This is a genomic window from Streptomyces sp. NPDC051907, assembly GCF_040681075.1.
Lineage (GTDB): Bacteria > Actinomycetota > Actinomycetes > Streptomycetales > Streptomycetaceae > Streptomyces.
Genome location: NZ_JBFAYB010000037.1, coordinates 1 through 56767, shown reverse-complemented (window position 1 = coordinate 56767; position 56767 = coordinate 1). Strand labels below are relative to the sequence as shown.

Annotated in this window: 44 protein-coding genes, 6 pseudogenes and 1 CRISPR repeat array (1 of these 51 cut by a window edge); of the genes and pseudogenes, 21 read left to right on the top strand and 29 right to left on the bottom strand. The window is 70.8% G+C overall.

Annotation, left to right across the window (positions count from 1 at the left end; genetic code table 11):
* The 5 genes from AB0M39_RS20625 to AB0M39_RS20605 form a co-directional block, all read right to left on the bottom strand.
* Positions 1-1310, bottom strand: partial view of a 2-dehydropantoate 2-reductase gene (locus AB0M39_RS20625; protein ID WP_365366309.1) — the 5' portion only. Its footprint begins 919 nt before the window's first position; 1310 of the gene's 2229 nt are visible here — the first part of the coding sequence; it begins with the start codon at positions 1308-1310; its stop codon lies off the left edge, out of view.
* A complete protein-coding gene (locus AB0M39_RS20620; RefSeq protein WP_365366307.1) occupies positions 1307-2149 on the bottom strand; it encodes an SDR family oxidoreductase in 843 nt (280 codons plus the stop codon). Before AB0M39_RS20620 ends, AB0M39_RS20625 begins: the two co-directional genes overlap by 4 nt.
* Positions 2149-3465: an MFS transporter gene (locus AB0M39_RS20615; protein WP_365366305.1), complete on the bottom strand. Its 1317-nt coding sequence runs from the start codon at positions 3463-3465 to the stop codon at positions 2149-2151. The genes AB0M39_RS20620 and AB0M39_RS20615 overlap by 1 nt, the downstream gene beginning before the upstream one ends.
* The gene (locus AB0M39_RS20610) at positions 3462-4397 is read right to left on the bottom strand and encodes a polysaccharide deacetylase (RefSeq protein WP_365366303.1); all 936 of its coding nucleotides are present in this window, start codon (positions 4395-4397) and stop codon (positions 3462-3464) included. Before AB0M39_RS20610 ends, AB0M39_RS20615 begins: the two co-directional genes overlap by 4 nt.
* Before the next feature lie 259 nt (positions 4398-4656).
* Positions 4657-5640, bottom strand: coding sequence for an Lrp/AsnC family transcriptional regulator (locus AB0M39_RS20605; RefSeq protein ID WP_365366333.1), 984 nt, complete (start codon positions 5638-5640; stop codon positions 4657-4659).
* Positions 5641-6342: 702 nt separating this feature from the next.
* Between AB0M39_RS20605 and AB0M39_RS20600 the strand changes: the two genes are divergently transcribed.
* The gene (locus AB0M39_RS20600) at positions 6343-6717 is read left to right on the top strand and encodes a hypothetical protein (protein ID WP_365366301.1); all 375 of its coding nucleotides are present in this window, start codon (positions 6343-6345) and stop codon (positions 6715-6717) included.
* A 191-nt stretch (positions 6718-6908) separates the two neighbouring features.
* A complete protein-coding gene (locus AB0M39_RS20595) occupies positions 6909-7307 on the top strand; it encodes a metalloregulator ArsR/SmtB family transcription factor (protein ID WP_365366299.1) in 399 nt (132 codons plus the stop codon).
* Between the two features lie 296 nt (positions 7308-7603).
* Here the strand turns inward: AB0M39_RS20595 and AB0M39_RS20590 are convergent, their stop codons facing one another.
* From AB0M39_RS20590 to AB0M39_RS20575, 4 genes and pseudogenes are all read right to left on the bottom strand, one after another.
* On the bottom strand, positions 7604-8608 hold the full coding sequence (locus tag AB0M39_RS20590) for an alpha/beta hydrolase-fold protein (protein ID WP_365366297.1): 1005 nt from the start codon (positions 8606-8608) through the stop codon (positions 7604-7606).
* A gap of 227 nt (positions 8609-8835) precedes the next feature.
* Positions 8836-21630, bottom strand: coding sequence for an amino acid adenylation domain-containing protein (locus tag AB0M39_RS20585; RefSeq protein ID WP_365366295.1), 12795 nt, complete (start codon positions 21628-21630; stop codon positions 8836-8838).
* Positions 21631-21955: 325 nt separating this feature from the next.
* Positions 21956-22175: pseudogene (locus AB0M39_RS20580) on the bottom strand (transposase); the annotation flags it as partial.
* A 419-nt stretch (positions 22176-22594) separates the two neighbouring features.
* The gene (locus AB0M39_RS20575) at positions 22595-22894 is read right to left on the bottom strand and encodes a hypothetical protein (RefSeq protein WP_365366293.1); all 300 of its coding nucleotides are present in this window, start codon (positions 22892-22894) and stop codon (positions 22595-22597) included.
* Positions 22895-23296: 402 nt separating this feature from the next.
* Between AB0M39_RS20575 and AB0M39_RS20570 the strand changes: the two are divergent.
* Positions 23297-23861, top strand: a pseudogene (locus AB0M39_RS20570) (HNH endonuclease family protein); the annotation flags it as partial.
* Positions 23862-24346: 485 nt separating this feature from the next.
* Here AB0M39_RS20570 and AB0M39_RS20565 read toward each other — a convergent pair.
* From AB0M39_RS20565 to AB0M39_RS20555, 3 genes are all read right to left on the bottom strand, one after another.
* Positions 24347-25120 (bottom strand): polysaccharide deacetylase family protein, encoded by a 774-nt coding sequence (locus tag AB0M39_RS20565; protein ID WP_365366291.1) that lies wholly within the window; start codon positions 25118-25120, stop codon positions 24347-24349.
* 422 nt (positions 25121-25542) lie between these two features.
* Positions 25543-26307 (bottom strand): cytochrome c biogenesis protein CcdA, encoded by a 765-nt coding sequence (locus AB0M39_RS20560; protein WP_365366289.1) that lies wholly within the window; start codon positions 26305-26307, stop codon positions 25543-25545.
* 4 nt (positions 26308-26311) lie between these two features.
* Entirely contained in the window at positions 26312-26908 is a 597-nt protein-coding gene (locus tag AB0M39_RS20555) for a TlpA disulfide reductase family protein (protein WP_365366287.1), read from the bottom strand.
* Between the two features lie 1217 nt (positions 26909-28125).
* Between AB0M39_RS20555 and AB0M39_RS20550 the strand changes: the two genes are divergently transcribed.
* The 3 genes and pseudogenes from AB0M39_RS20550 (at position 28126) to AB0M39_RS20540 (ending at position 29183) form a co-directional block, all read left to right on the top strand.
* The gene (locus AB0M39_RS20550; RefSeq protein WP_365366285.1) at positions 28126-28464 is read left to right on the top strand and encodes a hypothetical protein; all 339 of its coding nucleotides are present in this window, start codon (positions 28126-28128) and stop codon (positions 28462-28464) included.
* Between the two features lie 122 nt (positions 28465-28586).
* A pseudogene (locus AB0M39_RS20545) lies at positions 28587-28927 on the top strand (hypothetical protein); the annotation flags it as partial.
* A gap of 43 nt (positions 28928-28970) precedes the next feature.
* Positions 28971-29183 (top strand): hypothetical protein, encoded by a 213-nt coding sequence (locus AB0M39_RS20540; RefSeq protein WP_365366283.1) that lies wholly within the window; start codon positions 28971-28973, stop codon positions 29181-29183.
* A 22-nt stretch (positions 29184-29205) separates the two neighbouring features.
* On the opposite strand, the gene AB0M39_RS20535 is transcribed toward AB0M39_RS20540, so the two are convergent.
* Together AB0M39_RS20535 and AB0M39_RS20530 are read right to left on the bottom strand one after the other, a co-directional pair.
* On the bottom strand, positions 29206-30102 hold the full coding sequence (locus tag AB0M39_RS20535; RefSeq protein WP_365366281.1) for a hypothetical protein: 897 nt from the start codon (positions 30100-30102) through the stop codon (positions 29206-29208).
* Between the two features lie 33 nt (positions 30103-30135).
* Positions 30136-30669, bottom strand: coding sequence for a YbhB/YbcL family Raf kinase inhibitor-like protein (locus AB0M39_RS20530; protein ID WP_365366331.1), 534 nt, complete (start codon positions 30667-30669; stop codon positions 30136-30138).
* Between the two features lie 98 nt (positions 30670-30767).
* On the opposite strand from AB0M39_RS20530, the gene AB0M39_RS20525 reads away from it, so the two are divergent.
* A complete protein-coding gene (locus AB0M39_RS20525; protein WP_365366279.1) occupies positions 30768-31460 on the top strand; it encodes a GntR family transcriptional regulator in 693 nt (230 codons plus the stop codon).
* A 146-nt stretch (positions 31461-31606) separates the two neighbouring features.
* Here AB0M39_RS20525 and AB0M39_RS20520 read toward each other — a convergent pair whose 3' ends face one another.
* Positions 31607-31738: a Tn3 family transposase gene (locus AB0M39_RS20520; protein ID WP_365366277.1), complete on the bottom strand. Its 132-nt coding sequence runs from the start codon at positions 31736-31738 to the stop codon at positions 31607-31609.
* A 217-nt stretch (positions 31739-31955) separates the two neighbouring features.
* Between AB0M39_RS20520 and AB0M39_RS20515 the strand changes: the two genes are divergently transcribed.
* Positions 31956-32582 (top strand): RICIN domain-containing protein, encoded by a 627-nt coding sequence (locus AB0M39_RS20515; RefSeq protein WP_365366275.1) that lies wholly within the window; start codon positions 31956-31958, stop codon positions 32580-32582.
* Between the two features lie 429 nt (positions 32583-33011).
* Here the strand turns inward: AB0M39_RS20515 and AB0M39_RS20510 are convergent, their stop codons facing one another.
* Complete coding sequence (locus AB0M39_RS20510) at positions 33012-33203, bottom strand: DUF6381 family protein (RefSeq protein ID WP_365366273.1); 192 nt, start codon at positions 33201-33203, stop codon at positions 33012-33014.
* A 241-nt stretch (positions 33204-33444) separates the two neighbouring features.
* On the opposite strand from AB0M39_RS20510, the gene AB0M39_RS20505 reads away from it, so the two are divergent.
* Together AB0M39_RS20505 and AB0M39_RS20500 are read left to right on the top strand one after the other, a co-directional pair.
* Complete coding sequence (locus tag AB0M39_RS20505) at positions 33445-34314, top strand: hypothetical protein (protein ID WP_365366271.1); 870 nt, start codon at positions 33445-33447, stop codon at positions 34312-34314.
* A gap of 599 nt (positions 34315-34913) precedes the next feature.
* Positions 34914-35297: a hypothetical protein gene (locus AB0M39_RS20500; RefSeq protein ID WP_365366269.1), complete on the top strand. Its 384-nt coding sequence runs from the start codon at positions 34914-34916 to the stop codon at positions 35295-35297.
* A gap of 183 nt (positions 35298-35480) precedes the next feature.
* On the opposite strand, the gene AB0M39_RS20495 is transcribed toward AB0M39_RS20500, so the two are convergent.
* From AB0M39_RS20495 to AB0M39_RS20485, 3 genes are all read right to left on the bottom strand, one after another.
* The gene (locus AB0M39_RS20495; protein WP_365366266.1) at positions 35481-35678 is read right to left on the bottom strand and encodes a hypothetical protein; all 198 of its coding nucleotides are present in this window, start codon (positions 35676-35678) and stop codon (positions 35481-35483) included.
* A gap of 190 nt (positions 35679-35868) precedes the next feature.
* A complete protein-coding gene (locus AB0M39_RS20490; RefSeq protein ID WP_365366264.1) occupies positions 35869-36072 on the bottom strand; it encodes a hypothetical protein in 204 nt (67 codons plus the stop codon).
* Between the two features lie 689 nt (positions 36073-36761).
* Entirely contained in the window at positions 36762-37601 is an 840-nt protein-coding gene (locus tag AB0M39_RS20485) for an NAD(P)H-binding protein (protein WP_365366262.1), read from the bottom strand.
* A 92-nt stretch (positions 37602-37693) separates the two neighbouring features.
* Here AB0M39_RS20485 and AB0M39_RS20480 point away from each other — a divergent pair, with 92 nt between their 5' ends.
* From AB0M39_RS20480 to AB0M39_RS20470, 3 genes are all read left to right on the top strand, one after another.
* Complete coding sequence (locus AB0M39_RS20480) at positions 37694-38152, top strand: helix-turn-helix domain-containing protein (protein ID WP_365366259.1); 459 nt, start codon at positions 37694-37696, stop codon at positions 38150-38152.
* A 317-nt stretch (positions 38153-38469) separates the two neighbouring features.
* Positions 38470-38856, top strand: coding sequence for a DUF6281 family protein (locus AB0M39_RS20475; RefSeq protein ID WP_365366257.1), 387 nt, complete (start codon positions 38470-38472; stop codon positions 38854-38856).
* Positions 38857-38993: 137 nt separating this feature from the next.
* Complete coding sequence (locus AB0M39_RS20470) at positions 38994-39623, top strand: class I SAM-dependent methyltransferase (protein WP_365366255.1); 630 nt, start codon at positions 38994-38996, stop codon at positions 39621-39623.
* Positions 39624-40152: 529 nt separating this feature from the next.
* Here AB0M39_RS20470 and AB0M39_RS20465 read toward each other — a convergent pair.
* The gene (locus AB0M39_RS20465; protein ID WP_365366253.1) at positions 40153-40335 is read right to left on the bottom strand and encodes a hypothetical protein; all 183 of its coding nucleotides are present in this window, start codon (positions 40333-40335) and stop codon (positions 40153-40155) included.
* 278 nt (positions 40336-40613) lie between these two features.
* On the opposite strand from AB0M39_RS20465, the gene AB0M39_RS20460 reads away from it, so the two are divergent.
* Positions 40614-41423, top strand: a complete 810-nt coding sequence (locus tag AB0M39_RS20460; RefSeq protein ID WP_365366251.1) for a hypothetical protein — start codon at positions 40614-40616, stop codon at positions 41421-41423.
* A gap of 20 nt (positions 41424-41443) precedes the next feature.
* Entirely contained in the window at positions 41444-43213 is a 1770-nt protein-coding gene (locus AB0M39_RS20455; protein WP_365366249.1) for an SsgA family sporulation/cell division regulator, read from the top strand.
* Here AB0M39_RS20455 and AB0M39_RS20450 read toward each other — a convergent pair.
* From AB0M39_RS20450 to AB0M39_RS20430, 5 genes and pseudogenes are all read right to left on the bottom strand, one after another.
* A pseudogene (locus AB0M39_RS20450) lies at positions 43210-43326 on the bottom strand (IS5/IS1182 family transposase); the annotation flags it as partial. The gene AB0M39_RS20455 and the pseudogene AB0M39_RS20450 overlap by 4 nt on opposite strands.
* A gap of 97 nt (positions 43327-43423) precedes the next feature.
* A pseudogene (locus AB0M39_RS20445) lies at positions 43424-43633 on the bottom strand (hypothetical protein); the annotation flags it as partial.
* On the bottom strand, positions 43630-44007 hold the full coding sequence (locus AB0M39_RS20440; protein ID WP_365366247.1) for a DUF6233 domain-containing protein: 378 nt from the start codon (positions 44005-44007) through the stop codon (positions 43630-43632). The pseudogene AB0M39_RS20445 and the gene AB0M39_RS20440, both read right to left, overlap by 4 nt.
* A 78-nt stretch (positions 44008-44085) precedes the next feature.
* Entirely contained in the window at positions 44086-44631 is a 546-nt protein-coding gene (locus tag AB0M39_RS20435; protein WP_365366245.1) for a hypothetical protein, read from the bottom strand.
* A gap of 87 nt (positions 44632-44718) precedes the next feature.
* Positions 44719-44982: a hypothetical protein gene (locus tag AB0M39_RS20430; protein WP_365366243.1), complete on the bottom strand. Its 264-nt coding sequence runs from the start codon at positions 44980-44982 to the stop codon at positions 44719-44721.
* An 827-nt stretch (positions 44983-45809) separates the two neighbouring features.
* Here AB0M39_RS20430 and AB0M39_RS20425 point away from each other — a divergent pair.
* The 3 genes from AB0M39_RS20425 to AB0M39_RS20415 all read left to right on the top strand — a co-directional run bounded on the left by AB0M39_RS20425 (position 45810) and on the right by AB0M39_RS20415 (position 48873).
* The gene (locus tag AB0M39_RS20425) at positions 45810-47009 is read left to right on the top strand and encodes an SMI1/KNR4 family protein (protein WP_365366241.1); all 1200 of its coding nucleotides are present in this window, start codon (positions 45810-45812) and stop codon (positions 47007-47009) included.
* Positions 47010-47431: 422 nt separating this feature from the next.
* Positions 47432-47845: a hypothetical protein gene (locus tag AB0M39_RS20420; RefSeq protein WP_365366239.1), complete on the top strand. Its 414-nt coding sequence runs from the start codon at positions 47432-47434 to the stop codon at positions 47843-47845.
* A gap of 266 nt (positions 47846-48111) precedes the next feature.
* Entirely contained in the window at positions 48112-48873 is a 762-nt protein-coding gene (locus AB0M39_RS20415) for a hypothetical protein (protein WP_365366237.1), read from the top strand.
* 350 nt (positions 48874-49223) lie between these two features.
* Here the strand turns inward: AB0M39_RS20415 and AB0M39_RS20410 are convergent, their stop codons facing one another.
* A complete protein-coding gene (locus tag AB0M39_RS20410) occupies positions 49224-50021 on the bottom strand; it encodes an ATP-binding protein (protein WP_365366235.1) in 798 nt (265 codons plus the stop codon).
* A gap of 129 nt (positions 50022-50150) precedes the next feature.
* On the opposite strand from AB0M39_RS20410, the gene AB0M39_RS20405 reads away from it, so the two are divergent.
* Positions 50151-50597: a helix-turn-helix domain-containing protein gene (locus tag AB0M39_RS20405; protein ID WP_365366233.1), complete on the top strand. Its 447-nt coding sequence runs from the start codon at positions 50151-50153 to the stop codon at positions 50595-50597.
* Here the strand turns inward: AB0M39_RS20405 and AB0M39_RS20400 are convergent.
* Positions 50562-51024 (bottom strand): annotated as a pseudogene (locus tag AB0M39_RS20400) (serine hydrolase domain-containing protein); the annotation flags it as partial. The gene AB0M39_RS20405 and the pseudogene AB0M39_RS20400 overlap by 36 nt on opposite strands.
* Positions 51021-52574, bottom strand: a complete 1554-nt coding sequence (locus AB0M39_RS20395; protein WP_365366231.1) for an alpha/beta hydrolase — start codon at positions 52572-52574, stop codon at positions 51021-51023. The pseudogene AB0M39_RS20400 and the gene AB0M39_RS20395, both read right to left, overlap by 4 nt.
* Before the next feature lie 407 nt (positions 52575-52981).
* Between AB0M39_RS20395 and AB0M39_RS20390 the strand changes: the two genes are divergently transcribed.
* Both AB0M39_RS20390 and AB0M39_RS20385 read left to right on the top strand, forming a co-directional pair.
* Complete coding sequence (locus AB0M39_RS20390) at positions 52982-53248, top strand: hypothetical protein (protein WP_365366229.1); 267 nt, start codon at positions 52982-52984, stop codon at positions 53246-53248.
* 589 nt (positions 53249-53837) lie between these two features.
* A complete protein-coding gene (locus AB0M39_RS20385; protein WP_365366227.1) occupies positions 53838-54269 on the top strand; it encodes a DUF4259 domain-containing protein in 432 nt (143 codons plus the stop codon).
* An 85-nt stretch (positions 54270-54354) separates the two neighbouring features.
* Here AB0M39_RS20385 and AB0M39_RS20380 read toward each other — a convergent pair whose 3' ends face one another.
* The gene (locus tag AB0M39_RS20380) at positions 54355-55575 is read right to left on the bottom strand and encodes a hypothetical protein (RefSeq protein ID WP_365366225.1); all 1221 of its coding nucleotides are present in this window, start codon (positions 55573-55575) and stop codon (positions 54355-54357) included.
* A 224-nt stretch (positions 55576-55799) separates the two neighbouring features.
* Positions 55800-56257: direct repeats of the CRISPR family, unit length 29 nt; unit sequence GGGACCATCCCCGCGTGCGCGGGGAGCAG.
* Between the last annotated feature and the right edge of the window lie 510 nt (positions 56258-56767).

Below are 56767 nucleotides of genomic sequence, written 5' to 3'. Positions count from 1 at the left end.
GCGCCCGGGTAGCGGCGGATCAGGATGTCGCCGGTCTCCTCGCGGGCCTGGATCTCCTCGGCCCCGGGTGCGCCCAGGGACCCGTCGAGCCAGTGGCGCAGCCAGGTCAGGCAGGCGTCGAGGGCCGCCAGGTCGGTGCTGGAACTCTCCAGGGAGGTGTAGGCGGCCAGGTCGGAGACCATCTCCTCGCGGCGGGCCTCCAGCCACGCCCGCACCGCGCCCGCGCGCTCCTCCCCGGGAGCGCCGGTGACGCTCTCGGCGGAGGCGGAGGCGGCGGCCGGGACCGCCGGGCCGGTGGCCGTCAGGCGGTCCAGGGCGTCCAGCCGGGCCTCCGCCATCAGGCCGGGGTCGCGCTCCAGTTCCCGCAGATCGTCGATGACGGCGCGCAGGACGGGGGTGTCGACCCCGTGGCGTTCGGCCTGGGCGAAGACCTCCGCGTAGTGGGTGGTCACCTCGACCGGCCGACGGCGTACCGCTAGGTCGCGCCAGATTCCGCTGCGGTCCTTGGACTGGGTACGGAGCCAGGCGGTGAGGCGCGCGGTGGCGGCGCGGCGTACGGCGGGGTCGGCGGTGCGGCGGAACGCCTCGGGTTCGAAGGCGTCGAAGGGCTCCAGGGCGATCCCCAGGGCGTCGGCCACGTCGAAGACCTCGGCGGCCACCGCGTCCATCGTCGCCGGGTGGCGGTCGATCAGCTCGGCCATCGGGGCGTCGGCCAGGGCGGTGGCGGCCAGCATGGCGCCGAAGCCCGCCTTGGCCCACAGGTAACCCTCGACGTTGTCGCTGGCCACGGCGGGGCCCCAGCTCCGCAGATCGGCGACGAGGGAGCCGACCCGCTCGGACAGGGCGGCGCCCCCGTGCTCGCCGACGACCAGGGCCCCGGCGCCCCCGTCGAGGATCACGCCGGGCTCGATGACGTCGGCGAAGATGTTGACGAAGGCGGCGACGGTACGCTCCGGCCCGGCCTTTTTCGCTATCAGCTCCTCGTTGAAGCCGTTCTGCAGGGAGACGACCCAGCCGTCCGGGGCGAGCCGGGGCGTGATCCAGTCGAGGGCGGCGCCGGTGGCCTGGGCCTTGACCGCCAACAGCACCCGGTGGACGGGGCCCTCGTAGGCGTCGGGGGTCACCGCCTCGACGCGTACGCTCTCGCGGTGCTCGCCCCGGGCGACGGTCAGCCCTCGCTCACGGATGGCCGCGACGTGCGCCGCGTCCGTGTCGACCAGGCGGACCCGGTGCCCGGCCCGGGCCAGGCTGAAGGCGAGCGTTCCGCCGATGGCCCCGGCTCCGACCACCGTGTAGGTGTCGCTGCTCATGCGGGATGTCCTTTCGTGGCCTGGGCCGTTGCGGGTACAGCGGTGGTGGAAGGGCGGTGGGCGCCGTCGGCCGGGTCCGGGGGCCAGATCCGGGGCAGGTGGAGGGCGCCGGCGCTGGACCCTCCGTCGACCCGCAGGATCTCGCCGGTGATCCAGGCGGCGTCCTCACCCGCGATCCAGCGGACCGCACGGGCGACGTCCTCGGGGGTCCCGGCCCTGCCGAGGGGGTTGGCGCCGATCGCGGCGGCGTACTCCTCGGAGACCGGGTTGCAGGCGCTGTCGACCGGGACGAATCCGGGGCTGACCGCGTTGACGCGGATGCCGTGGGCGCCCAGTTCGAGGGCGGCCGCCCGGGTGGCCGTCTCCAGCGCGGCCTTGGAGCTGGCGTACGGGCCGCCGCCGGGCCGGGCCCGCAGCGCCGAGCCCGACGAGATGTTGACCACCGCGCCGCCCCGGCCGTGCTCGACGGCCAGCCTGGCGAAGGCGGCGGTGGCCAGTACGGGGGCCCGCAGGTTGACGGCGAAGAGCCGGTCCCACGCCGTGGCGTCCACGTCGGCCATGTCGAGGGACGGGTAGACCCCGGCGGCGTTGACCAGGACGTCGACCGGCCCCTGTGCCGCCCATGCCCGCCGGACGAGCTCCGCCGGGGCCTCGGTGTCGCTCAGGTCGGCGGTGAGCCCCAGGGCGCGGCAAGGCGTGTCGTCGAACCGGGCGACCAGGCGGTCCAGGGCGTCGGGGTCGCGGTCGGCGAAGGTGAGGACGGCGCCCGCCACGGCGAACTCCTCGGCGATCGCCGCGCCGATGCCTCCGGCCGCGCCCGTGACGAGGACGTGGCGCATCAGTGGAACTCCTTGTTCTTCGTCTCCGGCATCGTCACGTAGACGAGGAAGGAGACCAGCGAGGCCCCGGAGACGTACAGCCACAGGACGTTGCCGTGGCCGCTCTCGTGCATCCAGGTGGTGAGGTACGGGGCGGTGCCGCCGAAGAGGGCGACGGCCAGCGCGTACGGCAGGGCGATGCCGGTGGCCCGGATCTCCGCGGGAAACTGCTCGGCCATGATGACCGCGCAGTTGGCGGAGTACCCGAGGATCAGCAGCATCCCCACCAACTGCACCAGGAACAGGCTGAGGAAGCTGTTGTCCAGCAGGTGCAGCAGCGGCCAGGCCAGCACCACGAACCCGCCCGCGAAGGCCGCCATGGTCGGCTTGCGGCCGAGGCGGTCGGAGAGCAGGCCGACGAAGGGCAGCAGGACGACGAAGACGATCAGACAGAGCGTCTGGGAGAGCAGGGCGCTGCTCAGCGGGATACCGGTGGTGAGATTGGCGTACGTCGGGAGGTAGTTGACCCAGATGTAGTACGTCAGCGTGCCCGCGATCGTGATGCCGGCGACCCGCAGCGCGGCGCCGGGGTGTTCGACGAACATCGCCTTCAGCGGGTTGGAGCGGGTGCGGCCCGAGCTCTGGGCCCGGGTGAAGGAGTCGGTGTCCTCCACCGAGACCCGCAGCCACAGGCCGACCAGGCCGAGCAGCCCGCCGACGACGAAGGCCAGTCGCCATCCCCAGGCGTGCAGGGTCTCGTCGCTGAGGAGGGAGGTCGTGACGGTCCCCAGCAGGGAGGCGATCAGCACGCCGCCGGCGACGGACACCTGCTGCCACGATCCGGCGAAGGCACGGCGGCCGGTGGCGGCGGACTCGACGAGGAAGGCCGAGGAGGAGCCGAACTCGCCGCCTGCGGAGAAGCCCTGGACCAGCCGGGCGACGAGCAGCACCAGCGGGGCGAGGACGCCGATGGTCTCGTAGCTCGGGGTCAGGGCGATGACGAAGGCGGCGCCGGCCATCAGCCCGACCGTCAGGGTCATGCCCTTCTTGCGGCCGTGGCGGTCGGCGTAGACGCCGAGCACGGCCGCGCCGACGGGCCGCATGACGAAGCCGACGGCGAAGACGGCCAGCGTGGCGAGCAGGGCGACCGCGCCGTTGCCGGAGGGGAAGAACTCGACGGCGATGATCTTGGCGAAGATCGAGTAGAGGGCCCAGTCGACCCACTCCACGGTGTTGCCGATGGTGCCGGCGACGATGGCCTTGCGCTGCTTGCCGTTGAGTTTGTGCGCGTTGTGCGCGTTGTTCGCGGCCGGGGCGGTCTGGGACTCGGTGCTCATGAGGGCTGCTCCGGGTTGTGAGGGGCGGAGGCGGCGGTCCGGACGGCCCGGGCCAGGTCCGCGTGGGTGGCGTACCAGACGCCGGGGTGCGCGCTGATGTGGTCCAGCAGTTCGCGCAGGACGGTCAGCCGTGAGCGGTGGCCGATCACATGCGGGTGGAGGGTGAGCTGGAAGACGCCGCCCGCGCGGTAGGCGGCGTCGAACTCGTCGGTCCAGATCTCCAGCACGTCGCGGGGACGGCTGTGGGGGCGGACGGCGCCGTAGCGGTCCATGGTGAAGTAAGGCGCGTCGTCGCGGATCCAGTCGACCGGGATCTCGACCAGCCCGGTGGGGTCGCCCTCGGCCAGGATCTCGTACGGCTCGTCGTCCGCCATCAGCGAGGAGTCGTAGGCGAAGCCGAGGTCGAGGATGGTCCGCAGGGTCGAGTCCGAGAAGTCCCAGGACGGCGTGCGGATACCGGTCGGGCGCTCTCCCGTGAGGTCGGTGAGGGTCTCCAGGGCCCGGCCGATCAGTTCCTTCTCGTCCTCGGCGCCGAGCAGCGTGTTGCGCTCGTGGATCCAGCCGTGGACGGCGATCTCGTGGCCGTCGCGGGTGTACGCGCGGGCCTCCTCTGGGTGGAGCAGCGCGGAGACGGCGGGCATGAAGAACGTCGCCGGGACCCCGAAGCGGGCGAGCAGCTCCAGGACCCGCGGTGCGCCGACCCGCGCCCCGTACTCGCCCTGGGCGAGCAGTCCGGGACTGGTCTGCCCGTCGCGCAGGGGGATGGTCTCGTGGTCGGAGTCGAAGGACAGGGCGACCGCGACCCGGGCGCCGTCCGGCCAGCGCTCCGGCCGCAGCGGCTGACCGGCGCGGACCGCCTCGACGTGGCGTCGCCACCGGCTCTCGGGCCATTGCCAGCTCGGCGTCGTGGTCTCCGGATCGGGTGTGGACATGGTGCTCTCCGGGGTGGGCTCGGGGGTGAGGTGCGCGCTCGGCGGACGGACAGCCTGGTCCGTGCCCGCGGCGGGCTGGGCGCCCGGGCGGGGTGCGGGTACGGGTGGGGTGCGGGTACGTGTGGGGAGGCCGTCGGCGTACGCCGGACGTGCCGTTGCGCTTGAGGGCGGATGTGCGGATGTGCGGATGTACCGGCCGGGTGCGGCTCGGGGCCGCCGGGGGCGGAGTGCTCGCGGGGCTTGCCCCCCCGCGGGCGGGTCAGACGGCCTGGTCCAGCCGGGTCCAGGCGCCCTTCAGGGTGGCGAGGTGCACGGTGACGTCCGAGGCGTTGAGCCCCGGCAGGGCGCCGATGACCTCTCCGGTGTAGCGGAACAGGTCGGTACGGCGGGGCAGCACCATGTGGCCGACCAGGTTGAACCGGCCCGTGGCGGCGGCCAGGAACTTGGTGCCGGGGTGACGCGCGAGCTGCCGGCCCGCGGCGTCGAGCTGGTCCGGCTCGATGGAGAGCCACACCATGAACTCGGCCTGGTACCCGAGCAGCGCCGGTTCGACCAGGGTGCGGAAGTGCAGGACTCCGCGCTCCACGAGCCGGTCGAGGGCGCGCGAGACGCTGGACTCGCTGCGGTCCAGCCGACGCGCCAACGCGCTGATCGGCAGCCGCCCGTCCTGGGCGAGACCGTCGGCGACGGCCTGTTCGAGACCGGAGAGCGCTTGTGGCGCCCGGTCCCAGTCGTCACGGTCGCACGGTGGGGCGAGCGTGGCGGGCCGCAGGTCGGCGACGGCCTCGGCGGGCAGCAGGCCGGTGTCCCACATCGCCGCCGAGGTGAAGCTGCGGATGACGGCGACGCACTCGGTGCTGGTGATCAGGTGTGCGCCCGGGAGGTCGGTGAACAGCAGCCTCATGAGCTCTTCGTTGTCCCGGGCGACGAAGTCGACGATCAGGTCGGCCGTGCCGGTGACGACGGCCAGGAACCGCGTCTCCGGGCACGCGGCCAGCAGCTCGGCGAGCTCCAGCCCCTTGCCCGGCCTGGCGTGCACGCGCACCAGCATGGAGGAACCGCTCTCGGTGCGGTCCAGCTCCAGCGCGCCGACCACATGGACGAGCCGCCGCTCGCGCAGCGCCTGGTAGCGCCGCTGCGCGGTGGTCTCGCTGGCTCCCACCCAGCGGGAGATGGAGTTCCACGAGGCACGGCCGTTGAGCTGGAGGGCGGCGATGACGCGGCGGTCCAGTTCGTCGATCATGTCTGCGTGGGCGCGGGGTCTCATGGCTGGGACGTTAGCCACCTGGCCGGAAACCCGTCAACGGTGGAATCCTGCACGGCCACCCATTGCGTCGGGGGTCTCCCGCGTCACGCAGGTTTCGGGAAGGGGAATTCCGCAGATCGGCCCCGTCCTGCGGTGAGGCGCGCCCGTGCAGGATCGCCGCGAGAGGACCTTTGGATTTTCTCGTGCGGGGAGGACGGCAACCCGGCCCGCCCCGCACGGCTCGGCCAGCCGGAGTCAGCTCCCGCCGTTCCAGGACCGCCACAGCGCCGCGTACACCCCGCCCGCGGCGATTTTCGGTGTGGCTCTCGCCGGGGTGCGAATGCGTTTCTGCGGGGCGAGTTGGCTGCGTTCGGCGTTAGCTGGGCCGTTTGAGGGCTGCTGTCCTGTCGGTTTCCGGTTGGTCTTGAAGACCGGTGGCAGGAGTGGCCTGAGCGGGGACGCCGATCTGCCGGGGAGTCGGCCCGGCCGGAGTGGGGACGGGGCATCTTGAGCTCGATGGTGCCTCGTGCGTCGACGGGCATTCCTCGCGGGGCGAATGCTAGGGCACTGGGGGTGGTTTCCTGCCGTGTTCCCGGTGTTCCCGTAACTCCTGGCAGCGCGTGGGTAGCGTCTGCGGTCATCACTCGGCCGGGGTGTGAGGCCGGCCGGCGTCGTCCAGAACAGAGGGAGCGGGTACGGATGCTGACTGTGGAGACGTCTTTGAAGGAGGCGATGACCTCGATCGAGGGGAGCGTGGCGGCTGCGCTGGTCGACTACACGAGCGGCATGGCGCTGGGAACACTGGGCGGGGGCAAGGATCTCGATCTGACGGTGGCCGCCGCGGGGAACACCGATGTGATCCGTGCGAACGTCCGCACGATGGAGATGCTGGGTCTCAAGGAGGACATCGAGGATGTGCTGATCACCCTCGGCAGCCAGTACCACCTCATGCGGCTGATCACGGGCCGCGGGGGCAACGGCCTGTTCCTGTACCTCGTCCTGGACAAGGGCCGGGCGAACCTGGCCATGGCCCGGCACCAGCTCAGGCGCATCGAGGCGGAACTGGAGCTGTAGCCGTCTCCTCGTTTCCCGGCTCCGCCTGCCCATGAGTTGAAAGAGTCTTCAACTCGGCACATCTGAATGTGATCAGGCCAGGGCAGGCCGGGCCGGGAGACGGGAGGATGGCTGGGGCTGGGCACCGAGGATCCGGCAGGTCCAGCTGCCGGCCCTGGAACGGCCGAACCGCGGGTTGGGAGTGTTGTCGCATGCAGACGCCGCTGTATCAGGCCAAGGCGGAGTTCTTCCGCATGCTCGGGCATCCCGTCCGGATCCGTGTACTGGAGCTGCTCCAGCACGGTCCCGTACCCGTGCGCGAACTCCTGAACGAGATCGAGATCGAACCGTCGAACCTCTCCCAGCAACTCGCGGTACTGAGACGGTCCGGCATTGTGATCTCCATTCGTGACGGTTCCACCGTCAGCTACGCCCTCGCCGGCGGCGACGTGGCGGAACTCCTGCGCGCCGCACGGCGCATCCTCACCGAACTCCTGGCCGGACAGAATGAACTCCTCGCCGAGCTCCGGCACACCGACAGCTCGGCGCAGGCGGGGTCCTCGGCCTTCATCCCCTCCGGGGATATGACCTCTGGCCGCCGGGGGCGTTGACTTTGTGGATGCCTTGAGCGCGTATGGATCCGCAACGGCTGGGCGGTCGAGACGACCATGGTCGGCCCCGTCTCGGCCGCCGGCCGTTACGGAGGCCGGCGAGTCGCTCGTCGCCCACCTGACGGGTGCCGATGTTCCTGGAACGCCCTGCCCCTGGCGCCCCGGGACCTGGAACGACCTGCTGGCCGTGCGCGCGCCGACTCCTGCCTGAGGGCCGCGGCCGAGGGCGTCGCACCGTCCACCGCTCGTGAGTGCCTAGGCACTGAGCCGGTACACGGAATTCGGCCGAGCGAGCGTCACTGGCGTAGCGCCGCCGTCAGCATCGGCAGGGCGTGGCGCAGTTCCCTGTGGCCGTAGGTGCCGGTGTGCCCACCTGGATAGATGTGGGTGGTCACGGGTGCGCCCAGAGACGTGAGACGGTCGCTGAGCATCCGTGTCTCCTCGCCGCATACGGCTTCGGTGACGGATACGACTGCGTCGTCGGCGAGCGCGACCCACTTCTCGGTGCCGGGGATGTGGGGATCGGGCTCGTCGCCGTCGAGCGGACCGGGCGTTCCATCGCCGGAGGCGAGGTAGACGGGTGTGTGACGTAGTCCCCGGGCGTGATGGTACGGATCCCAGTCGAGCCAGGTCTTCCACTGCTCCCACGGGTCGCCGAAGATCGCGTAGCCGTCCACGCCGACGAACTTCGCACCGGAGAGCCACATCTCCGGGTGCCGGACCGGGTGCACGGGCGCCCCGAAAGCGGCGACGGCGCCGAACAGTCCCGTGACACGAGCGGCCAGTCCCAGGGCGCCGAATCCGCCCTGGGACTCGCCCGCCGCCGCCCTGTTGGGCCCGGCGCCGTAGTCACGTTCCACCAGGGGAACGACTTCACGGAGGAAATAGGTGCGTACCTGGGGGGAGCCTCCTTTGCCGTGGTTCCACCAGTCGGTCCAGAAGCCGAAGAGCGGCATGCCCGGCATCACCACCAGAACATCGCGCAGCTCCGCCAGGTCCTGCACTTTGAACAGGCTTGTCCAGGTTGTGTGGTCGCCGTCTCCGCCCGCGAACAGATAGAGAGTGGGCCAGCGGTCGCCGGGGCGGCGCCGGTCCCAGCCGCGCGGCGTCAGCAGAGCCACCGCGCTCCGGCCGCCGAGAGCGGGGGAGTCCATGGTCAGCTCGACCAGCCGGTCGCTCAGGCGGTGTTCGGCAAGGACTCTGCTGGTGCCGCCGGTCGGGGCGGCGGCGCCGAGGAGAGCTCCGGCGCCCAGCAGGACCCCGGTCGTGAGAGCGGTACGGCGTGTGTGTGCGTGCGACATATACCGGATATCGGCCCACGGCGCCGCCACCTTGACTCGCCCCTTGTGGCGGCCGCCCGTGGCACGAGGGGATCAGACGTCGCCCAGATGCTCGGCCCCACCGTGCACCAGCTGCGCCTGCTGATGGAGAGCCGCCGCCTGAGCGATCGTCTTCCATCCCGCCCGATCCGGTGCGCACCGACGCCGTCGGTACACATCGGATCGGGCGTGTGGGTGGTCGGAAGGGGCTAGAACCCCTTGAGAGCCTCCTTCCAAGTGGCGACGGTGTGGCCCAGGAGGTGTAGCGGGGCCGCCTCGATCCCCGCGGCTTCCATGCCCCGCCAGTACTCCAGCGCCCGCCGTCCGTCCACCAGGCCGTGGACCAGCGGGAGTTCCGGGTTCGCTGCGTGCAGCAGCGACTCCAGTCGGCACGACGCGATGGTGTCGGGGAGCCACGGCTGTGCCGCGTATGCCGCCGCCACGGCCGGCGGCAGCCCCGGGGCCGTTCGCCGCCGTACGGCTTCCTCGCCGCCTGAACCACCTGAACCGCCTGCACCGACGGACAGCAGGCCGCCGCCCACGATCAGGACGTCGCCTCGTTCCCGCATCCGGGCCAGTGCCTTCGTCGTGTCGAAGCAGTGAGGGAACGAGTCGTCGACGACGATCCCGCCCGGCCGGAGCCGTGATATGTCGAGGATCGCGCCGCCTCCGCTGACCGCCGTGACGAGGAGATCCGCCTCGTAGACCGCAGGCGGAAGCGCGCCCGGCCCGGATTCGTGGACCTCGACGTTCCGGGCCAGGCCCCGGGAGAGCAGGTCCTCGGCCAGCGTGCGGAGCCGTGGCGTGCTGCCCGCGATGTCGCACAGGAGCAGCCGGGCCGGTGGCTGGGCTGCGAGCGTCAGGAGCAGTTTGAGGGATGAGCTGCCGATCGATCCCAGGCCCACCACCGCGACGGTGAGGCCGGCCAGTTCGCGGCCCGTCCGCGTGAGGGCCGAGTGGACGGTCTTGACCACGGACACCGCGGTCGCCGCGTGCCCGGTCGTCAGGGCCGTCGGGCCGTCACTCTCGCGCAGGACGCCGAATCCGTACGCCGTGAGGGACGGGATCATGCCCGCGAGCGAGACTGACCGGGCGCCCGACGACGCAGCCAACTCGACGGCTCGGGCCGTGCGGCCGGCGAGGTCGGGCGTCGACGCCAGTTCGTCCGCGAACAGCGGCAGGGAGACGAAGCCCGAACGGCCGAGCGGTGTGTCGATCACCTCCACCAGCCGTGGGCGCCCGTCGGGGAAGAGCATCTCCCGCAGGTGTTCGCGCAACGCCTCCGCCGGTGGGGCGCCGGGGGAGACGAGTGTGGACGGCGCGCCGGTGAGGGCGGTGAGGGCGGTGAGTTGGATCGGCGGAGGGAGGTAGCCGATGAGTGCGGAGTCCAGGGAGTCGGTGTTCTTGTAGTTGTTCTTGCGCCTTTTCTTGTCGCGGCTGTTCGTGTCTGCGCCTTCGGCTGCCTTGGCGATGTCGTGTCGCAGAGCGTTTGTGAACGAAGCGAAGGCGCTTTCGTCCGGGAACGCTGCCGCCGACGCGCGCAGCGTCACACGCAGTTCTCCCTCGCCGATCGGCCGTACCGTCAGGAACGTGTCCGTCCCTACCGGCGGCGGCGCGAGTTCGGCGTCGGCCTCGTCCCACCGCAGGCGGAGCGTGTCGCCGCTCATGGCCCCGAGCGCCGAGAAGTCCAGGAACGTGAAGAAGAACTGGGCGGCCTGCGGCAGCCCGCCGTCACTCCGCGGCGGCTGCACCCCCTGTGTGCGGGCCGCCTCGACCTCCGCCACGACCGCGTGCAGGTCGTCCATGAACGTGGGGCCCGCCGTCCCCTCGCCGGGCAGGCGGCCCGGTCGCAGGGGCACGGCCGCCGCATACGGGCCGAACGCCAGGTGAGCGTCCGGGTGTGTGTCGTCGCGGCCGGACACGGCGAGGCCCAGGATCAGGTCCTCCTGCCCCGTCGCGGCGGCCAGCGCCCGGTAGTACGCGGTGAGGACCGGGGCGAACAGCGTCGTACCCGCTTCGGTGGCGGTCCGGCGCAGGGCGGCGACCTGGTCCGTGTTCAGGGTAAATCCGGTGGAGTGGTGCGGGTGCGGGTGCGGGTGCGGGTGCGGGTGCAGGTGGGGCCGAGGGTGCGGGGGTGTCACCGGGCCCCCTAGGACCGGGCGCCGGTACGGCTCGTCCAGCCGGGCCCTGCGGGCGCCGCCGGACGCTGCCGGGCGTTCCTGAAGCGTGACGTGGTCGCGGAACGTGCCGCGCAGTGGCGGCAGTTCGGCGCTCTCACCCCGCACGACACGGTCGTAGACCGCGAGCAGCTCCCGGCCGAGCACGGCCACGCTGTAGCCGTCGCCTATCAGGTGGTGGGCATGGACGACGAGCGCGTGCTCGTCGGGCCCCAGGGTGAGCACGCGCAGGCGGAGCAGCGGCCACGCCCAGGACTCGAAGCGCCGCCCGCGTTCCTCGGCGATCCGTGACGCGAGGAGGGAAGGGTCGGCCAGGGTCTCGAAGTCGACCGGGAGCCGGAGGGCGGGCGGGAGTTCCTGTTGGACCGGCGGGCGTACCCCGGCGGGGAACACGGTGCGCAGCATCGGGTGGCGTACGACACAGGCGTCGACGGCCTGCTGGAACGCGGCGGGCCGCAGGGGCCCGTCCAGCCGCAGACAGGCGAGCCATGCCGTGGGGGAGTGGGGCGCCGCCATCGCGTCCGCCAGCAGGAAGCCTCGCTGGGAGGGGGAGAGGGGGAAGGGAGAGGGTGACGAGATGGGCGAGCGGACCGGGGCGTTGTGTGTGCCTTCGGTTTCGATGGCGTCGCAGGCGGCCGCTTGGTCGGTGTCGACGCCTTCGTCGACAGCTGTGTCGATCGCGGCGGCCAGTGCGGCCAGGGTGCGGTGGGTGTACACGACCGTGGGCCGGGGGAGGGCCTGGATCTCCTCTCTCAGCCGGGCGAACACCTGGAGGACGAGGAGCGAGTCGCCGCCCAGCGCGAAGAAGTCGTCCTCGCGTCGGATCGGGTTCGCGTTCGTGTCCGTATCGAGTAGTTCTGACCAGACGCGGGCGAGCAGTACCTCGGTGGGGGTCGTGGGCGGGGCGCCCGTCGGCGCCTCGGGTGCGTCGTCGGGCTTCTCGTGCGTCGTCCCCATCAGACCGGCGCGGTCGATCTTTCCCGTCCCCGTCAGGGGGAGTTCGTCGACCACGCGGATTCGGGTCGGGAGCATGTACTCCGGGAGCGTCCGAGACAGATGCGCGCGCAGTGTCGTGGAATCCGGCGCCGCGACGCCCGGCCGGCGTTCCACGAAGGCGTTCAGTCGTTCGTCACGGTGCACCACTGCGGCGCGGGCGACCGCCGGATGCGTCAGGAACACGGACTCGATCTCGCCGGGCTCCACCCGGTGACCCCGGATCTTCACCTGGTCGTCGAGCCGCCCGAGGAAGTGGAGGACCCCGTCCGCGTCGCGCCGGACCCGGTCGCCGCTGCGGTACCAGCGGCGACCGTCGCGTTCGGTGAACGCGGCGGCGGTCAGCTCCGGTGCGTGCAGATAGCCTGGCGTGAGTCCCACGCCCCCGATGAGCAGCTCACCCGGTTCACCCGGTGCGCAGGGCCGCCCCTCCGCCGTGACGACTGCGACCTGGGCGCCGGTGAGGGGCGTGCCGATGGGAAGGGTCCGTACGTCGTCGGCGGGGCGGCTATCGACGATGTGGAAGGTGGCGTTGACGGTGGCCTCGGTGGGCCCGTAGAGGTTGGCGATCCGGTGACCGGGGCCGAACAGGTCGTACCAGCGGCGTACATGGGCGGGTGGCAGTGCCTCGCCGCCGACGTGGATCCAGCGCAGGGCCGACAGGTCCGGCGCCTGCCCGCCCTCCCGTACCCGCGTCTCGGCGGCCTCGAGGAGCCTGGACCACAGGCTCGGGACCGAACTCCACACCGAGATCCGGGCCTGCTCGACCTGGTCGAGCAGCGCCTCGGGGTCGCGCAGCAGCTGCCGGGGCAGGGTGACGACCGTCGCCCCGACGAGCAGGGGCGCCAGAAGCTGGCGTACGGACGCGTCGAAGCAGAGCGACGCCGTCTGGGCGAGCCGGTCGTCGCTGCGGTACTGGAACGTGGCCAGCGCCCAGTCCAAGTAGTTGGTCATCGAACGGCGGGTGATCGGGACCGCCTTGGGGCGGCCTGTGGAGCCGGAGGTGAAGATGACGTAGGCGAGGAAGTCCGGGTTCGGGGACGTGTCCGGGGCCGGAGCCGGATTCGGGGCGGGGCCCTCTGTCGTGACGAGGGCGATGTTTGCCGCCGCAGCCAGGGCCGCTGCCGACGCGCTGGTCGCCGTGTGGCAGACGAGTGCGCCGGCGCGGGACCGTTCCAGCTGGTCCGCCAGACGTACGGGGGGATGGGCGGCGTCCAGCGGGACCCAGCCCGCACCGGCCCGCAGGATGCCGACCACGCCGGTCACGGCGTCGGCGCCCGGTTCGGTGAGCAGCCCCACCAGGTCCCCCGGGACCACGCCCTGGGCGCGCAGGCGGGCGGCGAGCGCGCCGGACAGCCGGTCCAGTTCGGCGTAGGTGAGGGTGGCCCCCTCCGTGTCGACGGCGACCGCGTTCGGTGTCGCGCTGAACTGGGCGAGCAGGCGGGCGGCGATGTCCGACCGGACGGCAGAGGCGGGGTTCGTGACGATCTTGGCGGTGGCGGTGGCGGTGGCGGTGGCGGTGGCGGTGGCGGTGGCGGTGGCGGTGGCGGTGGGGTTAGGGGTGGGGGTGGCTAGTGCCGCGGCGTTGTCGTGGCCTGGCGCTTCCGCGAGTCCGCCGGCCCTGCCGAGTCCCGCGGCTTCCCTCAGTTCGGCCTGGTGCTCAGCTGCGAGGCGGGCGATCGTGGTCCGGTCGAACAGACGGGCCGGAAAGTTCCACGAGAAGGACAGCGTTCCGTCGGCCTCCCAGCAGAGCAGGCTCAGCCGGGTGGCGGCGGAGGCCGTTCCCGCAGAGGCCGGGCGGACCTCCACCGGGCACTCGGGGTCGAGGGCGACTGGGAACCGCGCGAAACTGAACGACGCGGGCGACCCCGTACGCGGTCCCGCGCCGTCCGCCGGCAGAAGCCTGGCGATGTCCAGGCTCGTGAGCCGGCCGTGCCGCTCGTTCTCGGGCCACGCGTCGCGCAGCCGTCCCGCCAGCGTGTGCACCGAGTCGTCCGCGCCGACGTGGACGGGGACTGGCAGGGTGTCGGCCAGCGGCCCCACCAGTCGGTCGATGCCGGGCAGGCGCGTCTCGCGGCGGGCCCTGGCGACGTTCACCGACACGTCCTGTCGGCCCCCGCTCCAGCGGGACAGGCAGCGGGCGTACGTCGCCAGGAGCAGGTGGAAGAGGGACACTCCGTGGGCGGCGGCCGTCTTGTGGAGCGCGGCTGACAGGTCGGGGTCGGGGGTCACCTGGTGGGCGAGGAGCGGGGGTTCGGGGAGGCCCAGCGGGTCGCCGTCGTAGGGGAGTGCGAGCGGTTCCTTCCCGCGCGCGAGCACCTGACGCCAGTACGCCCGGTCCTCGGCCAGGACGCCCTGTGACCGTTCGGCCTGCTCGTGGGCCGCGTAGGCGGCGAAGGTCGTGGTGAGCGGGGGGAGGTCTGGGGTGCGTCCCTGCGACAGGGCTGTGTAGAACGCCCAGAGTTCCTGGCCGAGGACGTTCAGGCTGAAGCCGTCGGCGACGGCGTGGTGCACGACGAGTATGAGGCGGGCGGAGTCGGCGGCTGTGTTGCCGGTACGGGGGAAGGTCGCGAGGACCGCGCGGATCGGGGCCTCGGTCGTCAGGTCGAACGGGCGGTTGCACAAGGCCTCTTCGAGCTGCCTGAGCTGCCCGAGTGGTTCCTCGACGGCGCCCGCGCTCAGGCCGGTGCCGGGCAGGTCTCGGACCTCGTACCAGTCGGGAGTCCGTACGTCGTCGTGCGCGGGCCGTACGGCGGCCTGCACGGGCGCCGCAGCACCGGGAGCGATCCGGACGCGGAGCATCGGGTGACGATCTGCGAGCAGGCCGAGCGCCACGCCGAGCAGGCCGGCGTCGAGGGGGCCGCGGACGTCCTGGGTCACGTAGCCGTACGCCGTGACTTCCGGGTACAGCCCGCCCTGGGCGTGGAAGGCGAGCTGGACCGGCGTCAGGGGGAAGGGGGCCTCGTCGTCGGTCGGCGGCGGCGTCGCCGTCGCGGGGGCCTGAGCGGTGAGGGCGGGGGCCTCGGATTCGGCGAGTGCTTGGGCCAGTTCTCCCAGCGTCCGGTGCTCGAAGAACAATGTGATGGGCAGGTCGCGGTCCAGCTCCCTCTCCAGCCGCTTCACGAGATCGACGGCCATGAGCGAGTCCAGTCCCAGGCGGAGCAGGGGTACGTCGTCACCCAGATCGTCCGAGGAGAGGTGGAGCGTCTCGGTCAGCAGGTCCCGCAGGACGTCCCGGACACCGCCCGACTGCGTTCTCCGCGGGGGTCGGTGGTCCGTCCGAGTCGGCGGGGGCACGGCGACGTCGTCGGCCGACGTGCGGCTCGGGGCGCCCTTTTGGGCGGATAGATCGGCGATGACGAGTTGGGCGGCGTCGATGCCGCAGGCCGTACGCAGGGCCTCCAGCGCCTCACCGGTCGCCAGCGGCGCGGGACCGGAGCCGGAGCCGGAGCCGCGAGTGGAGGCGCCCGTACCGGCGACGAGTCCGGATGCGGCGGCGAGTCCGGTGTTCGCGAACGCGGCGAAGTTGACCGACTGCCACGGTCGTCCGGCGCTGCGTTCGGCGGCGGCGAAGGAGTCGAGGTAGGCGTTGGCGGCGGCGTAGTCGCCGATCGCCCCCGCCAGGCCCGGCAGCACCGAGGCGATCGAGGAGAACGCCACGCACCGGGTCGGACGCAGGTCGTGCCTCGCGATTCCACGGGCGAGGAGTTCGGCGCCCCGCGTCTTGGCGGCCAGGACCTCGGCCACCTCGTCGGGCGTCTTCGCCTGGAGAGTGCCGGGGCGCACGACCCCGGCCGCGTGGACCAGGACGTCGAGGCGCGGCAGTCCGGCCAGCAGGGCGTCCACGTCGGCCTCGCGGGAGACGTCTGCGGGGCGGTACTCCACGGTGGCGCCGAGCGCCTGGAGTTCGGCGAGCAGCCCGGCGGGCGGCATGGCCGATCGGCCGGTCAGGACAAGGGTCGGCCGGCCCCGGCCCGCGAGGTCGCGGGCCAGGGCGGCGCCGACTCCGCCGGTTCCGCCGGTGATCAGGTACACACCGTCGGCGGGCAGCCCCTCGGCCTGCGGCACGGGACCCGTGGCGGTCTGCACGGCTTCGGCTCCGGTTCCGGTTCCGGCTTCGGCTCCGGTGACGCGCGGCGCGGGGTGGGGCGCGGCAGGTCGCGTGGCGATCGGCTCGGTCGTCCTGCCCAGGCGACGTCCTGCCCGCCAGGCGACGGCGGGCGCCTCCGGTCGGTCCACGCGGTGGTCCGGGACGGCGGGCCGGGCGGCCAGTTCGTGGTCGAGAGCGTCGAGGCGTGCCGCGACCTCGTCGAGGGAGCAGAGGTCGACGCTGCGGGCCACGACACCGGGCAGCTCCTCCGGCAATGCCAGGGTCAGTCCGGTCAGGACCGCCTGTGCGGGGCACGGGCGTTCGGGACCGACGCCGGTGACGTGGACGTCCTCGGTGACGACGAGTACACGCGGGCGGTGGAGCGCGAGCTCTGGCAGCAGGTGCTGGAGCTCGGTCGCCATGGCGCGGTGGGCGGCGTCGAGTGCGTGGAGGGCGGGGGGAGCAGCGGACGCGTTGAACGCGTTGGGCGTGCTCAGTGTCGCAGGCGTGTCAGATGCGTCAGTCGCCTCGGCTGAGCCCGGCTCGACCGTAGGGCCTGCGAGGAGCACGACGACCTCGGGGGGTGGCCCGGCGTCGGCCGTCGCCCTTCCGTCGGTCTGCGCGCCCCCGACCCGACGGACCGTCACGCCCCGCCCCACGAGCCGGTCCGCGAACGCGCGGGCGAGTGGCGAGTTTGGGCCCGACAGGAGGACGGAACGTGGCCCCGCACCCACCGTCAGCGGTGCGTCGTCCCAGACCAGCCGGTGCAGCAACGGCCTGGGCCTGGGAGCGGAGGCTCCGGGCCAGTAGCGGCGCCGCTGGAAGGGATACGTCGGCACGGCGATCCGGGACCGGCCCGCGTCCAGCGCCGTACGGTCCAGCGGCACGCCCCGCTCCCAGAGCCGGCCCACGGCCGAGAGCAACCCCCGCGCTCCGTCCCGGTCTCCGGCCGCGAGCACGACCGTCCCTGTTCCGCGCGGATGTGCGGCCGCCACCGTCCGCACGGGGCCGCCGAGAGCGGCGGCGCCGAGTTCGGCGAACGTGTCGTACCCCTCCCCGATCAGCCGCTCCATCGCCGCGCCGAAACGCACCGGCTGCCGGGCGTGCTCCCGCCAGTACGCCGGGTCCAGCACCGGCTGCCACGCCCCGGTGACCGTACTGATCAGCGGCGTCACCGACGGCCGGAGCACCAGTGCCCGCGCCGCGTCGGTGAGTGCGTCCAGAGCGGGATCCATCAGCGGCGAGTGGAAGGCCCGCGACACACCGAGCCGGCGTGCCGCGATGCCCCGGCCGGACAGTTCGGCGACCGCGCGCTCGACGGCGGCCTCCGTGCCGGCCATGACGATCTGGTCGGGGCCGTTGACGGCGGCGACGCCCAGTGCGCCTTCGGGCCATGCGCTCCCGTTCCGTGCGCCTTCGGTTCGTGCGTCGCCGATGAGGGCGGCCGCCGTCTCCTCGTCGCAGCGCACCGCCGCCATGGCGCCCGGCGCGCACGACTTCGCCATCAGCCGGCCGTGTTCGGCGGCGAAGCGTACGGCGTCGGCGAGCGAGAGCGTCCCCGCGACGCACGCGGCGGCGATCTCGCCGACACTGTGCCCGGCGACGGCGTCCGGCGCGATGCCGAAGGCCCGCACCTGGCGGGCGAGGGCGACTCCGTACGCGACGAGGAGCGGCTGCGCGATCTCGGTACGGGCGAGCGCGTCGGGCGACACGTCATCGTCGAGGCACCAGGCGGCGAGGCTGCGCCCGCCGATCGGCCCGGCGTGCCCGGATGCCTCGTCGAGTGCCTCCCGGAAGGCGGGCGCCTCGGCGTACAGGGCGTGGGCCTGCCCGTCGGGCCGTACGCCCTGGCCGGGGAGGAGCAGCACCAGACGCGCCCGCGACCGTGCGGGGGCGCCGGCCGGCGGTTCCCCGTCCGGTGTGGCTGAGAGTCGGGCGGGCCCGGTCGCGCGATTCCTGCCCGGTACGGCTTCGAACCCCGCCGCGGGCTCCCTGCCCCGTTCCTCTGCGAACCCGGCCGCGAGACCTCCAGCCCGTACCTCGTCGAGCCGGGCCGAGAGGTCCCCGTCGGCGACGACGGTCAGGCGGTCGGGGCCCTCGTCGCGGGCGGTGGCCACGGCGGCGCAGACGTCGCCCTCGTCGAGGCCGCGGTGGTCGCGCAGATGTTCCGCGAGGTCGGCCGCCGCCGCCCGCAGCCCGTCCTTCCCGTGCGCGGACAGGGTGAGCAGACGGGGACCGTGCGCCTGTCCCTGCTCCTGCTCCTGCCGGTGTGGGGCTGGGGGCTCCTCCAGTACGGCATGGGCGTTGGTGCCGCCGAAGCCGAACGCGTTGATCCCCGCGACCAGCCGCCCGTGGCCGGGCCCGGGCTCCCACTCCCGTACCGCGTCCACCAGGGCGAAACCGGCGCCGGCCAGGTCGAGGGCAGGCGCGGGCACGTCCCCGGCCCGGAGCGGGGAGGGCGGGAGGCGGCGGTGGCCGAGCGCGAGGACCACCTTCACGAGGCTCGGCATGCCGGCGGCGTTGAGGAGGTGGCCGATGTTCGTCTTGACCGAGCCGAGGAGTCGCGGCCGGCCGTCGGCGCGCGGCGGGAAGGCGTGGGCGAGCGAACGCACCTCGACGGGGTCGCCGATCGGCGTACCGGTGCCGTGGGCCTCCACGTACGACACGCTCTCGGGGTCGACGCCCGCGTCGCGGTACGCCTGCGTGATGACCTCGCGCTGGGACAGGGGGTTGGGCGCCATCAGGCTCAGCGAACGGCCGTCGTTGTTCACGGCGGTGCCGCGCAGTACCGCGAGGACCGGGTCGCCGGCCCGCTCCGCCTCGTCGAGGCGGGTCAGGACGAGTGCCGCGCCGCCCTCTCCGGGGACGAAGCCGTCGGCCGCCGCGCCGAACGCGTGGCAGCGGCCGGTCGGGGACAGCGCCTGTGCCCTCTCCAGGAGCGTGTACCCGGTGGGCGTGAGGTTGAGGTGCACGCCGGCGACGACCGCGACGTCGCACTCACCGGCCTGGAGGCTGCGGCGCGCCAGGTGGAGCGCGACGAGGGCGGACGAGCAGGCGGTGTCGACCGCGAGGGCGGGGCCGGTCAGGTCCAGGCAGTGCGCGACGCGGGCGGCGAGCATGTTGGGGAGGTTCCCGGTGAGCGCCGAGGTGGGCAACCCGGCCTCGCCGTGGGCCTGCTCGAGGACGCGACGGTAGCCGCTGTCGCCGGCGGCGACGAACACCCCGATGCGGCGCCCGCGTCGGCGCGGCCCGGCGTACCCGGCTCGCTCCAGCGCCTCGTGGGCCAGCTCCAGGAGGATGCGGGCCTGGGGGTCGGTCGCGAGGGCTTCCTCGTCTCCCATCCCGAAGAATCCCGCGTCGAAGGCGGCCGGCTCGTGGAGGAAGGCGCCCCAGCGGGCGTTCGCCGGGCGTGGCGCATCCGCCGGGTACTGCGGTTGCGGCGGGTCCGCCGGGTGTCGCGGTTGCGGCGGGTCTGACGGGTGTGCCAGGTCCGACGGGTCCGTCCACCGGTCGTCGGGTACGGGGGTGACGGCGTCGTAGCCTTCGACGAGCCGGTCCCAGAACGCCTCAGGCGTATCGGCTCCGGGGAAGCGGCAGGCGAGCGCGGACACGGCGACCAGGGGATCGACCGCCTCGGGCGACACTTCCCGCGTTGTGCGGGTGGTGCTGGCGCCGTGCGGCCGGGACGTGCCCGTCCCCTGGCCGTCGGAGGCGTCGGAGGCGTCGGAAGCGTCGGCGGCGTCGGCGGCGAGGATGAGCCCGGCGAGTGCGGCCACCGTGGTGTGGTCACGTACGTCGGACGGTCGCAGGGGCACGGCGAACTCGTCCTCCAAGCCGGCCAGTACCTCCATGGCCTTCAGCGACGAGCCCCCGAGCGCCCGGAAGTCGTCGTGCGGTCCGATCGCGCCGCCCGGCGCCCCGAGCGCCCGCTCCCATATACGGAGCACGGCGGCCTCGACGTCCGGCCGGGCCAGGGGCGGCTTGGTCGTGGATGGGACAGCCTTGTGACCCGATGCCTCAGGCCGGGATCCGCCGCCCACCACCCCCGTAGCCCCGCGCCCCGCGATCTGCGGGTACTCCCCGCCCTCGAAGCGTGCGCGCAGCACCCCCCGCCGCACCTTTCCGCTCGTAGTGCGCGGGAACGCGCGGGCCGGCAGCGCCAACACCCGTACGTCGTCGTGTCCCAGGGCCTCGCGGACCCGGCGTCCGACCTCGCGCAGCAGGTCGGCGGCCGGGTCTGAGAGGGGACGCTGCGGTGCGAGGAAGACGACCACCCGCTCGCCGCCGCCCGCCGGGTCCGTGGAGCCCACGACCGCGACCGGGCACTGGCCGAGGCCCGGCGTGTTCGCCGCCACCTCCTCCAGGTCCGGCGCGTGCAGCGTCCGCCCGTCGACGAACACGACGTCCTTGGAGCGGCCGGTCACGCAGAGTCTGCCCTCGCGCAGGAACCCCAGGTCGCCCGTGCGCAGCCACCCTCCGCGAAACGTCTCCGCCGTCGCCTCCGGCGCGCCGTGGTACCCGCGGGCCACCTGCGGGCCGCTGACCTCGATGTGCCCGACGCGACGCTCTTCGACGGGCTCGCCCGCATCGTCGGTGATCCGTACCGCACACCCGGGTACGGGGCTGCCCACGTCCATCAGCTCCACCGCGTCCGGGCCGGGCGCGGTGTCCACTGCCCGGCCGCGGCTGAGCGCCGCCCTGTCGAGGGCGAGCGGTCGTGCCACCTCGCCTGGCGGCGGGAAGGTGACCGCCAGGGTGGACTCCGCGAGGCCGTACACCGGTGTGGGCGCGTCCGCCGCCAGCCCCGTGGGTTGCATCCGCCGGGCGAACGCCCGCCACACGGCCGGCGAGATCGGTTCCGCACCCACCAGGATCATCCGTACGCACGTCAGGTCGAGGCGTGCGAGCGTGTCTTCCGGCAGGCGGCGTTCGACGAGCGCCAGGGCGAAGTTGGCGGCCGACAGCAGCGTCGCCCGATGCCGGGCCGTCGCCTCCAGCCACCGTGCGGGCCGCTTGGCGAACGTCAGCGGTTCGAGCCGCACCTGCTTGATCCGTGCGGACAGCGGCACGAGATGGGTGCCGATCAGTCCCATGTCGTGGAAGTACGGCATCCAGGTCGCGATCACGTCCTCGGAGGTGATGCCCGCCGCCGCGCGGATCTGCGCGAGATTCGCGAGCACTGCGGCGTGCGTCAGCTCGACGCCCTTCGGCGCGCCGGTACTGCCCGAGGAGAACTGCAGAAACGCCACGTCGTCCGGCGCCCGTTCCGGGAGCCGTGGGGGAGCGGCGTGCTGCCGCAGCCAGTCGAGCGTCAGGGGGCGTACGGAGTCGGGGGTGGCGGCGGGCAGGGCGTCGAGCAGCGGCGCGGTGGACGCGCCGACGGCCACCGGCGGACGGTGGAGGAACTCCCATACGGGCAGGAGCCGTCGTACGTCCGGGGCAAGCGGCACCGGTACGAGGCCGGCGGCGACGGCGCCCCAGAAGAGCGGCAGGAACTCCTCGCTCCGGTCGGCCGGGATCAGCACATGGCTCCCCGGCGCGAGGCCGGCGTCGAGGAACCCTCCGGCGACGTGCAGCGCGTCGGCGAGCAGCGCGGTGTGGGTGACGGTCCGTTCGTCGCCTGCGCCTGCGCCTGCGCATTCGCCGTGGCCGTCGCCGCGTACGTGGACGATTCCCTGGTCCGGTGCCGCCTCGGCCGCGCCGGTCAGCACGTCCATCAACACCATCTCGCTGTTTCGCCCCATCAACGCCCCCGTACATCTGCCCCGAGGGCGGCCCGCCCGCCGTCTACGCGAGAAGGGCCGCCCTCGGTCTGCTCTGATTCCGTCCGCTTCAGCTCACAGTCATCATGGCGGATCGCCGGTCTCTACCTCGACTGCCCCCTTCCTGCCCGTCCTGCCCTGCTGTGCATGAGCAGCGCGAGGAAGCAGAGCAGACCCAGCTCCGTCTCACGCCGGATGTGCTCCCCGCCGGGAAGGAGCCGCCGCCTGCGGCCTGGACTTCAACCGCTACGTGGAGCGGCCCATCGCGGAGGACGCCTCTGGCGCCCGAGCGGCTAAGGCCCTCTGCGGCCTGGACCTGCTGGAGCAGACGCTCCCATGTCCAGCCGCCGACAAAAGCCGGTGCCGTTCGTAGACCGGCTTCCACGGCCCGAACCGTTCCGGAAGGTCACGCCACTGCACCCCGTGTCCGAACCCTGTGCAGAATCCCTTCGGATCACCTGCCGGTGATCCCGCCACCTGCTACAACGCCGCTTACTGACCGGCAGGAACGGCCGCAGCCGCTCCACTCGGCATCACTCAGATCACCCCGCCCCATGTACACGGCGCCGACCTGGACATGAAGCGGTCACATGATCGCCAGGACGGGTCCTAGCTGCACAATCTGCTCTGAGCCATTGACCGAGAGGGTCAGGCCAGTTCAGCCATGTCAGAGCCAGCCGGCTTCGGGGGCCTCTGGTGACCGCCCTCTCCGCGTGCTCGCGCTTCCAGCACTCCGAGATCCTGATCGCCTGGGCTGCCATCACCTCATGACCAGGCGACTCGGGCGGAAGGGAGCCACCCCCAGCTGGCCGAGGAAATCCGGTGCCGACCGAAAGCTGACCCGCCGAGGTCCACGCACCTGGACGAATAAGCGGGCACCACCAGCTGACCGCAGCGGACGGCCCCCGGCCGCCGAGGCGGCCGAGGGCTTTGCACGGCAGGGACCTCAGACTGTTGTGGCGGACCAGCCGACCGTCTCGTTGGTGTGGGTGCCATCGCTCTTCGCGTTGGTGGCGTAGATCTCGTTCATCCGGATCAGGAAGCCCTGGGGCGTCACGTCCGCGATCCGCAGGCCGGGCGTGTGGGGGCCGTTGAAGGTCTGTACCTGAGCCAGGACCATCACTTCCGACCCGTCGGGGAAGGGGGTGGGAAACTCCACGCGAGTGAAGGTGGACGTGTTGCCGCCCCGGGTCTCCACGGGGTTGTCGGAGCGCAGGGTCAGCGTGCCGGTCTGCGTCATGCTCATGACTTCGTACCCTCCACGAGTCTCGAACTTCGCTGATTGGGCAGCCCGGCCGGTCCGTCCTGCGGAAGCATGCTCAGCCTGCCGCCGGGCCATGCAGCCGCCACACGACCTGGCGACCCCTCGCCACGCTGACAGTTCGACACGAAACCCCAGACGTCGCCAGCAACCTGCGCCACAGTCCAACCGTTCAGAAACACGCACGAACGGCCGGCGGAGCTGTGTAGGCGGTGGATGGGTGGAGTCTTGGGACCAGCGGGCTCTCGTGGTGTTTCCGAGGTGTCATCGGCGGAACGCTGGTAGGAGGTCGGGGCCAGGCCGGACTGCCTCTTTGAGGACGGAACCGTTTCTCCGGTGAAGTCGTTCACTCGCCAGGCTGATCCGCAGGCGAATAGGTATGTCGCCGTGATCAAGACTCCCGTGCGCGGCCTCGCCGCGCTCTCTCTTATCCCGCTGATCGCCCCCGCTCCGGTTCAGGCGGCCGAAGTCGCCACGCTCGCCGACGCGCTCGAGCAGATGCGGGTGGCCGACGAGTCCCGCACGGGCTACGCGCGCGACAAGTTCACGCTATGAACCGCCGGCGTGGACGCGGCCGACGGCTGCAACACCCGGGCCGAGGTGCTGCTCGCGGAGGAGAACGAGGCGTCGGCGGTCGCCGCCGGCTGCAAGCTCTCCGGCGGCGAGTGGACGTCCTACTACGACGACCAGGAGGTGACTGACCCCGGCAAGCTCGACATCGATCACATGGTTCCGCTGGCCGAGGCATGGAACTCCGGCGCGAGCGCCCTGGCCGGCCGGTCGGCGTGAGGCCTATGCGAACGACCAGGACGCTGCGGCCTCTCTGGTCGCGGTCACCGCGCGCACGAATCGCTCGAAGGCCGACCAGGATCCGCGCGAGTGGATACCGCCGCTGCCCGACGCGCACTGCCGGTACGTCTCGTGCGTCGAACCGGCCGAGACGCAGATCCGTGCGCTCAGCACGGAGCAGGCCGGCCGTCTCGACACGGCGCTGAGCGCGGCGCGTCGACCCCGGCTCGGTCAAGGAGCACGCGACGGCGTCGGCGTTGCACGACTACCAGCACGAGGGAGTCGGTGTCGTGTTCTACGCGACAGCGCTCGGCAGCATCCTCATCGTCACTTACGTCGAGGTCGACTGACTCGTTATGCCCGGGTGCGGTCTCGCCCGCGCATCGGATGAGGTTCTCGCCGTCCCGCGGGCGTCGTACAGCGACTTCTACGCTGTGGCAGGCTCCGGCTGCGGCACGGGGCGCGTGGATCCTCCGTCGGGGACAGGCCGCTAGGGCATCGCTCTGCCCAGGGCACGGAGTTCGGCGCCCGCCGGTCGTCGAACTCGAGGTTGGAGAAGGTGGGCGGTCCGTAGGCTCGGATGGGTCATGACGCGGGTTCCCGGCACTTGAGATGAGATCGGCCGTTGCTGGAGCCGACGATGGCCGCTCAACGCACCGGGAAGCCGCAGGAGTAGCCCTGCTCCTTGAGCCAGGGGAGGATCCGGCGCAGGGCCTCGACGGTCTGGGAGCGGTCGCCGCCTGCGTCGTGGAAGAGGAGCGTCGGCCCGTTGGGCAGCTCCCGCTCGACGGTGGCGACGATGGCGTCCGTGCCCGGTTGCTCGAAGTCCTTGGTGTCCACGTTCCAGCCCAGCGGGCGCATCCCCAGGGAAGCGGCGAGCTTGCGGCTGTGAGGGGTGAAGGCCCCGCCGGGCGCCCGGTAGTACATCGGCCGTACGCCTCCGGACGCCTCGGTGATCATGCGTTCGGCGTCGCGTATCTGCTGCGACTGGTAGGCCTGGGGCTTCTTGTCCATGGTGGTGTCGTGCGACACCGAGTGGTTGCACAGCCGGTGCCCGGCCGCGACGACCTTCTTCACGAGGTCCGGGTGGGCTTGCGCCTGCGTCCCCACCATGCAGAACGTGGCCTTCACCCCGTACTCCCGCAGCACGTCCAGCACTTGGGGGGTCCACACGGGGTCGGGGCCGTCGTCGATGGTGATGTTGACGCCGCGCGTCCCCTTGTCCGAGGCGTGCGCGATGGTCGCCGCGACCTGCTTGACGTCACTGCCCGGCGTCGCCGGCGCGGCCGCCTCGGGCGACGGGCCGCCCGTCGCACCGGCCTGCGCCGTCCACACCGAGGCGCCGGTGGTGAGCACCGTCACCCCGAGCGCCGCCCCGACCAGCTTGCCGTACCAGCCCCGCCCGCCACCGTGCCGTGCCATGTCCGCCCCGCTTTCGCCCAGTTGCTCGCCGATCCCCGGTCACTCTGCGACCACCTTGCAGGACGAGGGGAGGTGGCCAAGGGATGCGTCTGTTACCGATCACGGACAATCTCGGGGGAGTTCGCGGACAACTCGGCCGGCAGCGGCCAGAACCGGGCCAGTACGCGCGGTCCGTCGCATCCCGTGCGACGAACGGCGACCTTCCGGAGTCTTCCCCTCCGCTGTTGGACCTCGCCTCGTGACTGCGCTTTCCGCATGCTCCAGACAGAGAGCTGCCAAGCGTGATGGTCGGCGTGGTCGTCGAAATCGAAGTTCCAGGTGAGGTCCAGCTCCGGGTCGCCAGGGCGGTCGGCTGTGGCCTGGACGCGGAGCTGGCGACGGTGCTGCAGTTACGCGGCATTTCGGCCACGTCAAACGCCCTCTCAGAGCCCCACTGCGAAGCCGCTCGACCACCCTTGCATCGTCTGGACCATGGTGTCCCACACACCTGTGAGCAGCAGCAGGCCGGTCGCAATCATCATCACGCCGCCGATGCGCATGACCCACACGTAGCGCTGTTTGATCCAGCTGAAGGCCCCGAGCGCTTTACGAAAGGCCACGGCGGCGAGGATGAACGGCAGCCCGAGTCCGAGGCAGTAGGCGACGGCGAGCAGTGCTCCGCGGCCTGCGCTTCCTTCGTGTGCGGCGAGGAAGGTGACGGCGGAGAGCGTGGGTCCGATGCAGGGTGCCCAGCCGATGCCGAACAGGGCTCCGAGGAGCGGGGCGCCGACGAGGCCGGACACGGGGCGTTTGTGGATTCGGAATTCGCGCTGGGTCAGCCAGGGCATCAGGCCCATGAAGAAGACGCCCAGCAAGATCATCAGCACGCCGAGGATGTTGGTGAGGAGGACCCGGTGTGCTTGGAGGGTGAAGCCGAAGTAGCCGAACAGGGCGCCGCCGGAGACGAATACGGCGGTGAAGCCGAGGACGAAGAGGGAGGCGCCGGCCACCATCCGGCCGCGGCGGGCGGCTGCCAGGTCGGTGCCGGTGATGCCGGTGACGTAGGAGAGGTAACCGGGTACGAGGGGGAGGACGCACGGCGAGAAGAAGGACACGAGGCCGGCGAGGACGGCGATGGGCAGCGCGAGGAGGAGGGTGCCTCCTACGACGGTGTCGTAGGTTTCGTTGGCTGCGGCAAGGGTGTGCATGGAGTCACTTCTCCCTGATCAGCGGGTCGATCATGTCGCGCAGGTCTTCCTCGCTGAGAGCCTTCAGCGCGCGGGCCGCGACCTTCCCGTCCCGGTCGAGCACGATGGTGGAGGGGATGGTCTGCGGGTTGAGGCTGCCCTTGGGGAAGCCGTTCACTAGCAGCTTCCCGATCGGGTCGTACAGGCTGGGGTACTCGACGCTGTAGTTCTTCTCGAAGGCGATCGCAGGCTCCCGCTTGGCGTCGCGCGTGTTGATCCCGACGAACTCCACGCCTTCGGCCTTGGTCTCCTTGGCGACTTTCGCGAAGGCGGGGGCTTCGGCGCGGCAGGGCGGGCACCACGAGCCCCACACGTTCATCACGACGACCTTCCCCTTGAGGTGGGCTATGTCGAGCTGCTTCCCGTCAAGCGTCTCGCCCTTCAGCTCGTTCGGAAGCCGACGGTCTTGCTTGGGGACAGTGGAGATGCCGCCGTCGCCGGCGATGTAGTTCGTCTGGCCGCCACCCCCGGATGCGCCGCCGTCGCCGCAGGCGGACAGGAGGAGCGCGCCTAAGGTGACCAGCGTGACCGGAAGGGCGGCACGGATACGGCTCAAGCTCATGTGAAGAGCTTCGCATGGGCCGCATGGCGACTTTGAGGCCCCCCTCAGTGCCTGGCAGGTCCGTTGTCAGGCCGGTGAAGTCGTCCCGAAACGATGCAAGTTCGAACGAGCCGGGGTGTGGATATCAGTGGGCGGATCGCAGCCGCTATCGACGGCGTTGCTCTGATCTTGCGCTGGCTCATTTCCTCCCGTCGGAAATGCGCCAACACATTTGTATACAGCGGTATTTGATGCGCACTCGGGTTCGATTCGCGTTATGGTCCTGGTCGTTGCCTGACCAGCAACGACCAATCCATATCAGGGGGGAACATGAAGACCTCTATGCGCAAGCGCGCGGCAGTCGTGCTCGCAACCGCCGCCATCATGTCGGGCGGAGCCATGACGGTAGGCGCAGGCGCCGCCTCCGCAGCGGACCCGACCGTTAGGTTCATGGCCAGTGGCCAGCAGAGCGACGGGTCGCGCATGGTAGCCGTCTACGTCAACGGCCGATTCGCTGGCGGGGCGTACTGGACTGCGGACGGGGACACTCTCAAAGCAATCGACCCCACGCCGGACGGCTACAGTATCTCCGCCTACCTGGGCACGAACCCCGTACGTGAAGCAACCACACGTGGGCACAACTCCCCGTACACACACAGCGTTGGTGGAAATCTCCCCGAGGACAGGAGGTACACCTTCTGGGCTTGCGTGAGCAGGGGGGGCTGGCAGCGGTGCTCCCCGATCTACGACGTCACCTCGTGACAGTGGCGCTACCCCTGCGCAGCTCGCACGCTGAGTAGTACCGCGAAGAGGTGGATCAGCCGGATGAGCCGGGTCGATCCACCTCTTCTCGTTTGGTGCCAGCCGGGCATCAGAGCGTGTCTGCCCTGCGGCTCTCCGTGGAGCGTCGACGGCACGGCCGGGACGATGCGCGTCCCGGCTGATCGCGGGCTTCTCGGAGCAGCTCGTCCCTGGCCATACCGCCCATCAGGCCAAGGGCCGTGAGCGGGACCGAGCCGGCAACTCCGACCGCGAACCCGCGCCAACGGCTCAGATCCGGCGACGAAGACCACCGCAAGCTCTGCGTCGCCCTCACCCGAGCTGGGCGGACGACCGTGATCATCCCAGCCGACGCATCATGACCATTTTGGGTACGAGAGCCTCGACCGCCGGTTGACTGACGACAAGCACTGTGCGTCGATGTGGAAGTGCCTCGGACAGTGAGGGAGTCTCTGCGGATGCGAGTAGCATGCTGGGCCAATCTGCTGGTCGGCGTCCCCGCCGTGATTCCGCTGCACAGCGCGTGGTGGCTCGCCGACCACTACTGGCTCGCAGGCGCATCCTTCGACACGGAGCCCTCCACCATCGTCGAGGTGTGCGGAGCCGATTGCGACCAGACCGGTCTGGCCACGCTTGTCCTGGCCGTAGTCGGCGGCTTGGTCCTGCTGATGGTCCTCGTCGTCGACGTGCTGATCCCGCTGCACCGCGACGAGCCCCTGGCCCCATGGCTGAAGGCCACGGCTCTCGTTCCTGTCCCGTACATCCTGCTCCAGGCCGCCCGTGCGCTCTTGACCTGAATCGGAGTCAGGCATGACTTCTGATCTCTCGCGCCGCACCATCCTCAAGCCAGTGCGGCGCTGCTGCAGGCACCACCGCGCGACGACCGCAACTACACTCGTGGCATCCCCTGCCGGCCAAGGTCCGCAAGGGCCTGGCCGAGAGCGACCAGGCTTCGGGAACCGCCGTGCAGATCCGCCCCGGCCACTGTCCGCCGGGGCGATGGGCGGGTTCTTCCCGCACCAGGAGCACGTGATACGCGACATCCTCGCCGACCTCGAAGGCATCGTCCGGTGGGGCGGCGACGACGCCGAGCCAGACGAGTCGCTCTTCTCCATAGACGTGGGCCCCGGCGACCGTCGCCTGGCCCGGGTTGACGGGAAGATCCGTGGCTGGAACCCCGCTCCCGGCGAGGGCGTCGGGGTCATCGTCGACCCCTCGCTGCCGTCCCGGCGTCGCAGGGCCGCGACACTGGCGCGATGAAACGCATCCTGCCCGCACTTCGCACCTGGGCCCCACTCTCGGAATGCGCCTCGACCGCCTCATCGGCGCGACGGCGGCCCACGAGTTCGTCCCTCTCTACATCCCTGCCCAGCCCGGCCGACGTGGCAAGCCATCGCACCTGTGGGTCAGTTCTCAGGACCGCGAGCGGTACCTCGACGCCGCCAACGATGCGGTGGCACTTCCCGAGCCCGGGGCCGAACTCGGGATCGGCGAGGGTTCGGCGGCCCATGATTGATCTTGCTCGCGCAAAGGACCGGTTATGCGAGATCAGACCGTTGATGAACAGCGTGGAACGTTCCCGCCGCGGTGAACGCGTTGGTGATCGGCGCGATGAGCGAGGCGAAGCGGCGGGCGCCCGCGGTGCCGATCGGCGCCCATAGCGCGGCGCAGTGCTCGTCCGTTTCCACTTCGATGCGCTCGCGCGCCGCACTGCCGGCGTCGGTTACCACGCCGTGGGAGTCGAGCCAGCCGCGCGCGACGAGGCGTGCCGTCGCCGCACTCCACTCCTCGTCGTCCCACTGGCGGGTCGCTCGCGCGAGAGCTGTCGGGAGGCGGCCGGTCGCGGTGTGCAGAACGAGGCAGTCGCACGGCCCGAGGCCGTTGTCGGCGAGTACGACGAGATGGGCGTCGCCGCGCCACTCGCGCGCCACCGTGATCTGCTGCCACAGTGCGACGAGAGGATCGGATGGAAGCGCGACCGAGGCGTTCGCGGCGGCGAGCACCTTGCCGGCGTAGTCGGCGCCGGCGACGACCGGGTCGATCAGCGAGCGCGCCTCGGCGAGGTGGTCGTCCGTGAGATGTACGTTGACGCGCCGCATCGCCCGTCCGGCGGCCAGGAAACGGGCGGCCTGCCACCGCTCGGGCGGCGCGGCGCCCCATACGCCCGTCATGGCCCTCACTGCCCGAGGGCTGAAGTTGTAGAAGGCCGCGAGCGTGACGTGCCACGGGACCGCGCCCATCGCGGCCGACCGGAAGGCCAGATACGCCGGCCCGCGGTCGGTCACGCCGAGCCCGGCGGCCTCCTCGGCGCTCTCGGGGGCAAGGTAGATGAACAGGTGGGCGGCGCTGACGGCGCGGCTGACGTCGCGGACGGCGTTGAGGTCCGTCGGGCCGTCGCCGATACGGGCGGATTCGGGAAGGGCGTCGAGGTGCATGGCGGTGGTGTCTCCGGGAGTCGGGCGGCGCTGTCAGGCGGGTGTTTCGGCAGTGGCGATCAACACGGCGCGTCCGAGGGTGTGACCGGCCATGGTGAAGCCGAGGACGGCCGGTGTGGCGTCGGCCGGGACGCCTGTGGCGGGGATGTCGAGGGCGTGCACCACGATGAAGTAACGGTGCGGGCCGTGTCCGGCCGGCGGGGCGGCGCCGATGTAGCGGGCCACGCGGGCGTCGTTGGGCAACTGGTAGGCCCCCTTGGGCAGTTGTGAGCCGGTGTCGTCGCCAGCGCTCTCGGGGAGATCGGTGACGGTGGCGGGGATGTCGGCGACCGCCCAGTGCCAGAACCCGGACCCGGTGGGGGCGTCGGGGTCGTAGACGGTGACGGCATAGCTCATGGTGCCGTCCGGGGCGCCGCTCCAGGACAGCTGCGGGGATATGTCCTTCCCGCCGGGCAGGCCGGAGGAGTACTGCTCGGGCGGCCACGCGGCGCCGTCGGCGACGGTAGTGCTGGTGACGGTGAACGAGACCGCCTGGGGGAGGCGGGCGAAGGGGTCGTTGGCAGGCACAGCGATCGCTCCTTTCTGGACGAGGGCGTCCTCATCGGCCATTGAATCGACGGTAACATAGATAATCGATTATCTAGTGGATCGTCTAGGATGGGTTCATGACTCAGACGGCGCACTCCTCGACCCCGCCGGGGAAGCAGATGCTCTCCGAGCAGGTCTACGCACACCTGCGAGACGCGATCATGCGCGGGGACCACCCCCCCGGCGCCCCCCTCAAGCCGCAGGATCTCGCCAAGGAGCAGGGCGTGAGCCTGGCCGTGGTGCGCGAGGCGCTCGTGCGGGTGGTCGGCGAGGGGCTCGCCGACCGGCTGCCCAACCGCGGTTTCGCGGTCCCGTCCTTCTCCGACCGCCGCTGGCAGGAGATCGCGGAGGCCCGCCGGACCGTCGAACCGGTCGTACTGCGCATGTCCATCGAGCGCGGCGACGTCGACTGGGAGGCCCGCGTGCGGGCCGCCCACCATCGTCTCGTGCGCACTCCGGCGTACGTGCCGCAGGAGAGCGAGTACTACACAAGCGCTTGGGCCGAGGCTCACAGGGCCTTCCACCGCACCTTGCTGGAGGGGTGTGACAACAGCGCACTGCTGGAGACCTTCGACCGGTTGTGGACCGCGAGTGAGCTGGCCCGCCGTTGGTCGGCGCACCGCAACCCCGACCGGGACGGCGCCGAGGAACACCGCAGGCTGGAGGAGGCGGCGTTGGCCCGCGACGCCGACACCGCAGCCGCGCTCCTGGTCCAGCACCTCACCTTGACCGCAGCTGCTCTGACCGATGACTCAGGTCAGGCCACCTAGGACTACGCCACAACGGCGAGGACGAGGTGGGCATTCATGTCCGGCTCGAACCGGCCGGGATCGCAGGGTGTTGACGTGCACCAGCGCGGACTGGGGCAGTTGCAGGGCGAGCATCGAGACTTCCCGTAACTCCTTGTCGGAGACAGTCAGGTCGCCGTCCATGCCGTAGACGGGTCGTGGTTGGCGGAGTTCCAGTTCTCCACGACCTGGAGGCCGTCGTCGATCTCGCGACGCAGGTCGGCGTCGGCGGGGTAGTCGCAGACGAAGGCCGTACGCACCGCTCGCCCGAGTTCCTTTGATCGCCCGGTAGGTAGGGTGCTTGGGCGGCGGTATCCAGTCAGTCAGGACACGGCCCGCTCGATGACCCGTCGTCGGCGTGCTAAAGGTCAAGAGGTCAATCGAGGCCAGGGGGAAGCTCTTTCGCGCCAGTATCCTGCGGTGCCTTTACCAGGGTGTGTTCTTGGCAGAGGATGACGCTCGACAATTACCGCAGCGGTGAAAGGCAATCCCTTGATCAGTAAAGTCGCACTCAGCGCGGCGGCCGCCGGACTGATGCCGCTATTATCCGCGCCGAGCTCCTCGGCTGCGCCAAGTGTCGAGGAGAAGGGCGACAGGTCTTCTGCCGTCTCGACAGTCGCAGGCACGCAGGGCCTGCCGCCGCTGATCTCGCCGCAGGAAGCCAAGCGCATATCCGCCTCCGCCGATCCGGCCAAGGCGGCGGCGGATGCTTCCCGCGTGAAAAACGACAACAGCGGTAAGTGTCTGGTCGCTCAAGGCAGCGGGGACGGCACGCCGACCATCCAATTCGACTGCTCGACTTTTGCCGACCAGTACTGGTACTTCGTCGGCAGCAGCTACAGCAATGTCCAGCTCCAGAACTTCAATAGCGGCAAGTGCCTGCTGGTCCGCGGTGGCGCCGACGGAACTGTCGCGGTGCAGTACCCATGCCTCAACTACCCCGACCAGAAATGGGACGTCCGATTCGACCCCAATGGCAATGGGCACTACATGCTCGCGAACCGGAACAGCGGGAAGTGTCTCGTCGGCCATCGCAACGGTTCGAATCCCTTCCAGTTCTCGTGCAATAACGGCTACCAGGACCAGTGGTGGCACACGGGATAGATCCCAGGCCGCAGCGGGTGTGCACGCCGGGGCAGAAGGCGGTGAGCAGGAGGCCGCGCCTGCTCTTCGAGCTGTAGTCGGCTTTGAGCCCTCCAGTCCTGCCCGAGGCGAGGGCGCACGGCACTCGGGCTGCGAGTGCACTCGTTCCGGTCGGTTCGAATGCCGGGGCGCGTCCTGCTCGGTAGTACACGGCGAGTTCGCGCGCTGACGGCGGGCGATGGCGGTCGCCCGGGCGAGTCGACGGAGGTGTCCGGTCCCGGCTGCGGATCGGGGCTCGGTACCGGGCGGCAGCCGGTCCGCTCCCGGGCGCCGATGCCGCGTACGAGCGGCCCATCGTCCAGCGCCTGCCCGGACATGAGTGACCGGCCGGTGGCCTCCGCGCCTGCTGGAGGGTCGCGGGGCTGGCCACCGGCCGGCGCCTGAGGGGCGTCACATCATGGGGTCCTGGCCCCCGCTGCCCGCCTTGCCCTCCTGCGCGCTCTGCTCCGTGAGCCGGCGGGCCTTCTCCTTCAGCCGCTGACGCTCCTGCGGGTCGGTGGCACGCTCCGCGGCCTGCTCCAGCTCCTGCGCCTTCCGGCGCATCTGCTGGGCACGGCCGCCGGACTCGCCTGCAACGCTCATGATCACTCCTCAGTGACGCGGTGGGAGCGGGCCGCACCGGCGAAACAGCACCTGCTCACCCACGCATCCCGAACGCACGCTTCTCTGAACCCCGGCGCGTGCACGGCTGGGGTCGGTTGCGCGTAGGCGGTTGTGCCGCTTTGCGCCTTGCGCCGGCAGGGGGTGCGCCGCACGCGGGAAGGACGCGGCTCGTCCTGTTGGGTCAGGCCCGCTGTCAGAGAGTGCTGGCAAGATCGTCGCCATGGATGGCACACGTACCACCCCACCGCGGCCGGTCGACGTCGCCGCGGTCTTCCCCGCGCTGGCCCCGCTGGCCCGCCCAGCGGTCCGGTTGCACCCGCGTCGCGGCTCTCCCACGGTGCACGACAGCTCGATCGGCGGGCCCCTGCTGTGGCCCGCACAGGAGCCCTGGCGGTACTGCCGCATCGAGCACGAGGGCCTCCACCCCCTGGTGCCCGTGGCCCAGTTGTACGCGCGGGACATACCCCTGCTGCGGCCGCCCGGGCGGACCGACCTGCTGCAGGTCCTGTGGTGCCCCTCGGAGCACGCGCCGGACTCGAGCATTCCGATCGAGTTGTCCTGGCGGACCGCTGCGGATGTCACCGACGTGCTGGCCGCGCCGCCCGAGCCGTTCGACGCGGACGAGGACCTTTACGTGCCTGAGCCGTGCGTGCTCGCGCCGGAGCAGGTCACCGAGTACCCCGATTCCCTGGAACTCCCCAAGGAGTTGAAGCAGCAGATCACGGACCCCGCGCCCTGGCGGGCGGCGGGCATCGTGGTCGACGATGCCGACCTGCGGGAGCTCTATGACGACGCGCTGTCCCACGCCCCCGGCTGGAAGATCGGTGGCTGGGCCCCCTGGGGCCTCACCGACCCCGTGCCGCGTTTCTGTGTGGCCTGCGGTACCGCGATGACGCCGCTGCTGACGATCGCCTCGTCCGAATGGCACCGCGACAGCACGAGTTGGATCCCGTACGAGGACCGGGTCCCCGGCGCATCCGACGACAGTCGGTCCAACCCGCCCGAGATCACGGTGCTGGACGCCAATCACCTCCAGCTGTACGCCTGCCCGGCGAGCGGAGGCCACCCGCACACCGTCCTGGTCCAGTGAGGGGCTGCGGAAGGCCCGGAACCGGATAACGGAAGTTCGCACTCCGCAACAACGGGCGTCCGTACGGGGTGACAAAGGATCCGGCAGCGGACATCAACAGCAGAACTCAGCAGCACGCCTATCAACGAGAGGAGATCCGTATGGAGGAGAGCAGCGCCAATCGCCGGGCCAGACATCTGGCCCGCGTGGACAGGTGGCGCGCCAAGACCGTCTGCTGCCGGCGTAAATAGGTCGGACACCATGGACAGGGCGTCCACGCGGAGTTCCCGCAGGGGGCCGCGTGCAGACTCGGGAGCGGTGCCGTGACCCTGCTCATCCTGTGGTGGGAGACTCGACGCCGATCAAGGACCGCCCGTCCCGGCCGCCGAAGAAGGACGGGCCCGCCACCGGAGCCGCCACGCTGGTGGATCGAGTACGGAAGCGGCGTCTCCCGCAGACTCGGCCGCGTCCACACCGGAGCCTGCAAAATCACCGGACCCGGCCACCCGCAGCTCATCCGCCTACCAGCGAGCAGACAAGGAACAAGGCCTTTTTCGCACGGCAGGTTGCCTCCCAGGGCTGCCTCAGCCGGCCGTCGGCCCGGCGGGCAGACTACGCACATGCAGCTCCCCGCCGAAGCCGTCGCCGCCACCGTGCTGATCGAGGTTGTAAGGATCTCCGGCCTCCCGACCAAGCGCGGCGCCCCATACCCCGGCAGGGTGGTCGCCCACTGGGCCGGGAGCGAGGCCGCCGACGCCCTCACCTTGATCGAGAACTTGCCCGGCAGCGAACAGCACCGCTGCGGGTTCTCGCCGGGCTGGAGCGTCCGGGCGTACGAGGACTCGCTCGACCTGGCGCTGTTCGAGGCGGCGTTCTGTTTTAGGTGCCACGAGGTCCGCATGCACGGAACCGTCGTGCCACCCAGGCTGGCCACGCAGTTCTTCGACGAGGACACCCCGCCGGCCCGGGCCCTTCTGGCACTCTTCCGCGCGGCGGCCCCGTAGCCGACCGACCGCGTGAGCGGGCTCGCGCAGCCCTCGGGGCGTTGGCTTCCCCAGCATCACTGCAGGTCAGAGGCTTCCGAATGGAGCGTCCTGGTCGGCCAAACGGGCCGACCAGGGCGCTCAGTCACAGCTGGCGACGACTCCGCCCGCACGTCACATGCGGGCTCGACTGCCTGACGTCCGTCAGCGTGTGGCGGTCTCTCCCGTCGGCGAGCGCAGCGCTGCGGCAGAGTCGGGTCGCGAGGCGGGCCGGTCGGCGGCGTCCGCGGTATTGCGTGTGCGCAGTGGCTGGCGGGTGGGGAGGCCGGCGAGGGCGCCGGGCCGGTTGGCCGCCGGGCCGAGGAGGGCACCGATGCGGTCGGCGAAGTCGGGGCCGGGCATGGGGAGGTCGATCTCGGGTCGATCTCGGGCTGGCGGAGGTAGCCGGCTGCGACGGCGGTGGGGATGGAGGCCATGAGCTCGGCGACCGGGACACGGCGATTTCGCCCAGTGCGCCGTCCAGCAGACGGTGTTCAGCACGTGGGTGAGATGCGGGGCGGTGCGGTCGCGGTGTTCGCGCTGACGGACAGGGTCAGGACCTGCGGACCACCGTCACCAAGTGGTAACCGCTGCCCGTCGAGTACATGGCCTGCTGCATCTCGACGCAGTCCGGACACAGAAGGCCCTCCTGCGCCGAGTCGGTCCACCGCCACCAGTCCGTGTCCTCCGTGTCGCCGCAGGCGAAGCACGCTCCGTCGCCGCCGCCCGTGCTCAGCCGGGCCCTCTCCGCCGACACGGCCTGCCCGGGGACGGACTTCCAGGCCTGGGCCAGCGCCCTCTGGCACCGGGGGTCGGCTCCTGGGCCCGCAATGCCTCCCCCAGCTCGTCCGCGAAGGAGCTCAGGTCCTTGGGGCATCTCGCGTACGCCACGCCCCTCGGCTGCGTCAGGATCCGCGTCTCGCCCGGCCTGAGCAGGTCCGCAGGGACCCCGGACGCCGAGCCGTGCAGGAGGCAGGGCATGTGGGCGACCCCTCGCAGCCACTCCCGGAGGCGGTAGACGATCGATCCCACGGGCTCCGACGGCTCTTCTTGCCCATCGATGGCCTCCTTCCCGAAGGCTCGCTCGTGCCTGGGCCGGAAGGTACCGGACACGAGGGGGCGCCTCCGCTCAGGCGGACCGCAGGACCGCGCAGTTGAACCCCTTGGACCACGGACCCTCGTAGAGCGGCTGCCGCCCTGCCATGCGGCCGTGCTGCCGGGCGTAGTCGAAGGTGGCCCGAGGCAGACATCTCCAGCGGAACACGCCCCGGCGCTCGCTGGACAGCAGGACAGTCAGCGTCCCGGGCTCCTCTGATGCCGTGAAGAGCCTGCGCTGGACGTCGAACCCGAAGCCAGTTTTGGATGGTGGTGGGCGGTGACGCTACGGGCCGCCCCGTGCGGAGGTAGTCGCACGAGGCTGCCCGGGCGTTTCAGCTGAGTTGTACCTCAGCGAAAAGCGCCGATGCTACGGGCGACCCAGTTGTTGAAGGGGCGCGGAGCGCGACCGAGGACTCGTTCCACGTCCGAGCTGATCCGCAGTTCGGCGGGGTTCGGGGCGGAGATGATGTCCAGGGTGTCGTCGGCGAGCTCCGGCGGCACGAACTGGGTCATCGCGGCTTTGGCCTCCTCGCGGGTGAGTTCGTGGAATCGCACCGGCGAGCCGAGCGCGGCGGCGATGACCTCCGACTGCTGACGGGGCGTGATCACCTCGGGCCCGGTCAGCTCGAAGACTCCGCCGGTGTGCCGGTCGTCCAGCAGGCAGGCCGCTGCGACCTCGGCGATGTCCGCCGGGTCGACGATCGGAACCCCGACATCGCCGAAGGGTGCGGCAACCGTCCCTTGCGTGCGGACGGACTCCGCCCACGCCAAGGCGTTGGAGGCGAAGCCGCCCGGACGTAGGACGGCCCAGTCCAGGCCGGACTCTCTCAACGCGTCCTCCACCGCGCGCATCGCGATCCGCGACGGGCCGAGCGGCCTGGTCGCCACGCCCTGCGAAGACAGCAGGACGACTCGGCGGACCCCGCTGGCAGCAGCCAGGTCGATAATGTCGGTCGGCCTGGCCTCGGGGGCGTGCAGATCGCCGGACAGCAGGAGGAACAGCGCCTTCGCCCCGTCCAAAGCGGGGGTGAGGCCCTGCGGCTCGGCCAAGTCAGCCGGCACGTGCCGGACCCCGTCCGGCATTGCCGCCGCGTGCCGTGACACCGCAGTCACCTGCTCGCCCGCCTTGGCCAGGGCCTGCGTCAAAGGCTGGCCCACATTCCCGGTAGCCCCGGTCACCACGATCATGTTCAGCTCCTAGTCCGTTGTGCACTGAGGCAGTTGACGCTAGGAGGCAGGCTTACTTTTCGTAAGAACATACCCAGAGGTAAGCTCCGGACATGAGGGAAGGCGCGCAGCTGACGCAGGCCGAGGCGGGCAATCGGTATGAGGTGTTTCACACCGACTGCCCTGCGCGCGACGTGGTCGACCACGTGACCAGCAGGTGGGGTATCTGGGTGCTGATCTCCCTGCGGAGCACCGACCTTCGGTTCTACGAGCTGCGCGACGGCATCCAGGGCATCAGCGAGAAGATGCTCGCCCAGACACTGCGCGCACTGGTCCAGGACGACCTGGTCTGGCGGAGGGTCGAGCCGACGACGCCACCCCAAGTCACCTACGGGCTGACTGAGTTCGGCCAGGACCTCGGTGCGCCGCTGACGGACTTGTTCGACCGGATCACACAGCGGCTGGCAGCCAGCGGGGCGTCCGCCACGGAGCGGCTGAGCGCAACAGGTCAAGCGAGGCAGCTGACCACCCCAGGACCTCAACAGCTTCATCATCTCGACGACGAACACTGACCGTGACAGCAGAAGGTTCGTGCGTACCCCCAGCACGGACACCGACGGCAAGGTCTCCTACGACCTGGCCGGCGCTGACGCGGATTCGTCCACCGCTGGTTAGGACGTCCCTGACGTCCTGTCGAATGCTGCGGCTACAGCGGCTGACCTCTCGCATGAGTCGGACACCTCTTCGGACTCGGACATGCGGACATGTCGGTTCGGGGCACCAGAACCTCACCATGTTCAAGAACTCGTTCACCTGCACCACGAAGGCAAGGACCCTTGGCAAGGGAGACGTCATGGGTCTGCGCAGCATCTACTGAGGGAGAACGGCAATGAATCGAGCCGTACGGTCTGCGGGCCTGCTGCTGGCGGCGACTCTGACGGTGCCGACCGCAGGGTGCGCGGCCGACGACAGCAGCGACGGGGGAGCACCGTCCTGCGCGATCCAGTTCACCTACGACGGCCGGACGTACCGGGACGTCGCGAACGTGGACTTCACGGTCGCCGACAAGCTGGGCACTGCTACCAGTCCGCCGTGCAACGACACAGGCGGCCAGGACGAGGAGGCTGGAACCACAGAGACCGCCTACGAAGTGGACGGCCTCTCTCCGAAGGTGGCGATCGCCGTCGGGGACACCCCCGAGGACGCCGTATTCGTCGTCTCCTACTCCGGCTCGGAACTCCCGCCCGAGGTGAAGAAACTGATCGACGGCTCATGACGCGCTTTTCCGGATGAGCCATGTGAGGGCTTCTCTGACCTAAGAACGGTGTTCCGTGATCAGGTGACGGGACGATCAGTCGGCCGTCATGGGGCCGGAGAACGGCCGCGATCGGCGCGGGTGCTAGTTTCCTGCCCATGTTAGAACACCAGGACGAGACCAGGGCTGCCTACGATGGGGTCGTCGAGCTGTATGCCTCGATGTTCACGAGTCAGTTGGAGACGCAGCCGTTCGCGCGGAACATGATCGGCGCCTTCGCCGAGCTCGTGCGTGCCACGGAGAACCTGCGGGTAGCCGACGTCGGGTGCGGCCCCGGTCATCTGACGGCCATGCTGCACGACTTGGGGCTGGACGCCTTCGGGCTCGACCTCTCCCCGGCCATGGTCGACCACGCTCGGCGAGCCCATCCGGCGCTGCGGTTCGACGAAGCGCGAATGGAAGCCCTGCCTGTCGAGGACGGCGCACTCGGCGGAGTGCTGGCCCACTACTCGATGATCCATACCCCACCTGGAGAATTGCCCGCGCTGCTCGCCGAGCAGGTGCGTGTCCTGGCACCTGGGGGCCTGCTCCTGGTGTCCTTCTTCGGGACCGAGGGGCCGGATCCGGTCCGCTTCGACCACAAGGTGACGCCCGCCTATAGCTGGCCGGTGGACCGGTTCGCTGAGCTGCTGGCCGGGACCGGGCTCGTCACGTTCGCCCGACTGCTCCACGACCCAGCGTCCGAGCGGGGCTTCCTTGACACCCATTTGCTGGCCCGCCGCCCGTAAGGCCTGGGTCGGGATGGGGCAGATCATCCGCGTGGATGAGGCTCGGCTGACTCGAAGGTCCTCTTGCCGTACTGATTCGTGTCGCGATCTGGCTGAAGCGGGGCATGCCGAGATCGATCACTTGGCGTTGACGGACTTGCTCTGCATTGAGCTGGGTGAGCTTTCTCCTCTGCGCTGGCGAGGCTGACATGAAGCCCTCGACCTCACCGAGCCGGCCTTCGTGCTCGGCCTCGGCGATGCGGGCAACGATGTTGTCGCGGATCTCCTCCAACCGGCCCCGGGGCGGTCCCGGACAGGCCGTGCCGGGGCCCCGGCCAGCATGGACAGCGAACCGCTGAACCTTGCGGCGGTGGCGGGAGAGCCGGTCGTCTGGGCCTCAGGAGTGAGCTGGGCATGGTATCTGGCTGGATCGCCGGCAGTGGGGAGTTCGCGGAATCGTCGGTGCTGTGGAGCCGCTGCGCGCTTCGATCGCAGTCAGCCGCCTGGTGGCCGAGCCATGGAGGCGGTAGCCGTCCCGTGGCATGGGCCCCTATTCGATGATCGTGTGGAAGAAGGCGACGGCGGCGGCGAAGGAGGCGCCGCCGACGAGGACGGCGTCGGCGGTGGCGCCGCCCTTGTGGAAGGTGAGGAGGCCCGCACCGAGGGCGGTGAGGATGCCGAGAAGGAAGACGACGGCGGAGCGCTGGCCGAGGAGGGGACCGCGGTCGTTCATGACGACTCCGATTGCTGGCAGGGCGACACAGCCGATGCGGCGACGGTGTCCGGTTGTGGTTGCTGTAGCCGGGCGCGCTGCCTTTGCCCCCGGGTGAGGAGCATCACGCCGGAGCGGAGAAAGAATCTCGGGAATTGCCCGGGGGGATCTTTGCGCGCCGGACCTATCAGAAAGCCGTGAGCCAATGCCACGCGCCCGATGACGGGTCCCCACAGCGCGAAGGAGCCGGTGTGCCGAGTGAGATCACAGCTGGTGTCCCACCGCGCCCCGGTTCGCCCGTGGACGGGGACGGACCGGCACTGCCGCTGCAGCAGCGGGAACTGGCCGACATTGAGCATCTGCTGTCGGGCGGCGTAGGACTGGAAGCCGCCGCTGTCCGCGAGGCGCGGCTGGCAGGGGATGCGCGCGTGGTGGACGCGCTGCGGGCCGACGGCTTCAGCGGCCCCCGCTACCGAAAGTTCGCGGGACGGCTGATGGCCTACGGCTGGCCCATCATGCTCAGCTGGAACAGCACGGGGGAGATCTTCCGCCAGACCAGCCTGATCGGCCGGCCCGTCCCAGGCCGCGAGATCGTCCACGACTGGTGCCGGGACGACCGCAGCGAGGTCGCCACGGACACCGTCCTGGCAGGCCTCGAACTCTTTCGCACCCACGCGCTTCAGAGCGGCAGATGGACCCCCGAAGGCGGGGCTACCCTCACTACGTACTACGTCGGCGCCTGTGTGCGCGCCTTCCGGCCTGTGTATGTCCGCTGGAGCCGCGAGCACATGACCCGCCAGGCTATGCAGGCAATACCGCTTTCGCACGACGAAGCAGACCCTCTGGACGGCATCCCCGACCAACGCGCCGCCGACCCTTGCCACGTTGTCGCCCTCCAGGACGAGATCGACCGCATCCTCCCGCTGCTGACTGACGCGCAGGTGCGGATCGGAATCGGCTGGCGGGCCGCGGGATGCACCCAGGGCGAGGCTGCCGCCATGGCGAATCTGACGGAGAAAGCTCTGGAACGTCGCTTGAGTCGCGTACGAGTCAAGCTCCGGGCCGTCACGGCGCGGTGGCAGGAACCCGGCGAGGGGGGACCGCGATGACGGAGCCGACAAGGAAAGCCATGGACCTCGACCTCGACGCCGCTCGAAGCGACACAGACGACTTCGACGCACTGCTGGCCGCGTCCAGCCTGGGAGCTCCCCGCATACGAGCGGTCAGTGCGCACACCCCCTCCGGTATCCGTCAGCTGCTCGACGCCCGTCTGCAGGACGATCAGAGTCCGGCCGCGGCGGTACGTGAGCCGCTCCCGGATGGGTCTGCGGCAACGAGCTGCCAGGTGACCGAACGGGCCGCCGCGGCGGCCCGTTCGGTGTCCTTGGCGGTGGTGGGACGCATGAGCGTGGGAAAGACCTCCCTCGGCAACGCCCTCCTCAGCGTCGACGACCTGCGGGCGGCGTCCGACCAGTCGGCTTCCCGCGCCCTGCTGGCGGGCCCCGAGGACCTGGGCGACGGCGCCTTCCTGGTCCTGCCGAAGACGTGCGCAGCGGATTCTCTTGTGCCGGCGTTCATGTCCTCGTTGTACGACCCGAGGACGTGGCATGAGCAGACGGCCTGGTCTGGCCTGAGGGGAGCACTCGGCGCGTCGGCAACACTGGTGCAGCCGCTTCGCGTCGCATGGGACCGTCTGGCTCCGACGCACCTCGGTGACGATCACGCGGTGCTGCTGCGGGATTTCCCCGCCTGGGGAAGCCCTCCGGGGGAGCCGGCATCGGCAGCGGCGGCAGCCGCAGCCTTCGACGCACACAGGCCGGGTCTGGGTCCGTCGAGGCGGGCTCTGGGGCTGCCTGCGCCCTGGCGCCTCATGCCGTTCTGCGACGTGTACGACTCCCTGGTGGCGCGGCTGCAGCCCCATGGTCGGGTCTGGCGCCATGCGTGCCTGTGGTGCGCCCTCGAGCTCTCTCGAGAGCGCGACGACCGGTTGCGTCCGATGCGGCAGTGGTGGGATGTGCTGCAGCTGTGCGGCTCGTTGCGGCCCCCCGCATCGGACCTCGTCCCTGTATGGCAGATGTTGGACGCGACGCCGGCAAGGCTGCTGCCCGCCGAGTCCATTCGCTTCCGCCGGAACTCCGGCCCTCTCACATCGGTGCAGCCCGATCTGTGCATTCCTCCGCGCCGTCTCCGCCCGCACCCCACCGCGGCACAGCGATCCGCCGCTGCACTCAGCGAAGGGGATGCCAGACGGCGGTGGCTCATCGTGGTCACGCATGGAACGCAGCCGCTCTGGCAGCTGCTCCAGAGCAGCGACGTCGTACCCTTGCGCCCGCATGCAACCCGATCCGGCAGATTCGACCTCCCGGACAGCGGCATCCCAGCAGCCGGGGCGACCACGCTGCCTGGAGACGATCCGCGGCCATCGCTGGTCTGCACGGTCCAAAGCGACGACGGAGTGACAACCGTCCGGGCGCAGACGCATCTGGAGCTGCTCGACGACGGCCACCTCCGCCCGCAGCCCGTTCCCACCACCTTCACCTACCGATCGGACGACCCCTACGCCGTACGCGTTGCCTTCGGCGAACGGGTAGGAGCCCAAGTCGAGTGGATCTTCGCGCGCGAGCTCCTCGTCGAAGGGCTGCGTCGTTCCTCCGGCGCGGGAGACGTCACGGTTTACAGAGCCGAAGCACCTCCCGGGCAGGAAGGGCCTACGAGCGTGCACATCAGGCTCAGTTCGCCGGAGGGACGGGCCATACTCGCCATGCGCTCGAGCGACCTGGAAATCTTTCTCGAGCAGACGCGAGCCGTCGTCGTCTACGGATCCGAGTACCTCCACATGCGGATTCCCTGGGAGAGGCTGACCGAAGAACTGTGGCGGCATCCCAATTCCCACCGTTAGAGGTCCTGACAAATGCGTTGGACGTGTCGGCGGGTGATGAGGCAGACGGCGAGTGCGAGGAAGGCCTCGTGGATGTCGTCGCGGCGTTCCCACCGGATCCGCAGGCGGCGGAAGCCTGGCGAGCTCGGTGTCCACCTCGACGTTGATCGTGCCGTGGTCGTTGATGTTCTCGCTGTGCGCCGGGGAGACATGCGCGAGCAGTTCGTCGTCGACGGCCCGGCCCTCGGCGCGCATCGCTCCGACGGCGAGGCCGTCGTACTCGCCAGTCCAGGTGACGACCGCGTTAGTCAGCACGGTCAGGCGCCACGCCTGTTGGTCCGCCCGGCCAGGAACCGCTCGCGGATGCCTGGTGGGCGTAGTGCAGGTCCCGGCACTACGTGAGTGCAGCGACTCGCCCTTGTTGAGCCGCCGGGCGATCATGCGGCGGTAGGTCTCGTCTGCCAGGGAGCGGGCGGCGCTTGGGCGGCTCGCAGAGACTCGGCAGCGGCGCCGCACAGCGAGCACAGCCGCACGCCCGGCTGCTCGGCTGCGTCCAGCGTCCGCTCCGGCGGCAGCACCGGCGCCCCGGCCGGCGCCTCTTCGCAGTCGACGGCGTGCACGACGCCGCCGCGGCCGGGGCCGGGGCCGAGCGCCAGCCTTCGCCGGCACCCAGCCGGATGGCCGCCGCGCCCCAGCGCCTGGACGGGCGAGGGCGGCCTCCAGATACTGCGGCGGGCACGGCGTTCGTAGGAGACGCCGTCCACGGGCCGCTCGGGGGCGCGGACCCAGACCCGGTACTCGGCAGGCTCCACCATATCGCCGTACTGGTGAAGGGGCGTTGTCTGAGGAGTGCGGCATTCCGGCGGCCGGTGACTGATGGAGCCTCAGATGTCTCACATATACTCGAAGTACCGGTCGTGCCAGTCCGCCTTTCCCGCCTCCTCATCGTCCTCGTCTTCGGCCACTTCGCCCGCGGCCACGAGCGCCGCAACCAGCTCCTCGTCTCGGTGCGCCTCCAGGACCGACGGTCCGTCGTACGGCTCACGGAGCAGATCGGCCGGGACGAAGGTGCACCCCATGGCCGTACAGACACCGTCGAGCCACGTCACGAGCTCCTCGGGCGGGCATGCCTCTCCTCTGGGGGCGCCCTCGCCGACTCTCATGGAGGCAGTGACGAAGTAGCGGCCGAAGTTGCTCATCGCGACGCTCATGGGCAGGCCGAGGCCCGTCACGTCCGCTGGGACGTCGACAACACCGCAGAAGCTGGCGTCCTGGCCCAGGCCACTTGAGCAGGACGGCCCGAAGCGTTCCTCAAGGGCGCTCACCAAGCGGGTGTAGCAGTTCAGTGCGGTCTCCTTGTCGAAGTCCGCGGGGCGTTCCAGGCAGCGCGGGTCGTCGTGCTCCAGCAGGAGCGCCCGGATCTGGTCCATCGGGAGCATGTCGAGCCCTTCCGTCAGTTCTAGTGCGAGGAAGGGCGGTGTGCGCGGCGGCCCGGGCACACCACCCTGATGGGGTCAGGATGTACCTCACGTTCGGGCTGCGAGGCAGTGGGTCCAGCTGTCGTTGGCGTATCTGGCCCATGTCTCCGCTGTGGCGGGGCCGAGGCCGAAGAGATCGGCGACGACGATGGGCGGGAGCGTGACGGCCTCGATCATGGCGGTGTCTCTGGCGCTGAGGACCGGCAGGCCGTGCTGTCTGAGCAGGTTGTCCACCCCGTGGGGGCTGCGGGGCTGATGGGGGAACTCGCCTGGCAGCAGGCAGGGGGAGGCTTCGTCGAGCGCCCGGCGCATGCGGGTGGTGGTGCGTGGCTGACCGATCTGGTCCTGGATGAGCAGGCGGAGGACGTCGTCATGCCCTCCACCGTACGGACGGGCGCCGGCAGCACCGCCACCTGCACGGACGGCCGCCTCTGTCCACAGGCGATCCGTGATCCCCAGGAGGTACGAGCGACCACGAGCAGCAGCAGCCGGCCCCGCGCCGCGGCAAGGTCCCTGGGGCCCTCGCACGGGCAGAGCGGAAGGTCTTCACCCTGCCCCCGCCGAAGTCCGTAAACGCACAGGTGAAATTCCTCCTCACGCGGACGAAGGAGTCAGCGAGGAGCCTGGCGGAGCGTGTGGGGACCTCGACCCGCACGATCGAGTGCCGCCGCGCCGGGAAGCTGAAGAAGCCTCGGAAGCGGCTCCAGGCCACGCTGGTGGAGGCGACCGAATCCGAGTGGCAACCACAGGTCAGGGCACGTGCACGCGAGCAGGCTTCCACCTCCCGCGGCATGATGGTGGAGGTGACGGCGTACTTCGGATTCACGTGCTCTGGCAGCTCGGCCGCCGGCCGCATCAGCACCGTCACCACCCCGATCTCGCCCACCTACGCGAAGCCGGGTGGTTGCCACGTGGGCGAGCCTGCTGTCGCCAAGGTCAGGTCGAGCAGCGCTTGTGGTGCTTCCTCGGGCCACCTCGGTCGACTCCGATCCGCGTTCAGTTCGCCACCCGGCGGGCGATCTCGTCCTCCCTGCGTGCCGGTCCGACCGTCAGGCATACCCGCCGCCACCCGATTTCCGCCTGGTCCGCGGAGACGGAAGAATCCGCCGAGCACATGGCGCACGCTGAGAGGACGTCAATTGACATCGGACATAGCCACGTTTGCCACCCCTTCCGCCGAGCGCCCGCCCTCCTCTGTAGCCATCGACTGGGCGGCCGTCGAGGACTGGCTCGGGCTGCGGCTGCCGACTGACTACAAGCGGCTTGCCGACCGGTACGGGCCGCTGGACTTCGGTGAGTACGTGTGGATCCACGTGCCATGCGTACAGCGGGACCGCTTCGACTACGGCGAGTGGCTGCGCGCGACGCACCGGGAGGCGCGGATCGAGGCGCGGGAGCTGCCCGAGGCCGAGCGGCCTGTGCTCCACCCAGAGCCCGGCGGCCTGTTGGCCTGGGGCTGCACGCGGGGCAGCGACGTACTGTTCTGGGACACCTCGGCCTCCGTCGACCCCGACAAGTGGACCGTGGTGGTGCAGCACTCGGGGGCGGTGCCGGGCAGTGGCCTGCTCCGGTGGCACCGGTACGACCTGACGCTCACCGACTACCTGCGGCACACCGTCCGTGACACCTGGGAGCTCCCTTCTCCTCCCGGCCCGCTGCTCGGCCCGCTGCCGGGCGCCATCGCGCGGACCGCCTTCCTTCCCGACGCCGAGGCGTGGATCCCGCCCGCGCCGGTCCCGCCTCGGCTCACCGAGGCCGAGCGCCGAATCGCGTTGGAGACCGGCGCCGGGCTGGACGGGCTGCGGCTGCTGTCGCCGCCACCCGAGCGGCCGTACCTCGGCAACGGCTCCTGGGAAGGGCTGTTCGCCGAGCTGGGGACACGGCTGCCCGGGGAGTACGTGCGGCTGATGGACGGGTACGGCGCCGGCATCTGGAGCGGGTGGCTGCGATTCCACACCCCGCTCCGGACCGGCGAGCGTCGTTTCCTCACGCACGTCGAGGACACAGCGGACGCCTACCGGCAGCTCAAGGACGGCAACGCGGGCTGGTACCCGCTGGCCATCTGGCCCGAGCCCGGCGGCTTCCTCCCCTTCGCCAACTCCCTCGACGGCGACTACCTCGGCTGGCTGGCCGAGGGCGAGGATCCCGACACATGGCCGCTGATCGTCTGGCCCCGCCACGCGAACCAGGGACCGCCGCTCGAAAGCGGCCTGATCGACACCCTCCTCGACTGGCAACGCGGCACGCTGGTCACACATGGGTTCCCCGCCCTGGACGAGGACGACGACCCTGTCGAGTTCGCGGACTTCCGGCCCTGGGACGACCGCGCCTACTGGTGAGCCCTCGGCCGGCGAACGCCCGGTTGCCCGTCCGGCCGATGCGCCGGGTGTCGCGCTCGCGCCGCCGTCGACGAAGCACCGGCCGAGGCGATGCCCGTGCCGCCCTGCTCCGGGTGGAGGATTCCGGAGGAGTGCTGACAGCCTTGGCACCCGCATCTCAGCAGGTCGACAAAGGGCGCCGTGCGCCCATGACGCCTCGTGTGGCATCTCTGCTCCACACCCTTGGCCGGTGAACAGACCGCGGTCGGCCTCTTCGCCGACCGGCAGCAGGGTCGCATCCTTCCGGCGGGGGGTCGGCGTCGCGCGTATGCCTGACGGTCCCGAAGGGCAGGCCCAATCCCGTATCGCGCCGTGCCGCAGCGCTCTATCGGCATGCGGGGCAGCAGATGTGTACTGGAGGCCTGCTGCATCGAGGGGGAGACATGCCGCACACGCCGGATCCGGGAACACCGGAGTCAGCCCACGAGGAGGAGCCCTGGCTCAGCAGTGACGAGGTCGCGAAGCTGTGGCCCGTGCGCAGGGACTGGCTGCCGGGTGTCGCCCGTCGTGCGGATGTCCGCGTCCGCAGGTTCGGCGGGGCGAGCCGGGGCACGTGGGGGGCGGAGCCGACCTTCTACTACTTCCACCCAGGAGACGTGCGCAGGGCCGCGCCGGCCATCGCGGAGGGACGCGTCGACATCCCGTCAGACTGGCGCACCGACACTCCCGACGGTCGGCGGGCGGAGTTCTGGGGCGTATTGACTGCCCGTGTCGCCGGCGCGCTCGCCATCATGGCCCTCCTGGTCGGGCTCTTCCTCTTCCTGGGCACAGCGATCTTCCTACTGACAGTGGAATGATCACTGGTGCCGTAGCCGACGGGCAGCGCTTCTCGTGAACGGAGCCGGTCGCGGTACTGGTGACAGAAGGGCTGCTCAATGAACATGCGTGACAACCCGCGTGCCTCGTTGGCGACAACCACGCTGCTTCATCCGGTCTCGTTCGCCACGTCATCCGACTCTGCCGGTGACGACTACTGAGCTTCGGCTCACATGTTTGGCGGGCCGTCGCACAACGTCCTGGCGGTGGCCCGCTCCAAATCCGCACCACGCATACGAGGCCGACGATGACCACGCCCTGGCCGCCCCGGCGCGTCGCCCGCCGTCCGCTCGCCCCACGCGTTGCCGCGCCCCGCGAGCCGGTTGACCTGCCCGGATCGGCCGCCGTGTCGTACGGCGCCGGGCGAAGGGCATGGACACCGGCGCCATCACGGCGGCCCTCGAGGGCGCACGCTTCGACGCGCGGCGGAACTCGCGGCACGAGGACCCGGCCGACGACGTCCGCGGGCGGGGAGGAGCTCGCGGAGTGGGAGCGGATCGACCAGCTGCTTGCCGACGACGTCCCTGGCGCTGGCGCCGTCTACGACCCGGACGCCGACGACGTCGTCCAGGCCGAGCTCGCCGCCAACGCCGCGGCCGCCGCCGCCCGGGAAGCCGAGCTGCGCGAAGCCGCCCGGCTCGCGCCGACGAGCTCCAGGCGCTGCGCGAGCTGGGCACGTTGGAGCAGACCGAGCCCCGTACCGGGGACGAAGCCGTCCGGGACGAACTCACCCGGCGCGCGGGCGGGTACGTCCAGGCCGACGTCGACGGATGGCTCGCGCACGCCCTGGCCGCGCGCCTCGGGCACTACCGCGACCCGGCCGCCCGCGAGGAAGCAGCCTGGCCTTCTCACGCCGCCGGTCCTCGCGCACGCCGCGCTGCTCGCCGAACTCGCCCGCCTGGTCCCCGGCGCCGACGTCGACCAGCTGGCGTTCGCGGCCCGGCTCGCCACCACCGAGCCCGAAGCCGCCGGCGCGCTCGCTGGGTTCCTCACCCGCGCCCGGTCGTAGCACCGCATCCGTGATCACCGAGGGTGACTGTCACTCCGTCACACTCACCGGTGTCCCGCGCCCCGATCCGGCTGTCACGTCGGGGTGTCACGCTGACGATCCGGCCCGGAACCACGGGCCCGGCCCCGGATCTGGGCCACCTCGCGGATCAGCGTGACTGTCCGCGCCTGGTGATCATGATCGCCCTACAGGGCATGCGGAGTGCGGTGGGGTCTGAACTGCCTGTTCATGGGGGGTAGCCAGGCTCGTGAGTCGGTGGATGGCTCCTGCTCCGAAGTCGGCGACGTAGTGCTGCTCTGCGGAAGTTCGTGGAGGGGTGTCCGAAGGCAGGTCTGGACACCTTGGATGTGTCAGGCGAAGGAGAAGTGCGCGGCGGCTTCGTCGGGCGTGGTCGCTTGGCGACGTCCGGGGACATCGTGGACGGTGGTTGCGCCTTCGGAGCGGAGCTGGTCGGCACCGGCGTTGCGGGTCATGGCGGCGGCGTAGGCACGGACGTCTGCGGCGGTGAGGTCGGTGCGGCCTCGCTCGGTGTACTGCTGGATTAGGTCGGTGACGTCCGGATTGAATCGCAGCATGGTCACCGGGGCGTTGAAGCGCCTGGCGATGGCGATGAGTCGGGCGCGTGCCTGCGGCGTGACGTTCGTTGACTCGGCGACTGCGCTGTGTCCGGTGGCGAGCCTGGCGACGATCCTGCGGTCTCGTTCCTCGAAGATCCGTGCGTCCGCCGCGTCGGATTCCGCTTCCGCGGGTGAGGTGCCGAAAAGCTCCGCGCGGATCTCGTCGCTGGACACCACGCCTTCCGCGTCGATCTGCCGGCGTGCGATCAGTGCCCGAACGAAGCTGGTCTTACCCGAGGCTGGTGGGCCGACGAGTACGACGAGCCCTGCCGGCACCCGGATGGCCGGCGCGAGAGCGTTGAGGTAGAGGCCGCCTGCGCAGTCGAGGGCTTCCTCCGGGGATCCGGCCGGCAGTCCGCCGGGCAGGATGTTGTCCCGGTAGCTGTAGTTGCCGGCCCGATAGAGGGCGAAGCCCCAGGTGTGCAGCATGCCTGTGATGCGCAGTCGGCACAGCGGCAGGCTCCTCTCGCTAGGCAACTCGGCTGCCACGTTGGCGAATCCTGTGCGGAAGCGGACCGTGATGGCGTCCACATGGGGCCAGCACTCGCGGGTGTGGCGGTTCAGGCGCTGGCGCAGCTGGTGCTGCATCGATTCCGGAGGGTTCTTCGGCACAGGGCCCATACTGCCGGGTACGGCGGCGACCCGCCATGATCATCGGCCGTGGAGGGTGGGCGACGGGTAGGGGCAGCGGTGGCGATCGATTCGCGGGTCCGCGAGCGGCTGGTGCGGACGGTGACCTCGGCGAAGTCCGAGGTGCGGGCGGTGCTGCGGGCCCGGGATCGTCCGCGCGGCCGCGGACGGACTCGCCAATGGCGCGATCGCCAGGAGCTCGAGGTCAGCGTGGACACGGTGCGCAAGTGGCGCGGGCGGTTCGCCGCACTGGGCCCGGACGGCTTGCGGGACGCCGAACGGTCGGGGCGGCCGAAGATCTGCGGGCACGAGGTCCGCGTGGCGATCGTAGCCACAGCAGCCAGCATGCCGCCGCATCCGGAGGTGACCTGGTCGCCCCGGGCCGTCGCCCAGCACGTGGCGCTGTGGTCGACGGGGTGGGAGGACTCCGGCCGCTGCGGTGAGGTAGTCGTTCAGGCCGCTGGTCTGGCGGAGTAGATTGGCGATGGTGATCTTGCTGCCGTCGTTTCCGTTCCCTTTGACCACCCCTGGCAGCCACCGTTCGACGGGGTCGTTCAGTGCGAGTCTGCCTTCGTCGGTCAACTGCAGGGCGATGGTGGCGGTGAAGTTTGGTGTCGCTGCCGAGGCGGTAATAGGCGTCCCAGGGAGCCGGGCGACCGGTCGTCAGATCCGCTGTGCCGGCCCGCGCGAGGGTGCGCCCCTGCGCGCTGCACACCTCCGCCAGCACTCCGGTGGCCCCGGTCGCCCGGATCGATCTCACATCGGCCTAGAGGGTGTCGTGTCCCCGTGTCCGCGCGGTGGGTGGCGCCGCGGAGGCGGTGCCGGAGCCGGTGCCCGCCAGAACGGCCGCCGCGGCAGCCGCCATACCCCTGCGCCGACTGACGACCGGTCCCCTCGGGCTCATCGGGCGGCTCCCGTGGGGGCGCAGGCGATGTCGTCGGCCGGCAGCGTTCCGCCGCGCAGATAGTCGTTGACGGCCTGGTCGGCACAGGGGACGGGCTGATGGCCGTCGATGCCCCGCCCGTAGACACCGTGCGAGCGGATGTCCGCAGTCACCAGGCGCGAGCCGGTGAGCCTGCGATGCAGTGCCAGGGCGCCGTCGTAGGGGACGTTGTTGTCGCGACGGGCCTGCAGCATCAGGACGGGCACGTTGTTGTGGATGGAGGTGCCCGGCTCGCGCGGTTCGTTCTTCCAGAACGCGCACGGCGCGATCATCTCGTTGACCACCGGGCCGAAGACCGGCTGCGTGGCGCGGCTGCGAACGCTGTTGTGCCAGTACGTCTCCGGGTTCTTCGGCCAGCCTCCAGCGGGCCAGCCCCCGTCACCGCACATGAACAGCGCACCGCCCAACATGCTGTGCTGCAGGTCCGGCGAGTTGAGCAACTGGAGCATGGCGGCGAGCTCCGGGCCGGGCTCGATCGGCTTCCCGGCGGCGGCGTCGGCCAGATCGCGCACCACCGAGGCCAGGGCGGGGTCGTTCTCCTGGTGCTGGACGAGCTGCCGGAGCAACAGCCGCAGCACGGGGGCGTTCAACCGCTGTCCGCTGACCGCCACCGGGCGGTGCTCGGCGTGATCGAGCAGCTTCTGAACGGTCGCCCGGACCTGGCCACGGGTCGGGCCCAGCCGGTACCGGTCGTTGTGCCGGGCGGCCCATCCGGCCCACTCGTCCAGCGCCGCCTCCAGCGGGTCGCCGGCCCGCTGGAACAGCTCGTACTGGCTGGCGGCAGGGTCGGTGGAGGAGTCGATGACCACGCGGTCGGCCCGGCGGGGGAACAACTGGGTGTACACGGCGCCCAGGTCGGCTCCGTAGGAGACGCCGTAGTAGGACAGTCTGGATTCGCCCAGTGCGGCCCGGATCGCGTCCATGTCGCGGGCCACGTTCCGGGTCGAGGCGTGCGGCAGCAGTTCTGCGTTGTCTCCGTACTCCTGGCAGCGCCGAGCGGTGTCCCGCGCGGACCGGACGGTCTCCTCGAAGTCCTTGCGCGGGGAGGTGACCGGACCGGGTGGCGGTGAGGGACGGGCGGGGGCACAACGGATGGGAGTGCTCTCGCCGAGGAATCTCGGGTCGAAGCCGATCAGGTCGTAGCGGTCCGCCACATCCTTCAGCGCCGGGCGGAGCGCGAGGGTATTGGCGAGACCGGTCCCGCCGGGACCACCGGGGTTGGACAGCAGAATGCCGCGCCTACCGGTCGTGGACGTGGCCTTGATCCGCGATATCGCGATCTTGATCGTACGGCCGCCGGGGTCGGAGTGGTCGAGGGGGACGGGCACCTTGGCGCACTCCGCCCCCGCCGCGTTCAGCTCGGTCTGCGCCTTTGAGCAGGGCCCCCAGACGAGGCGCTGGTGGGCAGGGGCACCGTCAGTGGGTTGATGTGATGTGGCCGTGGCAGGTACGGCCGCGGCGAGTAAACCGGCCAGTCCCAGGCTGATGGTGACCCCGGATAGGACGCGCATGGTGCTCCTCGGATCGGACGAGAGCTGTCGCCCACGACGCTACGAGCGCGCATGACGCCGGACCATGCCGCTGCCCGGTTCACACTTCCTGGTGGTTGCGGTATTGACAAGCAGCGGACTCCACCCCCAAGAAGCGACCCAGGCACTGATGGGTCGTGCGACCTATGCCGGACACTCATCGTTTGAGGTGACAGAGGGCGGGGTGATCTGCCGGACACTGAGTGCGCTCGGCTGGAGTGGGGCCTTCCGAAGAATGCGGCCCGGGACGGGCGTTGGAACTTCACCGCACGGTCATCAACGGCCTCCTGTGAGCGCGACCAGGGCAGGCAGCTGGTTCCAGCAACGCGCGGTCGCCCACGGCCACTCCTCGGGAAGGCGACCTGACTCTGTTCCCGCGGGCGGCCGGCGTGGGCGGTCTGCTGCGCATCGTGTTCGTCGGCGGGCCTGGCCGGTACGTCCCGGGCGGGGCTCCTCTCGGCTCCGGGGATGTGGGTTTCACCCGGGGTGCGGGCCTGAACCTGCACGAGCCGGGCGCCGTCCGGGCTCTGCTCGACGTGGCGCTGGCCCGCGGGTGGCGGCCAGGGGAGCGGCGGGCGGCGGAGGTCGACGGCTGGTCCCTGCTGGAGGCGGCGGCCGCTGCGCGAGAGGGGGACGCCGATCCCGACGGCCCGTAGGGCGGCCCCGCTTCGCTGACTCGTCGGTCCTTGAGAGCGGCCCGCAGCGTGGCGTCCTGTGGGACGGGTCGGACTCCGTGGAGACGGGACCGGTCGCCGACGGACTCGACGGGAATTGCATCGAGGTGGGCGGGGCCCGGCCGGACTGCGTTCGGCGTTGGCTGGGCTGTTGAGGGCTGCTGCCCTGTCGGTCTCCGGTTGGTCCCGACGGCCGGGGGCAGGGTGGCCTGGGCGGGGTTGCCGATCTGCCGGGGAGTCGGCCCGGCTGGAGCGGCGACGTCAGTGAGCCGCTCCAGTGGCTGGGGGATGGAGCGAGGAGGCGCTGATCTGAGGAGCGTTGTCCCCCAGCTTTTCCCGGATCTCGTCAACTCCAGCTCAAGACCGTCCGCACCCACTGCTCTGAGCTCGACGCCCTCACCCGACACGTTCGCTCCTTCGCGGTCATGCTCACGCAGCGCCAGGGCCAAAACCTGCCAGCCTGGCTCGACGCTGTCCGGCAGGACGACCTGCCCAGCCTCCACACCCTTGCAGTGATCGCAATGTCAGCGGCTGATGCGAAGATCCCGGCGCAACTACACAAGGAGATCAAATGGGCACCTGGGACACCGGCCCCTTCGACAACGACACCGCCGCGGACTTCGCCAACGCTCTCGACGACGCCAAACCCGAAGAACGCGAGGCACTGATCCGTGGCGTGCTCACGCGCACCGTCGACGCCACCGGCTGGCTCGCCGAAGGAGAAGAGGCGGTGGCCGCCGCCGCGCTGATTGCGGCGCAATGCCCTGGCGGCGGCCCAGTCAACACACCCTATGGCCCTGAAGAGCCCATGCCCGCCTTCCCTGACGATCTCCGGACGCTTGCGGACGAGGCCCTCGCTCGCGTCATCAGCGAGGAGGCCGGGCCGGCGTCGAACTGGGTCGATCCGGAAGACTGGAAGCAGTGGCGAGCCGACCTCAACCGCCTTCGCACAGTCCTTGCTCCGCCATCACCGTCCATCCCGCTGTTCGACGTCGAGCAATGACCGATCGTCACCGCCACAAAACCTGAGCCAGAGCCGGAGAACGGTAGGCGACTTGCAGCCCGGGGTTGCTCTCCCGAACAGAATTTCAGAGCGGTCGCGGGCCGGTAGGGGCTAGCAGCCGTGTGCGGACTGCGGCTCGCACTTCGGGTGTCTCCATCGGGTCGTCGCGCAGTGCCGTGATCCGTTGCAGGGTTTCTGGGCTGGCGGGCGCCGAGGCGATGCCCAGCAGTCGCGCCGTCTCCTCGCAGTCCCAGAGGGACTCGGTGTGCGCGTAGTCCAGACCGTTCGTGTCGATGGCGGCGAGTGCCTCCAGATAGGCGGCACGCTCGTACGAGTGAGGGGTGCGCAGCCAGTAGCGCTGCAGATAGGGCGCCGCCCCGGCGGCGTCGGGTCCGAACCGGGCCAGGCGCCGGGCCGTCCTGTCGGGACCGCACCAGATCCGCGCCGCCCACTGCTCGGCGAGTTCTTCCACGAGGCCTGGCAGTGCGTCGGGGCCGGGATGATCGGCCAGGACGTCCGATCCCAGCCGAGCAAGCCAGGGGCGTGGGTCCTGCGCCCATCCGCGAGCTGCCGGCACAGCTAGGGCGCCGAGGCGCTCGACAGCACGTCTGAGCAGGGGCAGGGGCCGGCGACCGTCCGCGCCCAATGAGGGGATCAGCGGGATCAGTTCCTCAGCGGGCTCCCGGCCGTTGAGGGCATGCAGTGCGTCGACCTTCGCGTCGCCTTCGGTACGGTCGTCGGCGAGCAGGGCGAGAAGCTCCCCGGTGCCGAGCCCGGCCAGTGACGGCCGCGGAACGAACGGGCGGCTCTGCACGGCGATCCCGAACCGCGTCCACGGCTCGGAAAACCACGGCAGCTCCGCTTCTGCGCCGATCCGAGCGCGTGCGACGTCACCGAGGTCCTCCCACCACTCCGGCGGCCAGCACGCTGACACCGACTCCAGGACGCGGACCCAGTGCTCGCCCTCCCGGACATAGGACCGAAGCCCCTCCCGGGCCTCCTCCGATCCGGCGAGCGCCAGCAGCTCCAGCACCTCGCAGGCCCGCAGGCAGGACTCCTCGTCCGACGCCAGCTGCTCCACGACCGGCGTGGGGGACAGCTCCAGGTCCCGGACCAGCCGCGCCAGGTACAGAGACCGATCATCGGCCCCGTGCCAACGCCAGTCACGACGGATGCCGTCATACACGAACACCGCAGTTCCCTGCGGGTCCTGGAGCGCTCGTACCGCCCCGAGGCCACGCCCCCGTTGCAGCAGACCCTCGACAGAGTCGGGGCGGACGTACGTCATCTCGTGTTCATCGCTCATCACCAGGCACCCTGCCCGATCGAACACCAGCCCGCCAGGCGATATCGGCAGGGCCCCATCGGAACCAGGCCGTCCTGGTCGAACACGCCCAGACCACGACCAGGGAGCGGTAGCCAGCACCCGTGAACTCCGTCTCGGCATCGGCGGCTTCGTGCCTACCGACGAAGTGCTGTCTGTACTCGTGGGCAGCAGTTGCGCTCTCGGGCGCGGGCTGCCTTGGGCTCGGGACCATCCCCGCGTGTGCGGGGAGCAGCCGGTCGTCGACCCGTTCGTCCTGGACAAGCGGGGACCATCCCCGCGTGCGCGGGGAGCAGTTCTGTGACACGTTCCGCCCGGCCAACGCGTGGGGACCATCCCCGCGTGCGCGGGGAGCAGTGGGTCCCGGTCGACACCAACAACAACTCGGCGGGACCATCCCCGCGTGCGCGGGGAGCAGTTCAACCCGCCGTACTCCTACCGGGTTGCCGAGGGGCCATCCCCGCGTGCGTGGGGAGCAGGAGTACGCGGACTGCGTCGCCGAGCTGTCGTCGGGATCATCCCCCGCGTGCGCGGGGAGCAGTTGACCTCGAACGCGCCCATCGAGCGCCAGGCGGGACCATCCCCGCAGGCGCGGGAAGCAGCAGCTCGCGCAGCGTGTCCCCGACCAGGGGCGCGGGACCATCCCCGCAGGTGCGGGAAGCAGACTGCGTGACCTGCAGCTCCAGTGCGGGGACATGCGATTCCCGCAGGGTTTCGCCGAGTCCGGCATACCGTCCATAGAGCCCTTACCGTCGGCGAGGGAACCCGAAGTCTCATCGTAGGGCTCCGCTCACGTGAACCTCACGGAGCCGGGATCGGACAGGCCTGCCTCCGGTCCTCAACTGGGCACCCCAAGCCTGGTGCTTGCAGCGCACCTCAGTCACCGCCTGTCGAGCAGACGTACTCACAGAACGGCTCAACCGGCGCGATGGGACTATCCCCGCGTGCGCGGGGAGATGAGGTGACGGGCGGCGGACGCCATGATGGCGGGGGGACCATCCCCGCGTGCGCGGGGAGCAGGAGGACGAGGACGAGGACGAGGACGACATGGAGACCCTGGGACCATCCCCGCGCACGCGGGGATGGAGGCGCTCGGCCCGGCTGCTGCCGTCTGGTCAAGCAGGGGCGGGCGATCACCGGCTGGGCAAAGATCGAGGTGCATCCGCAGGGCGCG

Coding starts and splice junctions, on each gene's coding strand:
- AB0M39_RS20510 (WP_365366273.1), bottom strand. CDS start 33,203: ATGAGCGTTGCAGGCGAGTCCGGCGGCCGTGCCCAGCAGATGCGCCGG.
- AB0M39_RS20560 (WP_365366289.1), bottom strand. CDS start 26,307: ATGCACACCCTTGCCGCAGCCAACGAAACCTACGACACCGTCGTAGGA.
- AB0M39_RS20525 (WP_365366279.1), top strand. CDS start 30,768: ATGACTCAGACGGCGCACTCCTCGACCCCGCCGGGGAAGCAGATGCTC.
- AB0M39_RS20380 (WP_365366225.1), bottom strand. CDS start 55,575: ATGAGCGATGAACACGAGATGACGTACGTCCGCCCCGACTCTGTCGAG.
- AB0M39_RS20610 (WP_365366303.1), bottom strand. CDS start 4,397: ATGTCCACACCCGATCCGGAGACCACGACGCCGAGCTGGCAATGGCCC.
- AB0M39_RS20615 (WP_365366305.1), bottom strand. CDS start 3,465: ATGAGCACCGAGTCCCAGACCGCCCCGGCCGCGAACAACGCGCACAAC.
- AB0M39_RS20565 (WP_365366291.1), bottom strand. CDS start 25,120: ATGGCACGGCACGGTGGCGGGCGGGGCTGGTACGGCAAGCTGGTCGGG.
- AB0M39_RS20480 (WP_365366259.1), top strand. CDS start 37,694: ATGAGGGAAGGCGCGCAGCTGACGCAGGCCGAGGCGGGCAATCGGTAT.
- AB0M39_RS20395 (WP_365366231.1), bottom strand. CDS start 52,574: ATGCGCGTCCTATCCGGGGTCACCATCAGCCTGGGACTGGCCGGTTTA.
- AB0M39_RS20500 (WP_365366269.1), top strand. CDS start 34,914: ATGCAGCTCCCCGCCGAAGCCGTCGCCGCCACCGTGCTGATCGAGGTT.
- AB0M39_RS20595 (WP_365366299.1), top strand. CDS start 6,909: ATGCAGACGCCGCTGTATCAGGCCAAGGCGGAGTTCTTCCGCATGCTC.
- AB0M39_RS20620 (WP_365366307.1), bottom strand. CDS start 2,149: ATGCGCCACGTCCTCGTCACGGGCGCGGCCGGAGGCATCGGCGCGGCG.
- AB0M39_RS20575 (WP_365366293.1), bottom strand. CDS start 22,894: ATGAGCATGACGCAGACCGGCACGCTGACCCTGCGCTCCGACAACCCC.
- AB0M39_RS20440 (WP_365366247.1), bottom strand. CDS start 44,007: ATGGTGGAGCCTGCCGAGTACCGGGTCTGGGTCCGCGCCCCCGAGCGG.
- AB0M39_RS20590 (WP_365366297.1), bottom strand. CDS start 8,608: ATGTCGCACGCACACACACGCCGTACCGCTCTCACGACCGGGGTCCTG.
- AB0M39_RS20485 (WP_365366262.1), bottom strand. CDS start 37,601: ATGATCGTGGTGACCGGGGCTACCGGGAATGTGGGCCAGCCTTTGACG.
- AB0M39_RS20600 (WP_365366301.1), top strand. CDS start 6,343: ATGCTGACTGTGGAGACGTCTTTGAAGGAGGCGATGACCTCGATCGAG.
- AB0M39_RS20415 (WP_365366237.1), top strand. CDS start 48,112: ATGACCACGCCCTGGCCGCCCCGGCGCGTCGCCCGCCGTCCGCTCGCC.
- AB0M39_RS20385 (WP_365366227.1), top strand. CDS start 53,838: ATGGGCACCTGGGACACCGGCCCCTTCGACAACGACACCGCCGCGGAC.
- AB0M39_RS20435 (WP_365366245.1), bottom strand. CDS start 44,631: ATGCTCCCGATGGACCAGATCCGGGCGCTCCTGCTGGAGCACGACGAC.
- AB0M39_RS20455 (WP_365366249.1), top strand. CDS start 41,444: ATGGACCTCGACCTCGACGCCGCTCGAAGCGACACAGACGACTTCGAC.
- AB0M39_RS20495 (WP_365366266.1), bottom strand. CDS start 35,678: ATGCCCGGCCCCGACTTCGCCGACCGCATCGGTGCCCTCCTCGGCCCG.
- AB0M39_RS20550 (WP_365366285.1), top strand. CDS start 28,126: ATGCGAGTAGCATGCTGGGCCAATCTGCTGGTCGGCGTCCCCGCCGTG.
- AB0M39_RS20465 (WP_365366253.1), bottom strand. CDS start 40,335: ATGAACGACCGCGGTCCCCTCCTCGGCCAGCGCTCCGCCGTCGTCTTC.
- AB0M39_RS20605 (WP_365366333.1), bottom strand. CDS start 5,640: ATGATCGACGAACTGGACCGCCGCGTCATCGCCGCCCTCCAGCTCAAC.
- AB0M39_RS20430 (WP_365366243.1), bottom strand. CDS start 44,982: ATGCGCCGGGCGCTCGACGAAGCCTCCCCCTGCCTGCTGCCAGGCGAG.
- AB0M39_RS20585 (WP_365366295.1), bottom strand. CDS start 21,630: ATGGGGCGAAACAGCGAGATGGTGTTGATGGACGTGCTGACCGGCGCG.
- AB0M39_RS20420 (WP_365366239.1), top strand. CDS start 47,432: ATGCCGCACACGCCGGATCCGGGAACACCGGAGTCAGCCCACGAGGAG.
- AB0M39_RS20470 (WP_365366255.1), top strand. CDS start 38,994: ATGTTAGAACACCAGGACGAGACCAGGGCTGCCTACGATGGGGTCGTC.
- AB0M39_RS20540 (WP_365366283.1), top strand. CDS start 28,971: ATGCGCCTCGACCGCCTCATCGGCGCGACGGCGGCCCACGAGTTCGTC.
- AB0M39_RS20475 (WP_365366257.1), top strand. CDS start 38,470: ATGAATCGAGCCGTACGGTCTGCGGGCCTGCTGCTGGCGGCGACTCTG.
- AB0M39_RS20555 (WP_365366287.1), bottom strand. CDS start 26,908: ATGAGCTTGAGCCGTATCCGTGCCGCCCTTCCGGTCACGCTGGTCACC.
- AB0M39_RS20505 (WP_365366271.1), top strand. CDS start 33,445: ATGGATGGCACACGTACCACCCCACCGCGGCCGGTCGACGTCGCCGCG.
- AB0M39_RS20535 (WP_365366281.1), bottom strand. CDS start 30,102: ATGCACCTCGACGCCCTTCCCGAATCCGCCCGTATCGGCGACGGCCCG.